The 56,260-nt window shown below is 67.3% G+C and carries 51 protein-coding genes (2 of these 51 only partly in view); 20 read left to right on the top strand and 31 right to left on the bottom strand.

Annotated elements, in window-relative coordinates:
• From C2U31_RS06255 to C2U31_RS06210, 10 genes are all read left to right on the top strand, one after another.
• Nucleotides 1-321, top strand: partial view of an FAD-binding oxidoreductase gene (locus C2U31_RS06255; RefSeq protein WP_103272051.1) — the final stretch only. 816 nt of this gene lie to the left of the window's left edge; the window shows 321 of its 1,137 coding nt (coding positions 817-1,137); its start codon lies off the left edge, out of view; it ends in the stop codon at nucleotides 319-321.
• 35 nt (nucleotides 322-356) lie between these two features.
• Complete coding sequence (locus tag C2U31_RS06250) at nucleotides 357-734, top strand: RidA family protein (protein WP_103272050.1); 378 nt, start codon at nucleotides 357-359, stop codon at nucleotides 732-734.
• A gap of 69 nt (nucleotides 735-803) precedes the next feature.
• Nucleotides 804-2,249: a M81 family metallopeptidase gene (locus C2U31_RS06245; protein WP_103272049.1), complete on the top strand. Its 1,446-nt coding sequence runs from the start codon at nucleotides 804-806 to the stop codon at nucleotides 2,247-2,249.
• A gap of 73 nt (nucleotides 2,250-2,322) precedes the next feature.
• The gene (locus C2U31_RS06240) at nucleotides 2,323-3,894 is read left to right on the top strand and encodes an ABC transporter substrate-binding protein (protein WP_103276278.1); all 1,572 of its coding nucleotides are present in this window, start codon (nucleotides 2,323-2,325) and stop codon (nucleotides 3,892-3,894) included.
• Between the two features lie 52 nt (nucleotides 3,895-3,946).
• Entirely contained in the window at nucleotides 3,947-4,882 is a 936-nt protein-coding gene (locus tag C2U31_RS06235) for an ABC transporter permease (RefSeq protein WP_103272048.1), read from the top strand.
• A gap of 11 nt (nucleotides 4,883-4,893) precedes the next feature.
• Nucleotides 4,894-5,769: an ABC transporter permease gene (locus tag C2U31_RS06230; protein WP_103272047.1), complete on the top strand. Its 876-nt coding sequence runs from the start codon at nucleotides 4,894-4,896 to the stop codon at nucleotides 5,767-5,769.
• Between the two features lie 8 nt (nucleotides 5,770-5,777).
• Entirely contained in the window at nucleotides 5,778-6,890 is a 1,113-nt protein-coding gene (locus tag C2U31_RS06225; protein WP_103272046.1) for an ABC transporter ATP-binding protein, read from the top strand.
• A gap of 1 nt (nucleotide 6,891) precedes the next feature.
• Nucleotides 6,892-7,854, top strand: coding sequence for an ABC transporter ATP-binding protein (locus tag C2U31_RS06220; protein WP_103272045.1), 963 nt, complete (start codon nucleotides 6,892-6,894; stop codon nucleotides 7,852-7,854).
• Nucleotides 7,855-7,898: 44 nt separating this feature from the next.
• Complete coding sequence (locus C2U31_RS06215) at nucleotides 7,899-9,350, top strand: amidohydrolase family protein (RefSeq protein ID WP_103272044.1); 1,452 nt, start codon at nucleotides 7,899-7,901, stop codon at nucleotides 9,348-9,350.
• Between the two features lie 128 nt (nucleotides 9,351-9,478).
• Nucleotides 9,479-10,108 carry a helix-turn-helix domain-containing protein gene (locus tag C2U31_RS06210; RefSeq protein ID WP_233772666.1) on the top strand — a complete coding sequence of 210 codons (630 nt, stop codon included), beginning with the start codon at nucleotides 9,479-9,481 and terminating at the stop codon, nucleotides 10,106-10,108.
• A 22-nt stretch (nucleotides 10,109-10,130) separates the two neighbouring features.
• Here the strand turns inward: C2U31_RS06210 and C2U31_RS06205 are convergent, their stop codons facing one another.
• Complete coding sequence (locus C2U31_RS06205) at nucleotides 10,131-11,522, bottom strand: RtcB family protein (RefSeq protein ID WP_103272042.1); 1,392 nt, start codon at nucleotides 11,520-11,522, stop codon at nucleotides 10,131-10,133.
• A 325-nt stretch (nucleotides 11,523-11,847) separates the two neighbouring features.
• Here C2U31_RS06205 and C2U31_RS06200 point away from each other — a divergent pair, with 325 nt between their 5' ends.
• Entirely contained in the window at nucleotides 11,848-12,885 is a 1,038-nt protein-coding gene (locus C2U31_RS06200) for an aldo/keto reductase (protein WP_103272041.1), read from the top strand.
• A gap of 4 nt (nucleotides 12,886-12,889) precedes the next feature.
• Nucleotides 12,890-14,152 carry an acyl-CoA dehydrogenase family protein gene (locus tag C2U31_RS06195; protein ID WP_103272040.1) on the top strand — a complete coding sequence of 421 codons (1,263 nt, stop codon included), beginning with the start codon at nucleotides 12,890-12,892 and terminating at the stop codon, nucleotides 14,150-14,152.
• Between the two features lie 162 nt (nucleotides 14,153-14,314).
• On the opposite strand, the gene C2U31_RS06190 is transcribed toward C2U31_RS06195, so the two are convergent.
• From C2U31_RS06190 to C2U31_RS06175, 4 genes are read right to left on the bottom strand one after another with little or no spacing between them, the layout of a single operon-like run.
• A complete protein-coding gene (locus tag C2U31_RS06190; RefSeq protein WP_103272039.1) occupies nucleotides 14,315-16,048 on the bottom strand; it encodes an ABC transporter ATP-binding protein in 1,734 nt (577 codons plus the stop codon).
• A complete protein-coding gene (locus tag C2U31_RS06185) occupies nucleotides 16,045-16,959 on the bottom strand; it encodes an ABC transporter permease (RefSeq protein WP_103272038.1) in 915 nt (304 codons plus the stop codon). The genes C2U31_RS06190 and C2U31_RS06185 overlap by 4 nt, the downstream gene beginning before the upstream one ends.
• 33 nt (nucleotides 16,960-16,992) lie before the next feature.
• Nucleotides 16,993-17,994, bottom strand: a complete 1,002-nt coding sequence (locus C2U31_RS06180; protein ID WP_103272037.1) for an ABC transporter permease — start codon at nucleotides 17,992-17,994, stop codon at nucleotides 16,993-16,995.
• Between the two features lie 16 nt (nucleotides 17,995-18,010).
• Complete coding sequence (locus C2U31_RS06175) at nucleotides 18,011-19,621, bottom strand: ABC transporter substrate-binding protein (RefSeq protein ID WP_103272036.1); 1,611 nt, start codon at nucleotides 19,619-19,621, stop codon at nucleotides 18,011-18,013.
• A gap of 241 nt (nucleotides 19,622-19,862) precedes the next feature.
• Here C2U31_RS06175 and C2U31_RS06170 point away from each other — a divergent pair, with 241 nt between their 5' ends.
• On the top strand, nucleotides 19,863-21,047 hold the full coding sequence (locus tag C2U31_RS06170; RefSeq protein ID WP_103272035.1) for an LLM class flavin-dependent oxidoreductase: 1,185 nt from the start codon (nucleotides 19,863-19,865) through the stop codon (nucleotides 21,045-21,047).
• On the opposite strand, the gene C2U31_RS06165 is transcribed toward C2U31_RS06170, so the two are convergent.
• The 6 genes from C2U31_RS06165 to C2U31_RS06140 all read right to left on the bottom strand — a co-directional run bounded on the left by C2U31_RS06165 (nucleotide 21,044) and on the right by C2U31_RS06140 (nucleotide 28,835).
• Nucleotides 21,044-23,185: a LamG-like jellyroll fold domain-containing protein gene (locus C2U31_RS06165; protein ID WP_103272034.1), complete on the bottom strand. Its 2,142-nt coding sequence runs from the start codon at nucleotides 23,183-23,185 to the stop codon at nucleotides 21,044-21,046. The genes C2U31_RS06170 and C2U31_RS06165 overlap by 4 nt on opposite strands.
• 166 nt (nucleotides 23,186-23,351) lie before the next feature.
• Nucleotides 23,352-24,533 (bottom strand): MFS transporter, encoded by a 1,182-nt coding sequence (locus C2U31_RS06160; protein ID WP_233772664.1) that lies wholly within the window; start codon nucleotides 24,531-24,533, stop codon nucleotides 23,352-23,354.
• A 128-nt stretch (nucleotides 24,534-24,661) separates the two neighbouring features.
• The gene (locus tag C2U31_RS06155) at nucleotides 24,662-26,152 is read right to left on the bottom strand and encodes a methylenetetrahydrofolate reductase C-terminal domain-containing protein (protein ID WP_103272032.1); all 1,491 of its coding nucleotides are present in this window, start codon (nucleotides 26,150-26,152) and stop codon (nucleotides 24,662-24,664) included.
• A 53-nt stretch (nucleotides 26,153-26,205) separates the two neighbouring features.
• Entirely contained in the window at nucleotides 26,206-26,715 is a 510-nt protein-coding gene (locus tag C2U31_RS06150; RefSeq protein WP_103272031.1) for a flavin reductase family protein, read from the bottom strand.
• 80 nt (nucleotides 26,716-26,795) lie between these two features.
• Nucleotides 26,796-27,824: a methionine synthase gene (locus C2U31_RS06145; RefSeq protein WP_199770961.1), complete on the bottom strand. Its 1,029-nt coding sequence runs from the start codon at nucleotides 27,822-27,824 to the stop codon at nucleotides 26,796-26,798.
• Between the two features lie 21 nt (nucleotides 27,825-27,845).
• On the bottom strand, nucleotides 27,846-28,835 hold the full coding sequence (locus C2U31_RS06140; protein ID WP_103272029.1) for a DUF1852 domain-containing protein: 990 nt from the start codon (nucleotides 28,833-28,835) through the stop codon (nucleotides 27,846-27,848).
• A 676-nt stretch (nucleotides 28,836-29,511) separates the two neighbouring features.
• On the opposite strand from C2U31_RS06140, the gene C2U31_RS06135 reads away from it, so the two are divergent.
• Nucleotides 29,512-30,588 carry a nucleotidyltransferase domain-containing protein gene (locus tag C2U31_RS06135; protein ID WP_158658320.1) on the top strand — a complete coding sequence of 359 codons (1,077 nt, stop codon included), beginning with the start codon at nucleotides 29,512-29,514 and terminating at the stop codon, nucleotides 30,586-30,588.
• 107 nt (nucleotides 30,589-30,695) lie between these two features.
• Here C2U31_RS06135 and glmS read toward each other — a convergent pair whose 3' ends face one another.
• Nucleotides 30,696-32,528, bottom strand: coding sequence for a glutamine--fructose-6-phosphate transaminase (isomerizing) (gene glmS / locus C2U31_RS06130; RefSeq protein WP_103272027.1), 1,833 nt, complete (start codon nucleotides 32,526-32,528; stop codon nucleotides 30,696-30,698).
• A 151-nt stretch (nucleotides 32,529-32,679) separates the two neighbouring features.
• On the opposite strand from glmS, the gene C2U31_RS06125 reads away from it, so the two are divergent.
• Together C2U31_RS06125 and C2U31_RS06120 are read left to right on the top strand one after the other, a co-directional pair.
• Entirely contained in the window at nucleotides 32,680-33,171 is a 492-nt protein-coding gene (locus C2U31_RS06125; RefSeq protein ID WP_103272026.1) for an Lrp/AsnC family transcriptional regulator, read from the top strand.
• 128 nt (nucleotides 33,172-33,299) lie between these two features.
• A complete protein-coding gene (locus C2U31_RS06120) occupies nucleotides 33,300-33,614 on the top strand; it encodes a hypothetical protein (RefSeq protein ID WP_103272025.1) in 315 nt (104 codons plus the stop codon).
• Between the two features lie 54 nt (nucleotides 33,615-33,668).
• On the opposite strand, the gene C2U31_RS06115 is transcribed toward C2U31_RS06120, so the two are convergent.
• The 6 genes from C2U31_RS06115 to C2U31_RS06090 form a co-directional block, all read right to left on the bottom strand.
• A complete protein-coding gene (locus C2U31_RS06115) occupies nucleotides 33,669-34,727 on the bottom strand; it encodes a glycosyltransferase family 4 protein (RefSeq protein ID WP_103272024.1) in 1,059 nt (352 codons plus the stop codon).
• Complete coding sequence (locus tag C2U31_RS06110) at nucleotides 34,724-36,046, bottom strand: UDP-glucose/GDP-mannose dehydrogenase family protein (RefSeq protein ID WP_103272023.1); 1,323 nt, start codon at nucleotides 36,044-36,046, stop codon at nucleotides 34,724-34,726. Before C2U31_RS06110 ends, C2U31_RS06115 begins: the two co-directional genes overlap by 4 nt.
• Nucleotides 36,047-36,181: 135 nt before the next feature.
• The gene (locus C2U31_RS06105; protein WP_103272022.1) at nucleotides 36,182-37,564 is read right to left on the bottom strand and encodes an MFS transporter; all 1,383 of its coding nucleotides are present in this window, start codon (nucleotides 37,562-37,564) and stop codon (nucleotides 36,182-36,184) included.
• On the bottom strand, nucleotides 37,561-38,934 hold the full coding sequence (glmU, locus tag C2U31_RS06100; RefSeq protein ID WP_103272021.1) for a bifunctional UDP-N-acetylglucosamine diphosphorylase/glucosamine-1-phosphate N-acetyltransferase GlmU: 1,374 nt from the start codon (nucleotides 38,932-38,934) through the stop codon (nucleotides 37,561-37,563). The genes C2U31_RS06105 and glmU overlap by 4 nt, the downstream gene beginning before the upstream one ends.
• Before the next feature lie 76 nt (nucleotides 38,935-39,010).
• Entirely contained in the window at nucleotides 39,011-39,817 is an 807-nt protein-coding gene (locus C2U31_RS06095) for a PhaM family polyhydroxyalkanoate granule multifunctional regulatory protein (protein ID WP_103272020.1), read from the bottom strand.
• 44 nt (nucleotides 39,818-39,861) lie between these two features.
• On the bottom strand, nucleotides 39,862-40,545 hold the full coding sequence (locus tag C2U31_RS06090; RefSeq protein WP_103272019.1) for a glycine zipper 2TM domain-containing protein: 684 nt from the start codon (nucleotides 40,543-40,545) through the stop codon (nucleotides 39,862-39,864).
• Nucleotides 40,546-40,675: 130 nt separating this feature from the next.
• On the opposite strand from C2U31_RS06090, the gene C2U31_RS06085 reads away from it, so the two are divergent.
• Nucleotides 40,676-40,894, top strand: coding sequence for a DUF3717 domain-containing protein (locus C2U31_RS06085; protein WP_103272018.1), 219 nt, complete (start codon nucleotides 40,676-40,678; stop codon nucleotides 40,892-40,894).
• 77 nt (nucleotides 40,895-40,971) lie between these two features.
• Here the strand turns inward: C2U31_RS06085 and C2U31_RS06080 are convergent, their stop codons facing one another.
• The 5 genes from C2U31_RS06080 to C2U31_RS06060 form a co-directional block, all read right to left on the bottom strand.
• Nucleotides 40,972-41,577, bottom strand: a complete 606-nt coding sequence (locus C2U31_RS06080) for an SCO family protein (RefSeq protein ID WP_103272017.1) — start codon at nucleotides 41,575-41,577, stop codon at nucleotides 40,972-40,974.
• Between the two features lie 19 nt (nucleotides 41,578-41,596).
• Nucleotides 41,597-42,490: a heme o synthase gene (gene cyoE / locus C2U31_RS06075; RefSeq protein ID WP_103272016.1), complete on the bottom strand. Its 894-nt coding sequence runs from the start codon at nucleotides 42,488-42,490 to the stop codon at nucleotides 41,597-41,599.
• Between the two features lie 13 nt (nucleotides 42,491-42,503).
• Nucleotides 42,504-43,541, bottom strand: coding sequence for a heme A synthase (locus tag C2U31_RS06070; protein ID WP_103276277.1), 1,038 nt, complete (start codon nucleotides 43,539-43,541; stop codon nucleotides 42,504-42,506).
• 20 nt (nucleotides 43,542-43,561) lie between these two features.
• On the bottom strand, nucleotides 43,562-44,197 hold the full coding sequence (locus tag C2U31_RS06065; RefSeq protein WP_199770960.1) for a hypothetical protein: 636 nt from the start codon (nucleotides 44,195-44,197) through the stop codon (nucleotides 43,562-43,564).
• A 112-nt stretch (nucleotides 44,198-44,309) separates the two neighbouring features.
• The gene (locus tag C2U31_RS06060; protein ID WP_103272015.1) at nucleotides 44,310-45,110 is read right to left on the bottom strand and encodes an SURF1 family protein; all 801 of its coding nucleotides are present in this window, start codon (nucleotides 45,108-45,110) and stop codon (nucleotides 44,310-44,312) included.
• Nucleotides 45,111-45,147: 37 nt separating this feature from the next.
• Here C2U31_RS06060 and C2U31_RS06055 point away from each other — a divergent pair, with 37 nt between their 5' ends.
• Nucleotides 45,148-45,348, top strand: a complete 201-nt coding sequence (locus C2U31_RS06055) for a twin transmembrane helix small protein (RefSeq protein ID WP_103272014.1) — start codon at nucleotides 45,148-45,150, stop codon at nucleotides 45,346-45,348.
• A gap of 121 nt (nucleotides 45,349-45,469) precedes the next feature.
• Here C2U31_RS06055 and C2U31_RS06050 read toward each other — a convergent pair whose 3' ends face one another.
• From C2U31_RS06050 to coxB, 5 genes are all read right to left on the bottom strand, one after another.
• Nucleotides 45,470-46,342 (bottom strand): cytochrome c oxidase subunit 3, encoded by an 873-nt coding sequence (locus C2U31_RS06050; RefSeq protein ID WP_103272013.1) that lies wholly within the window; start codon nucleotides 46,340-46,342, stop codon nucleotides 45,470-45,472.
• 55 nt (nucleotides 46,343-46,397) lie between these two features.
• The gene (locus tag C2U31_RS06045; protein ID WP_103272012.1) at nucleotides 46,398-46,622 is read right to left on the bottom strand and encodes a DUF2970 domain-containing protein; all 225 of its coding nucleotides are present in this window, start codon (nucleotides 46,620-46,622) and stop codon (nucleotides 46,398-46,400) included.
• A gap of 8 nt (nucleotides 46,623-46,630) precedes the next feature.
• The gene (locus C2U31_RS30940; protein ID WP_212319326.1) at nucleotides 46,631-46,756 is read right to left on the bottom strand and encodes a cytochrome oxidase small assembly protein; all 126 of its coding nucleotides are present in this window, start codon (nucleotides 46,754-46,756) and stop codon (nucleotides 46,631-46,633) included.
• A gap of 27 nt (nucleotides 46,757-46,783) precedes the next feature.
• Nucleotides 46,784-48,385 (bottom strand): cytochrome c oxidase subunit I, encoded by a 1,602-nt coding sequence (gene ctaD, locus C2U31_RS06040; RefSeq protein WP_103272011.1) that lies wholly within the window; start codon nucleotides 48,383-48,385, stop codon nucleotides 46,784-46,786.
• 109 nt (nucleotides 48,386-48,494) lie between these two features.
• Nucleotides 48,495-49,652 (bottom strand): cytochrome c oxidase subunit II, encoded by a 1,158-nt coding sequence (coxB, locus tag C2U31_RS06035; protein ID WP_103272010.1) that lies wholly within the window; start codon nucleotides 49,650-49,652, stop codon nucleotides 48,495-48,497.
• A gap of 284 nt (nucleotides 49,653-49,936) precedes the next feature.
• Here coxB and C2U31_RS06030 point away from each other — a divergent pair, with 284 nt between their 5' ends.
• A complete protein-coding gene (locus C2U31_RS06030) occupies nucleotides 49,937-50,749 on the top strand; it encodes an NUDIX hydrolase family protein (protein ID WP_103276275.1) in 813 nt (270 codons plus the stop codon).
• 30 nt (nucleotides 50,750-50,779) lie between these two features.
• On the opposite strand, the gene C2U31_RS06025 is transcribed toward C2U31_RS06030, so the two are convergent.
• Nucleotides 50,780-53,563, bottom strand: a complete 2,784-nt coding sequence (locus C2U31_RS06025) for a cation:proton antiporter (protein WP_233772662.1) — start codon at nucleotides 53,561-53,563, stop codon at nucleotides 50,780-50,782.
• Between the two features lie 183 nt (nucleotides 53,564-53,746).
• Here C2U31_RS06025 and C2U31_RS06020 point away from each other — a divergent pair, with 183 nt between their 5' ends.
• Entirely contained in the window at nucleotides 53,747-54,571 is an 825-nt protein-coding gene (locus C2U31_RS06020; protein WP_369869746.1) for a phosphodiesterase, read from the top strand.
• A gap of 379 nt (nucleotides 54,572-54,950) precedes the next feature.
• Here the strand turns inward: C2U31_RS06020 and rpoH are convergent, their stop codons facing one another.
• Both rpoH and C2U31_RS06010 read right to left on the bottom strand, forming a co-directional pair.
• Nucleotides 54,951-55,871, bottom strand: a complete 921-nt coding sequence (rpoH, locus tag C2U31_RS06015) for an RNA polymerase sigma factor RpoH (protein WP_199770959.1) — start codon at nucleotides 55,869-55,871, stop codon at nucleotides 54,951-54,953.
• Between the two features lie 154 nt (nucleotides 55,872-56,025).
• Nucleotides 56,026-56,260: the end of a hypothetical protein gene (locus C2U31_RS06010; RefSeq protein WP_103272008.1), read on the bottom strand. 455 nt of this gene lie beyond the right edge of the window; only the last 235 of its 690 coding nucleotides appear in the window; the start codon falls outside the window, past its right edge — the gene reads right to left on this strand; the stop codon is at nucleotides 56,026-56,028.

The following is a 56,260-nucleotide window of genomic DNA, read 5'->3' as shown; positions in this document are numbered from 1 at the left end:
GCGCACGACGTGGCGCCGGAGGAACTGGACGTGGCCACCGGCATCTACCGCATCGAGGAAGCTACCTCGCTGACGATACGGCGCCCCAAGCACACCTGGGCCGGCCTGCGCTCCTTCGTGCGCGACGGCGACTTCGTGGTTGGCTGGGACGAGGCCGCGCCGGCCTTCTTCTGGCTGGCGGCGCAGGGCGGCTACGGCATCCAGACCGCCGCCGCGGCCTCGGAACTGGCGGCCGCGCTGGTCGAGCGCCAGCCAGTGCCCGACGCGCTGCGCGCGCATGGCGTCGACGCCCGGGCCATGCGCCCGGGCCGCCTGCGCTGATCCTCTTTCATTCCACCCGTTTTCCGGAAGTCCCCATGACCGCCATCACCCGTTATCCCAGCACCCTGCCGCTGCCGTTCTCGCGCGCCACCCGCGCCGGCGGCTTCCTGTTCCTGTCTGGCCAGATCCCGATGGATGCCGACGGCAAGGTCGTGCGCGGCGACATCCGCGAACAGACCCACGCGGCCATCGCCCGCATCAAGGACACGCTGGCGCTGGCCAATGCCAGCCTGGCCGACGTGGTGCGCGTGACCGTCTGGCTGGCCGACCTGGCGCAATTCGCCGATTTCAACGAAGCCTACCGAGAGCATTTCCCGGCCGACTTCCCGACGCGCTCCACGGTGGAGGCACGGCTGGCGCTGGAAGTGGACGTGGAGATCGAAGTGCAGGCCTGGGTCGGCGACCGGACCTGATTTCCCCGCAAGCAATCCCACGCGCGCCGGCCTCGCGCACCCTGCAAACGCTCGACATGGAGTGGCAGCATGAAGATCTTTTCCGGTTCCCTGGCAACCGAAACCAATACCTTTTCCCCCATCCCCACCGGCCTGGGCGCCTACCGCGCGCGCGGCTATTACCCGGCCGGCCAGCATCCGGACCGCATGCAGATGTATGCCGGTCCGCTGTGGGCGGCGCGGCAGCGCGCCAAGGGCAAGGACTGGACGCTGGTCGAAGGCCTGACCGCCGCCGCCATGCCGGCCGGCATCACCACTCGCCACGCCTATGAAACGCTGCGCGACGAGCTGCTGCAGGACCTGCGCAACGCCGGCCCCGTGGACGTGGCGCTGTTCGGCCTGCACGGCGCGATGGTGGCCGACGGCTACGACGATTGCGAGGGCGACCTGCTGCGCCGCGCGCGCGAGATCGTCGGCCCGGACACGGTGATCGGCGCGGAACTGGATCCGCACTGCCATCTGACCGCGACCATGATGGAATCCGCCGACCTCATCGTCTGCTACAAGGAATACCCCCATACCGACATCCTGGACCGCGCCTATGAGCTGGTCGACCTGTGCGTGGCCAAGGCCGAGGGTCGCATCCGGCCGACGCGCGGCGTGTTCGATTGCCAGCTCATCTCGGTCATGCACACCAGCCGCGAACCGATGCGCGGCTTCGTCGACAAGCTGATGGCGATGGAAGGCAAGAACGGCGTGCTGTCGATCTCGATCGCCCATGGCTTCCCCTGGGGCGACACCGCCGACATGGGCGCCAAGGTGCTGGTCTATACCGATGGCGATCCGGGGCGGGCCGAGGCGCTGGCGCGCGAGCTGGGCCAGGAGATCATCGGTTTTCGCGAACAGCTGTCGCCGGCCTATCCGCCCACCGACGAGGCGCTGGACCAGGCCCTGGCGCACGGCGCCTTCCCGGTGGTGCTGGCCGATTCGGCGGACAACGCCGGCGGCGGCGCGCCCAGCGACGCCACGTTCATCCTGGAACGCGTGCTGGCGCGCGGCATCGAAGACGTGGCGATGGGTCCGTTCTGGGATCCGGTCTCCGTGCAGCTCTGTTTCGAGGCGGGCGAGGGCGCCGAGGTGCAGCTGCGCGTGGGCGGCAAGGTCGCGCCCGTGTCGGGCCAGCCGCTGGACCTGCGCTGCACGGTGCTGGCGCTCAAGCGCGAGGCCGTCATGACGGGGCTGTCCAACACGCCGGCGCTGCTGGGCGACGTGGCCATCCTGCGCACGGGCGGCGTGGTGCTGGCGCTGACCTCGCTGCGCACCCAGGCCATGGGCACGGACATGTTCACGCAGTTCGGCATCGACCTGGCCGCGATGAAGCTCATCGTGGTCAAGTCCTCGCAGCACTTCTACGCCTCGTACTCGCAGGTGGCCAAGCACGTCATCTACGTCGCGACGCCCGGCGCCATCACGCAGGACTACAACAGTCTGCCCTACCGCAAGGTGCGGCGGCCGAAATGGCCGCTGACGGCCTGACATGACATGACGGCGCGGTCCGCAGAGACCGCGCCGCAAGCAAGACCACGACACACAATACTAGGGGATGACCATGATCAAACGTTTCAGCCTGCTGGCCACGGCGGCGCTGCTGGCGCTGGGCGCCGTCACCGGCGCGCACGCCCAGGACAAGACCCTGCGGCTGGTGCCGCACGCCGACCTGAAGACGCTGGACCCGCTCTTCAACACCGCCTACATCACGCGCAACCACGGCTACATGGTGTTCGACATGCTGTTCGCGCAGGACAGCAAGGGCCAGGTCAAGCCGCAGATGGTGGACAGCTGGCAGGCCTCGGAAGACGGCAAGCGCTGGAGCTTCACGCTGCGCCCGGGCCTGAAGTTCAGCGACGGCGCGCCGGTCACGGCCGAGGACTGTGTGGCCTCGATCCAGCGCTGGGGCAAGAAGGACACGCTGGGCCAGGCCATGTTCGCGGCCGGCGCCGAGCTGGCCGCCACCGGTCCGGAGACCTTCACGCTGACGCTCAAGGAACCCTTTGGCCTGGTGCTGGAGGCCTTGTCCAAACCGTCCGGCCTGCCGCCCTTCATCATGCCCAAGCGCATCGCCGCCACGGACCCGAGTACGCAGATCACGGAAATGGTGGGCTCCGGCCCGTTCCTGTTCAAACGCGATGAATGGGTGCCCGGAAACAAGGTCGTGTACGTGAAGAACCCGGCCTACGTGCCGCGCGCCGAGCCGGCGGACGGCCTGGCTGGCGGCAAGATCGTCAAGGTGGACCGCGTCGAATGGGTCTACATTCCCGACGGCAACACCGCCACCGCCGCGCTGATGAACGGCGAGGTGGACATGATCGAGCAGGTCACGCCCGACTTCCTGCCGGTGCTGGAAAGCAATCCCGACATCAAGCTGGACACCTCGGTGGCCTCGCAGGGCATGGTGGTGCTGAACGCGCTGCATCCGCCCTTCAACGACGCCCGCGCGCGCCAGGCGCTGTACTACCTGGTGAACCAGAAGCAGATGCTGGCCGCCATGGGCTACCCCGACAAGTACCGCGTCGACTACTGCGCCACGCTGTACATCTGCGGTTCGCCCCTGGCCACCGACGCCGGCGCCGCGCCCTACGCCAAACCGGACCCGGCGCGCGCCAGGCAGCTGCTGCAGGAAGCCGGCTACAAGGGCGAGAAGGTGGTGCTGCTGTACCCCACCGACCACCTGAGCGCGCCCGCCGTGATGGTGCTGTCGCAGAACCTGAAGAAGGCCGGCGTCAACGTCGACCTGCAATCCATGGACTGGGCCTCGCTGGCCGCGCGCCGGCTGAAGAAGGATCCGCCCGCGCAGGGCGGCTGGAACCTGTTCCTGACCTGGGGCGGCTACTACGACGCCAGCACGCCGGTCACCAACCCCTGGCTGTCGGCCGCCTGCGGCAACAGCCTGCCGGGCTGGCCCTGCAACAAGGAGCTGGACGAACTGCGCACCGCCTGGATCCGCGAGACCGACGCGGGCAAGCGCAAGGAGCTGGCGGCCCGCATCCAGGAACGCGCCTACCAGACCGTGCCCTACGTGATGTGGGGCGAGTTCAAGCCCGTGTACGCCACGCGCGGCCTGAAGGGCACCGAGCTGATCAAGGCCGGCGTCCCGGTCACGTGGAACATCGAGAAGCCGTAAGGCGGGCGCCGGGCGCCACGGCGCCCGGCCCAGGTTCCGGGGGGAACGCAGCATGAAATACATCCTGCGCCGCATCGCGGCGGTTATTCCGGTCATGGCGGTGGTGGCGGTCGTGGTCTTTATGCTCATCCACCTGTCGGACGGCGATCCGGCGGCGGTCATCGCGGGCGACAACGCCACCGCCGAGGACGTAGAGAAGATCCGCCAGAACCTGGGCCTGGACAAGCCGCTGCTGCAGCAGTTCGGCATCTGGGTCGGCAATATCGCCACCGGCGATCTGGGCACCTCGATCGCCACGCAGATGCCGGTGTCACAGCTGATCGGGCAGCGCCTGGGGCCGACCTTCTCGATCGCCGCCTTCACCATGCTGTTCGCGGTGCTGCTGGCGATCCCGCTGGGCGTGCTGGCGGCCTGGCATGCCGGCCGCTGGCTGGACCGGCTGGTGATGGTGGGCTCGGTCTGCGCCTTCTCGGTGCCGGTGTTCCTGATCGGCTACAGCCTGGTGTATGGCTTTTCGATAAAGTTGGGCTGGCTGCCGGTGCAGGGCTACAAGCCGCCCGAGCAGGGCCTGGTCCAGTACCTGCGCCACCTGGTGCTGCCCTGTCTGTCGCTGGGCCTGGTCTACATGGCGCTGCTCACGCGCATGACCCGCGCCACCATGCTCGAGGCGCTGTCCGAGGACTACATCCGCACCGCCCGCGCCAAGGGCCTGGCGGCCGGCCCGGTGGTATGGCACGCGCTCAAGAACGCGGCCAATCCCATCGTCACCACCATCGGCGTGGGCGTGGCGCTGCTGATCGGCGGCGTGGTCGTGACCGAGACCGTTTTCGCCATTCCCGGCCTGGGCCGCCTGACCGTGGACGCCGTGCTGCGCCACGACTATCCGGTGATCCAGGGCGTGCTGCTGGTGGCCTCTGGCATCTATGTGTTCATCAATCTGCTGGTCGACCTGAGCTACCGGCTCTTCGATCCGCGCATCCGCTACTGAACGGGGCCGCCATGACCACGACCTCAATTCCGCTGCCGGCGCGCAAGCCCGCCGGCCGCCGCGCGCTGCGTTCGCTGCGGCGCCATCCGACGCTGTACCTGGGCTGCGCCATCCTGATCCTGCTGGCGCTGGCGGCGCTGGCCGCGCCCTGGCTGGCCACCATCGATCCGCAGGACATCGACCCGCTGGCGCGCATGAAACCGCCCTCGGCCGAGCACCTGTTCGGCACCGACGCGCTGGGCCGCGATGTGTACTCGCGCACCATCTGGGGCGCGCGGGTCTCGCTGCTGGTCGGCGCGGCGGTGGCGCTGGCGTCCACCGTGATCGGCGTGGCGCTGGGCATGCTGGCCGGCTACTTCCGCCGCGTCGACGCGCTGATCATGCGCGTCATGGACGGGCTGATGGCCATCCCCGGCGTGCTGCTGGCGATCGCGCTGATGGCCACGCTCAAGGGCGGCCTGGGCACCGTCGTCATCGCCATCGTGATCCCGGAAATCCCGCGCGTGGTGCGGCTGGTGCGCGCGCTGGTGCTGACCATCCGCGAGCAGCCCTACATCGAGGCGGCGGTGGCGTCCGGCACGCGCGTGCCGGCCATCCTGCTGCGCCACATCCTGCCCAACCTGTTCGCGCCGCTGATGGTGCAGGCCACCTTCATCGCGGCCTCGGCCATCCTGACCGAGGCGGTGCTGAGCTTCCTGGGCGTGGGCATTCCGCCGCACACGCCCAGCTGGGGCAACATCATGGCCGAGGGCCGCAACTTCGTGGCGGTGGCGTTCCACATCATCCTCTACCCCGGCCTGTTCCTGGGCGTGACCGTGCTGGCCGTCAACCTGGTGGGCGACGGGCTGCGCGACATGCTGGATCCGCGCCTGGCCAAGAAACTCTAGGAGCGCCCATGCGAACCGAACCCGTGTTGCGCGTGCGCGACCTGACCACCTGTTTCGATGGCGACGAGACCACCACGGTGGCCGTCAACGGCCTGTCGTTCGATCTGCTGCCCGGCGAGACGCTGGGCCTGGTCGGCGAATCCGGCTGCGGCAAGAGCGTCACCTCGCTGTCCATCATGCGGCTGCTGCGCGCGCCCGGCCGCGTCGCCGGCGGCGCCATCGAATTCGCGGGCCAGGATCTGCTGGCGCTGCCCGAGAAGGCCATGCGCGCCATCCGCGGCAACCAGCTGTCGATGATCTTCCAGGAGCCGATGACCTCGCTCAACCCCGTACTCACCATCGGCCGCCAGATCGCCGAATCGCTGACGCTGCACCAGGGCCTGTCGCGGCGCGAGGCGCTGGCGCAGGCCGAGCGGCTGCTGGACCTGGTGCAGATCTCCGATCCGGCCCGCCGCGTGCATGAATACCCGTACCAGCTGTCCGGCGGCATGCGCCAGCGCGCCATGATCGCGATGGCGCTGGCCTGCCAGCCCAAGGTGCTGATCGCCGACGAGCCCACCACGGCGCTGGACGTGACCATCCAGGCCCAGATCCTGCACCTGCTGCGCGACATCCAGGCGCGGCTGGGCACGGCCATCGTGCTGATCACGCACGACCTGGGCGTGGTGGCGCAGATGTGCCAGCGCGTCATCGTGATGTACGCCGGCCGCAAGGTCGAGGAAGGCAGCGTGGACGACGTGCTGGACCGTCCGCAGCATCCCTACACGCAGGCCCTGATCCGCTCGCTGCCGGCCTTCGCCGACGGCCAGGGGCACGACGTCCGGCTGGCCGAGCTGCCCGGCATCGTGCCGGTGATCACGCCCGAGTCGCGCGGCTGCGCCTTCGCCGCGCGCTGCCCGCAGGCGATGCCGCGCTGTACCGAGGAAATTCCGCCGGCCGTCGACGCCGCCGAGCGTCACCGCAGCTGGTGCTGGGCAAGGGCGGAAGCCCACCCCCGAAGCGCTGCGCGCTTCCCCCTCAAGGGGGCGCCGCCGCGGACCGGCGAAGCCGGCTCCGCGCGGCCCCGCGAAGTCGCACCGGTGCCAGCATCGGGCATGGCGCGTAGCGTCAAGGAACACTGACATGGACACTCCGATTTCCGCCGCCTCGCCCATGCTGGACGTCAGCGGCCTGAAAAAACACTACCCGGTCGACGGCGGACGCGTCCTGCGCGCGGTCGATGGCGTCTCGCTGTCGGTGCCGCGCGGCCAGACCTTGAGCCTGGTCGGTGAATCCGGCTGCGGCAAGTCCACCACCGGCAAGTGCCTGATCCGGCTGACTGATCCGACCGAGGGCCGCATCCTGCTCGAAGGCCAGGACCTGGCCGCGATGAACGGCGAGCAGCTGCGCGCCATGCGCCGGCGCATGCAGTTCATCTTCCAGGATCCGTTCTCGTCGATGAACCCGCGCATGCGCGTGCGCGACATCATCGGCGAACCGCTGCGCAATTTCGGCCACGGCCGCGCCGCCATCCGCGAACGCGTGGCCGAGCTGCTGGCCCGCGTCAGCCTGCGGCCCGACGCCGCCGAGCGCTATCCGCACGAGTTCTCCGGCGGCCAGCGCCAGCGCATCGTGATCGCGCGCGCGCTGGCGCTGGAACCGGCGCTGATCGTCTGCGACGAGCCGGTGTCGGCGCTGGACGTGTCGGTGCAGGCGCAGGTCATCAACCTGCTGATGGACCTGCAGCGCGACCTGGGCCTGACCTATGTCTTCATCTCGCACGACCTGAGCGTGGTGCGGCACATCAGCCATCACGTCGCCGTCATGTACCTGGGCAGGATCGTCGAGACCGGTCCGCGCGACGCCGTCTTCAGCCGGCCGGCGCATCCGTACACGCGCGCGCTGATGGCCTCGGTGCCGTCGGCGCGCCAGGGCGAACGCCGGCCCGCGCAGGTGCTCAAGGGCGAGATCCCCAGCCCGCTGTCGCCGCCGTCCGGCTGCGCCTTCCGCACCCGCTGCCCGCAGGCCGCGCCGCGCTGCGCCGAGGAAGCGCCGGCGCAGCGCGAGATCGCGCCGGGCCAGCAGGTGGCCTGTCATTTCGTCTGAACCCGCATCCGCATCACCTATCGCCAATTCCGCCGGAGCCCGCCATGCCAGATACCCACCCCTATGACTACATCCTCGCCGGCGGCACCGTCATCGACGGCAGCAACACGCCCGGCGTCAAGGCCGACGTGGGCGTGCGCGGCGACCGCGTGGCCGCCGTGGGCGACCTGAGCGGCGCGGCCGCGCGCGAACGCATCGACGTGTCCGGCCTGGTGGTCGCGCCCGGCTTCATCGACTCGCACACGCACGACGACAACTACCTGCTGCGCCGGCGCGACATGACGCCCAAGATCTCGCAGGGCGTCACCACCGTGGTCACCGGCAACTGCGGCATCAGCCTGGCGCCGCTCGCGCATCCCGCGCCGCCGGCGCCGCTGGACCTGCTGGACGAGGGCGGCTCGTACAAGTTCACCCGCTTCGCCGACTACCTGGACGCGCTGCGCGCCACGCCCGCCGCCGTCAATGCAGCCTGCATGGTCGGCCACTCGACGCTGCGCGCCGCCGTCATGCCGGACCTGCATCGCCCGGCCACGCCGGCCGAGATCGACGCCATGCGCGCGCTGGCCGAGGAAGCGATGGCCAGCGGCGCCATCGGCGTCTCCACCGGCACCTTCTACCCGCCCGCCGCCCATGCCACCACCGAGGAGATCATCGAGGTCTGCCGGCCGCTGGCCACGCACGGCGGCATCTACGCCACCCATATGCGCGACGAGGGCGAGCACATCGTGCCGGCGCTGGAAGAGACCTTCCGCATCGGCCGCGAGCTGGACGTGCCCGTGGTGATCTCGCACCACAAGCTGGCCGGCCAGCCCAACTTCGGCCGCTCCACGGAAACGCTGGCGCTGATCGAGCGCGCCATGGCCGCGCAGGACGTGTCGCTGGACGCCTATCCCTACGTGGCCGGCTCAACCATGCTCAAGAAAGACCGCGTGCTGCTGGCTGGCCGCGTGATCATCACCTGGTGCAAGCCCTGCCCCGAACTGACCGGGCGCGAGCTGGACGAGGTGGCGGCCGAGCGCGGCAAGTCCAAGTACGACGTGGTCGACGAACTGCAGCCCGCCGGCGCCATCTATTTCATGATGGACGAGGGCGACGTGCAGCGCATCCTGTCCTTCCCGCCCACCATGATTGGCTCCGACGGCCTGCCGCATGACGAGCGGCCGCATCCGCGCCTGTGGGGCACCTTCCCGCGCGTGCTCGGCCATTATTCCCGCGACCTGGGCCTGTTCCCGCTGGAGACCGCCGTCTGGAAAATGACCGGCCTGACCGCCGCCAAGTTCGGCCTGGCCGGACGCGGCCAGGTCCAGCCCGGCTGCTACGCCGATCTGACGGTGTTCGATCCGGCCCGCATCGCCGACGCCGCCTCGTTCGAGCGCCCCACCGAACGCGCCGCCGGCATCCATTCGGTGTACGTCAACGGCGCGCCGGTCTGGCGCGAGCATGCCTTCACCGGCCGGCATCCGGGCCGCGTGCTGGGCCGGGGCCCCGAGGCGTAGACGAAGGCCGCCGCCCTCTCTACGGGCGGCGGGCCCCGGAGACCGGACCCCGCGACGCTACAATCCGCTTACACGCGGCAGGGCCTGCGGGCCCGGCCGCCCCAAGAACCTGATACGCCCAACCGCCCATGGCAGCTGCCAAACCCGCTCCCCCCGCCATCGTAGGCAAGGAAGAAATGGGCGCCCGCCTGCGCGCCGAGCGCAAGGCCCAGAAGATGACCCTGCAGGCGCTGTCGCGCGCCTCGGGCATCGCGGTGTCCACGCTGTCCAAGGCCGAACTCGGCCAGATCGCGCTCAGCTACGAGAAGTTCGCCGCCCTGGCGCGCGCGCTGCGCATCGACATGACGCGCCTGTTCATGCCCGGCGACGCCTCGCCCACGCAGGTCGCGCCCACCTATGTGAAGAACAGCCTGATCGAGGCGCGCGACTACATCACGCCCAACTACCACCACCGCCTGCTCATGGGCGAGTATCCGGGCAAGAAGATGATCCCGATCTGGGCCACCATCACTTCCCGCGAAGTGGTGGAATTCGACGACTACATCCGCCACCCTGGCCAGGAATTCGTGCTGGTGCTGGCCGGCAAGGTCCGCATCCAGTTCGAGAACGGCGACAGCGTGGTGCTGGGCAAGCTCGAATCGGCCTACTTCGACAGCGGCATCGGCCACGTGTACCTGACCTTGAGCAAGCAGCCCGCCGAGGTGCTGGCGGTGTGCAGCGACGTGGAAGAGATACCGACGCGCAAGCGGCCGCTGTAGGCCGCCGCGCCTTCGTCCTGTCTCATGCCTTGAACGTCACCCACGGCCGCAGCCGCGCGACGGATCGGATCAGTCCCGCCTGCTCCTGCGCTTCCAGCACGGGGCCGATCGGCTTGTAGGCCTGCGGCGCCTCCTCGATCCTGCGCTCTTCGCGCAGGGTCACGCACTGCCAGGTGCCCGACGCGGATTCCTGCTTCATGCGGCGCACGGCCTGCCGCCGCACGCTGCGGCCCGCGCCGTGGCTGCACGACCAGAGCCAGTCGGCATTGCCCAGGCCGCTGGCCACGAAGCTGAAGTCGCCCATGGAGCCGGGAATCAGCGCCAGGTCGCCCGCGCGCGCCGGCGTCGCACCCTTGCGATGGATGTTCAGCCCCTGCTCGCGCAGCACCACGTTGTGCGGCACGTCGACCACCAGGCGGGCGCGCAGGCCGCCGACAGCGGCCTCCATTTCCTGCCTGACCATCTCGCCCAGCACCATGCGGTTGGCCCAGGCATATCGGGCCGCCGTGCCCATGGCGGTCAGGTACTCGTCCGCCAGTTCGCCGGCCAACCCATAGAGCTTGCTGTCCGGATGCTTCAGGCCCTTGGGCCAGGCGGCGCGCGCGCGGTCCATCCAACGGCTGCCGACGTGAAAGCCCACGTCGCGCGAGCCGGTGTGGATCATCACGACCACCTCGCCTTTGACCAGCCCCGCCGCGTAGGCGGCGTGCCGATCCAGGATCTCGTCGACGACCTGCAACTCGACGAAGTGATTGCCGCCGCCGGGCGTGCCCAGGCCGGGATCGCGAATCGTCTCGCGGCTGCCCACCATGCCTTCCGGCGCGTAGCGGGCCGCGCCGCCGAAATCGGCCAGGCTCACGCACTGCGCGAGTTCGGCCTGCAGCTGATCGCGGTCCGCGCGCGCCCACAGGCCCTCGGACGACAGCCGCTCGATGAAGGCCTGCGGACCGTCATCGAACAGGGCGCGGAACGCGCGGCCGGGGACCGGCACGTTGCGGCCGTTCTCCAGCAGCACGCGAGTCAGCCCGCGCAGCAGTTCCGGCTTGCGCGCCTCGACGGCGGCCTGCTTCAGGCCGGTGGTCAGCAGGCGCATACCGCAATTGATGTCCGTGCCGATGGCGGCGGGGATGACGAATTCGGCGTCCGTGGCCACGATGGTGCCCACCGGCGCCACGCTGCCCGGATGGAAGTCCGGCGTGGCGCAGGCCTTGCAGACGCCATGGTGCGCGTCGGGCGAGCGCACCGAGGCGAAGGCCAATAGCTGGTCCACGGCCTTTTCTTCCAGCGGAAGGGCCTCGGGAAGCAGGACGGATGCCTGCGCGTGTTGATTGCTGAGGTGGTACGCGCCATGCCGGCGTTCCACCAGGATGCCCTGACGTTTCAGGGCGGATTGAAGTCGGGAAATGTTCTTCACTTTCGCTGCTACCTTGCAGGCACACACATGCCTCCGTGTTCCGGAAGGCTCTGGTACCCCCAGCAGCAGCGCCAGGAGGAAGCCGCAATTCTAAGACCCGATGGCGGCATTGCTCAAGAAGCGGATGCGCGGCTGTTGTATTTCCCGCAGCGGCTGCGGCGGTAACGTTCGCGCGGCAACGCTCGCGGGGCAACGGCCACATGCGCCGGGTTGGTTGCTAATGAGCAGATTGCTAATGAGCACTCGGTCTTTGACGCGCGCGGCCTCGCTGCCTAGCCTCGAGGGGTTGCGCACACCACGTCAAAATCCTTCCCGACCTGAGAACATGAGCTATCGCTACCTGGGCCGCAGCGGCCTGAAAGTATCCCGCCTGGCATTGGGCACCATGATGTTCGGCGGCCCCACGGACGAACCCACTTCCCACGAGATCATCGCGCGGGCCAAGGCCCGGGGCGTCAACTTCATCGACACCGCCGACGTCTACCAGAAGGGCCGCACCGAGGAAGTCGTGGGCCGCGCCATCCGGCACGACCGCGACGACTGGGTGCTGGCCACCAAGTTCGCCAACCCGCTGGGCGAGGGCCCCAACGACCGGGGCACCTCCCGCAAGTGGATCATCCAGGCCGTGGAAGGCAGTCTGCGCCGGCTGGGCACCGATTACCTCGACATCCTGTACTTCCACCGCGCCGACTTCAACGCCCCGCTGGGCGAGGCCGTGCGCGCCATCGGCGACCTGGTCCGCGCCGGCAAGCTGCGCTATTTCGGCGTGTCGAATTTCCGTGGGTGGCGCATCGCCGAAGCGGCGCACCTGGCCGACGCCGAGGGCATCGACCGGCCCGTGGCCAGCCAGCCGCTGTACAACCTCGTCAACCGCAGCGCCGAGGCCGAGCAGCTTCCGGCCGCGGCGGCCTATGGCGTGGGCGTGGTGTCCTACAGCCCGCTGGCGCGCGGCGTGCTCACGGCCAAGTACGACCCCGACCAGCCGCCGGCCGAAGGCACGCGCGCGGCGCGCCAGGACAGGCGGCTGCTGGAAACGGAGTGGCGACCGGAATCGCTGCGCATCGCCCGCCGCATCCGCGACTACCTCGACACCAAGGGCATCGATCCCGTGCAGTTCGCGCTGGGCTGGGTGCTCAACAACCGGCTGGTGACCAGCGCCATCGCCGGCCCGCGCACCATCGAGCAATGGGAGTCCTACGCCAACGCGCTCGACTACGTCTTCACCGCCGAGGACGAGGCGCTGGTGGACAGCCTGGTGGCCGCCGGCCATCCGTCCACGCCCGGCTTCACCGATCCCGGACACCCGGTGGAAGGCCGCGTGCCTTACGCCGCACCGGCCACACGCGCCGCAACGGAGGAATGACAGCATGACCGCGACATCGACGACAGACCGCCCCTCGGCCAGCGCGCGGGACAGGACGGCGGGCCGCCCCGCCTGGCGCCGCGACGATATCCTCGCCAGCCTGCCGGGCCAGGCCGAGGCCCTGCTCGCCGGCGCCGTGGCGCGCGAACGCGAGCGGCGCCTGCCCTTCGACGCCTTCGACGCCGTGCGCGCGTCGGGCCTGGGCGCGCTGCTGGTGCCGGCCGAGCATGGCGGGCCGGACGGCACGCTGGAGGACGTGGCCGAGGCCATCATCACGCTGGCCGCCGCCGACTCCAACGTGCCACACGCGCTGCGCCTGCACTACAACGTGTCCGCGCTGTGGCGCGTGCTGCCGGCGGACGAACACGTGCGGCAGCAGTTCGGCCGCATCCTGGCCGGCAAGCTGTTCGGCGGCGCCTCGACGGAACAGGGCACGCCCAAACCCGGCCTCATCACCACGCGGCTGACGCGCCAGGACGGCCACTACCGCCTGAACGGCCGCAAGTACTACTCGACCGGCACCCTGTACGCCGACTACGCCTACATCGCCGCCATCGACGAGCAGGACCAGCCCGTCACCGTGATCCTGCCGCTGGACCGCCCGGGCCTGGAGATCGTGGACGACTGGGACGGCTTCGGCCAGCGCCTGACGGCCAGCGGCAGCCTGCTGCTGCACGATGCCCGCGTCGAGGAATCCGAACTGCAGCGCGTGTCCCTGCGCGAGCTGGGACTGCCCAGCCATCACATTTCCGCCTGGCGCCAGCTGGTGCTGGTGGCGACGGCCGCCGGCATCGTGCGGGCGCTGGTACGGGAAACCCGGGACTACGTGCGCAGCAAGGGCCGCGCGGCCCTGCACAGCAGCGCGGACGCGGCCCGCGACGATCCCTTCATCCAGCAGGCCATCGGCGATATCGCGGCGCACAGCCATGCCATCGACGCGCTGGTGCGCGACACGGCCCGCGAGCTGGAACGCGGCGCGCAAGCCATCCGGCGGCGCGCGCCCGACGCCCAGGCCATCGTGCTGCAGGGCGGGCTGGCCACGGCCAAGACGCAGCTCATCGTCAGCAAGCTCGCGCTGCACGCCGGCCAGCAGCTGTTCGAGGCGGGCGGCGCGTCGGCCACCTCGTCCGCCTTGCAACTGGACCGGCACTGGCGCAACCTGCGCACGATCTTCAGCCACAACCCGTTGAGCCACAAGGCGCGCGTGCTGGGCGACTATCACCTGAACGGCACGACCACCGAGTTCGAGCAGGGACGGGTGTTCTGAACGGACGTGCGGCGGCGCAGGCAATGCGCCGCCGGCGTGGCTGACAAAGCAAAATGGCGCCTCGCGGCGCCATTTTTCATTGCCGGGCCGCCTCAAGATGAAAAGCGCCCCCCTCGGGGGGACAGCAAGCGCACGTAGTGCGCGCGGCGTGGGGGGTATTTTTCATGCCGCGCGCGCGCTGCGCGGCGGCGGTTCCTGCACGCCCCGCCGCAAGCCCGGCCTGGGCGCGGCGGCGATCAGCGCCTGGGTGTAGGGATGGCGCGGCGCGCGCCAAATCTCGTCCGGCAGCCCTTCCTCCACGATCCTGCCCTGGTGCATGACGATGACGCGGTCCGACAGGTAGCGCACCACCGACAGGTCGTGCGAGATGAACAGGTACGACAGGCCGAAGTCCTGCTTCAGGTCCACCAGCAGGTTCAGGATCTGGGCCTGAATGGACACGTCCAGCGCCGACACCGGCTCGTCCAGCACCACCAGGTCCGGGCGCAGGATCAGCGCGCGGGCGATGCCGATGCGCTGGCGCTGTCCGCCGGAGAACTCGTGCGAGTAGCGGCCGGCGGCCGAGGCCGGCAGCCCGACCCGGTCCAGCATGGCGGCGATGCGCGCGCGCCGGGCGTGGCGGTCGCGTTCGCCATGCAGCGCCAGCGCCGCATCCAGCGTGTCGTACACGCTGCGGCGGGGATTGAGCGAGGCATACGAATCCTGGAACACCATCTGGATGCGCTTGCGCCACGGTCGAACCTGGCGCGGCCGCAGGGACGCCAGGTCCGCGCCGTCCAGCACGATGCGGCCGGATGCCGGGTCGGTCAGCCTGAGCAGCGTGCGCGACAGCGTGGACTTGCCGCAGCCGGACTCGCCCACCAGCCCCAGGGTCTCGCCGCGCGCGATATCGAACGATACGTCGTCCACCGCATGCAGCAGGTCCCCCTCGCGCCGGCGGTACGTCGTGCGCAGGGACTGCACCGACAGCAGCGTGGGGCCGCGCGGCGCGGGCGTGTGGACCCGGACGGAATCCTGCGCCTGCAGTCCCGCCGCGCCGCCATGCGCGCGCCGGACCTCGGGCAGGCGCGCGCTGCTGTAGTGCAGCGCCTTGCCCCCGTGCAGCGAAGCGCCCAGCAGGCCCTGCGTATACGCATGGCGCGGCCGCGCCAGCAATTCCACGGCGGACGCCTCTTCGACTTTCTCGCCGTCCAGCATGACCAGCACCCGGTCGGCCCATTGCGACACCACGCCCAGGTCGTGCGTGATGAGCAGGAGGCCCATGGACAGTTCGCGCCGCAGCTCGTCCAGCAACTCCAGGATGCGCGCCTGCACGGTGACATCCAGCGCCGTGGTCGGCTCGTCGGCGATCAGCAGCCGGGGCTGGCAAGCGACGGCCATGGCGATCATGACGCGCTGGCGCTGGCCGCCGGACAGGTTGTGCGGATAGTCCTCGATGCGGCGCTGCGGCTCCGGGATCTTCACCAGCGCCAGCATCTCCACCGCCCTCCGGTGCGCGGCCTCGCGCGACAGGCCCTGGTGCAGGCGCAACGACTCGACGATCTGCGCGCCCACGGTATGCACCGGATTGAGCGAGGTCATCGGCTCCTGGAAGATCATCGAGATCTCGCCGCCCCGGATCGCGCGCAGCTGCGGCAACGGCAGGCGGACCAGGTCCTGCCCGCGAAAGCGGACTTCCCCGGCGATGCTGGCCTCGGGCGCCAGCAGGCGCAGCAGGGCCAGCGCGGTGGTCGATTTGCCGCAACCCGATTCGCCCACCAGCGCCAGCGTCTCGCCCTGGCCCAGCGTGAAATCCAGCTGCTTGACGGCGTGATGGCCGCCGTCGCGGCCACGGAACCGGACGTCCAGGCCGCGCACGTCCAGCAGCGCGGGCGGAAGATGGGGTACAGGGGTCATGCGCGGCCTCTCAAGCGCGGATTGAACGCGTCGTTGATGCCGTCGCCCACCAGATTGAGCGACAGCACGGTCAGGATGATGGCGACGCCGGGCGCGGCGGCCAGATACCAGGCGGTGCGCAGATGCTCGCGTCCTTCGCCGATCATGCTGCCCCAGCTGACCACATTGGGATCGCCCATGCCCAGGAAGGACAGCGCCGACTCCATCAGGATCGCGGTGGCCACCAGCACCGAACTCGTCACCACCACCGGCGGCAGGGCATTGGGCAGGATCTCGCGGAAGATGATCCAGGCGTCGCCGAAGCCCTGGCTGCGCGCGGCCTGCACGAACTCCGCCTCGCGCAGCGCGCGGAACTCGGCGCGCACCAGCCGCGCGATCACGGGCCAGGACGCCGCGCCGATGGCCAGCACGATCATGCGCGCGGACGGCTGGCCGATGGCCACGATGACGATGACCAGCAAAAAGGTCGGGATGGTCTGCACCAGCTCGGTAAGGCGCACCAGCACATCGTCCAGCCAGCCGCCGAAATAGCCGGCCGCCGCGCCGACCAGCACGCCGATGCCCAGGCTGATGCCAGCGGCGGCCGCGCCCACGGCCAGCGACACGCGGGCGCCATGCGCCAGGCCGGCGGCCACGTCACGGCCGAGCGAGTCGCTGCCCAGGAAGAAAGCGGCATCCTGGCAGGGACCGAGCAGCGGCTGCGCGACCATGTCCAGCGGATCGCCGGGGAACAGCACGCCGGCGAACACCGCCGACAAGGCCACGGCCATAAGCAGCAGCACGCCAGCCAGGGCGGAGGGATTGCGCAGGAAAGCGCGCCAGGCCGATGCGCGCGCCGCCAGGCCGGCCGCATCGGCCGCCTGGGCCGGGGCGGGCTTGCGCGTCGGAATCAACAGGGCTTTCAAGGTCATGGCCAGCCGGCCCTCCTGTGCGGGGTCATTGGGTCAGCGCAGCCGGATGCGCGGGTCGAGCCAGGCCTGCAGCAGGTCCACCAGCATGTTGGCCACGATCACCAGCAGCGAGGACAGGAACAGGATGCCCAGCAGCACGGCGTAGTCGCGCGCCAGCACCGATTCCAGCGCCAGCCTTCCCAGGCCGGGCCAGCTGAACACGGTCTCGATCACGGTCGCGCCGCCCAGCAGCGCGCCGAAGTGCATGCCCGCCACCGTCGTGACCGGGATCAGCGCGTTGCGCAGCACATGCCGGAACGTGACCGCGCCCGGCCCCAGGCCCTTGGACTCGGCGGTCCGCACATAGTCCTGGCGGCTGACCTCCAGCATGGACGCGCGCGTCAGGCGCGCGAAGATCGCGATGAAAAAGCCGGACGTGGCCAGGGCCGGCAGGACCAGATGGCGCGCGCCGTCGACGAACGCGGCCCAGCCCGTCAGGCCCGCGCCTATCGTGTAGCTGCCGCCGGTGGGCAGCCAGCCCAGCTTGACCGAGAACAGCACGATGGCCATCAGTCCCAGCCAGAACGAGGGCGTGGAATACAGCAGCAAGGCGACGACGGATAGCAGCCGGTCCTGCCACTTGCCGGCGCGCGCCGACATCAGCACGCCCAGCAGCACGCCGGCGCAGACGGCGATGCCCAGCGCCGTGCCCATCAGCAGCAGCGTGTTGCCCAGCCGGTCCAGGATCAGCTGCGCCACCGGCGTGTTGTGGCGCGGCGACATGCCCAGGTCGAACTGCGCGATGCCGGTCAGGTAGCGCCACAGCCGTTCCAGCATCGGCAGGTCCAGCCCGAAGTGGCGCCGCAGCTGCGCCATGCCTTCCTCGGTGGCGCTGCCGGATTCGGCGGCGATCACGTCCGCCGCGTCGCCGGGCACCAGCTCCAGCAGGACGAAGTTCAGCGCCACGATGCCGATCACCGTGGGCACGGCCTGCCAGGCGTTGCGCCGCAGGACGCCGGCGATGCGGGCCAGGCCATGGCGGCGAAAGACGCTCATGTCATGCGCCCCTGGCTCAAGATCCGGCGAAGTACACGTCGGCGAAATTGCCGCGCGTGCCTTCGGCGCTCGTGTCCCAGTCCTTCACCTTGCGGCCTACGATGGTGACGTTAGGATTGGCGCCCAGCTCGATGGACGCGGCGTCATCGCGCACCGCGCGCTGAAACTCGACGAACAGCTGGCGGCGCCGCGCTTCGTCCGGCTCCACCGCGGCCGCCTCCAGCAGACGGTCTACCTCGGGGTTCTGGTAGTGCGAGGCGTTGGAGAAGGGCAGTCCGATCTTGAAATTACGCGACCAGAACACCCGCTGCACGCCAATGGTGGGATCGAAGGTGTTGGTCAGGTTCTCCAGCGTGATATCGAAGGCCCTGTCCGTATACACGCGCGTCACGTAGGTGGCGAAGTCCAGGCTTTCCAGCTCGGCGTCCAGGCCGATGCGCAGCAGCGCCTGGCGCACGAACTCGGCCGCGCGGCGATCCTGGAACGGGTTGTAGAGCAGCCGGACCTTGAAGCGCTTGCCATCCGCCTTGCGCGGATAGCCGGCGCCGTCTAGCGCCGCCTCGGCCGCCTTCACGTCATAGGGATAGTGCCGGATCTGGTCGTCGTGAAAGCGTGTCAGGGCCTTGCCGATGGGGCTGGCCGACACCACCCCGCGCCCGTACCACACGGTACGCGCGAAGACCTCGACGTTCAGCGACTGGGCCACCGCCTGGCGCACCTCGCGCTTGCGGAACGGCTCGGAATCGAAGTTGAAATAGATCTGCTGGTGATCGCCCACATAAGGCCATGGCGTCACGTCCACCACGACGTGCTTCAGCTTCTCGAAGCGGTCGATGTCCGACAGCGCGATGGACTTGTTCGCCAGCTGCGCTTCGCCGGACTCCAGCGCCGCCGCGCGCGCGGCGGCCTCCGGAATGAATCGGGCGACCGCGACATCCAGGTAGGGCTTGGGCGCGTTCCAATAGTTCGGATTGCGCTCCAGCCGCACATGGCTGCCACGCACCCATTCCTTGAAGATGAACGGCCCGGTGCCCACCGGACTGTTATTGCGCGGATTGGTGGCCACGTCCTTGCCCTCGTACAGATGCTTGGGCACGATCGGCGATTCCGAGGCCGACAGCGCCGTCAGCAGGTAGGGCGCGGGCTTTTCCAGTTTGAGCACCAGCGTGTGGTCGTCCGGCGTCTCGATGGCGCTGACGTTGGCGAAGGTCACGCGTCCGCGCGGATGCACGGCCTTGATGGTGGCGATGGAATAGGCCGCGTCGGCGGCCGTGAAGGGCTGGCCGTCGTGCCACTTGACGCCCTGGCGCAGCGTGAACTCATAGCGCAGGCCATCGGCCGACACCTGCCAGCCAGTGGCGAGCTGGGCGATGGGCTTGAGCTCCCGGTCATAGGCGAGCAACCCTTCGATCACCTTGGGCCCGAGTTCCGTGCTGCCGCCGGCCGAGGTGGTCAGCGGCACGAACGCGGCCGGCTCCTGCGGAATGATCCAGGTGAGCGTGCCACCGCGCGGCGGCGTCGCCTGGCTCCAGGCCGGTGACGCCAGCGTCGCCGCGCCGATCAGCGCCAGAAGGCCCAGCAGCCGGGCCAGCCCGCGCGGGTGCGAATTTTCTCGGATGCTCTGCATTGCTTGCGTTCCACCAATCTACGGAAAGCGTCGATATTAGAAAGACCCTCGCGCCATCGCTACGACTGATGAATCATGAGCAAATATCCGCATCCCGACGCACCCGACCGACCCAGTGGCGCCGTAGCGCGCGCCGCCACGCCTATGGAAATGGCGCCTTAGCAAATGGAAATTGGTTCTTTGACGCGCCTTTCGCCGCTTGCCGAAAATGCAGGATTCCCCCAGCCCTGGCGCACGTTCCATGAGCACACTACTCGCGGCCGATCCAGCCGCCGTCATCGAGCATCATCCATCTCCCGCCGATCTGCCCGGCAGTCCGTTCGCACAGGCGCTGCGCCAGCCCATCCTGCTGGGCCTGTTCCTGCCGATCCAGGCCGGCGGCTGGAGCGCCTCCACGCTGGAGCGGACTACCGACTGGCGCTGGGAGTACAACCGCGACCTGGTGCTGAAAGCCGAAGCGCTGGGCTTCGACCTGGTGTTCGCGCTGTCGCAATGGCTGCCCAAGGGCGGCTATGGCGGCGTGTTCGACGGCAACGCGCTGGACTCGTTCCAGACCACCGCCGCGCTCACCTCCATCACCCGCCGCATCCTGCTGATCTCGACGATCCACGTGCTCTACGGCCCGCTGCATCCGCTGCACCTGGCCAAGTGGGGCGCGACGCTGGACCATATCTCCGGCGGCCGCTGGGGCATCAACGTGGTCACGGGCCACCGGGAAGTCGAGCACCGCGCCTTCGGCACTGAACAGATCGAGCACGACCGGCGCTATGAATTGGCGGCGGAATTCGTCGACGTGCTGCAACGGCTGTGGCGCGAGGACGAGCCGCTGTCCTTCAGCGGCCGCTCGTCATGGAAACTGCAGGATGCCTATGTCACGCCCAAGCCGCGCTATGCGCGGCCATTGCTGGTCAGCGCCACCGGCTCGGACGCGGGCATCGCCTACGCGGCGCGCCATTCGGACGTGGTCTTCATCACCAGCCCGGGCGCGTCGGACTTCGCCAGCGCGATCGCGGTCCTGCCCGCCCACGCCGAACGCGTGAAGGCCGCCGCGCGCGGCGTCGGCCGGCGCGTGCGCACGCTGCTCAATCCCATGGTGATCAGCCGCGAGACCGAGAGCGAGACGCGCGCCTATTACGAGGCCATCGTCGCCAGGCAGGATTTCCGCACGCCCGACGGCTTCCAGAGCCTGAAGAGCGATGCCCATGCCTGGCGCGGCCGGGAGGGCGTGGACCCGCCCAGCCGCCGCGCCATCGGCGGCAATATCGAAGTGGTGGGCACGCCCGAACAGATCGTCGAACAGTTCGTGCGGCTCAGGCAGGCCGGCATCGACGGCCTGCAGCTGAGCTTCTTCGACTTCAAGCCGGACCTGGAATTCTTCGGCGACAGGATCCTGCCGCTGATGAAACAGGCCGGCCTGCGGACTTAGGCGCGGCGCGCCGTCAGCCACTGCGCCGGCTTGAGCGCCTTGCCCACGATGCGGATCTCGCCGATGCTGCCGAAGAAGCCGTCGGCGCGTCGGCCATCCCATGAGCCCGCGCCGATGATCCAGGGCATGTTGGCCGCCAGCGCGGCCAGGCCGGGCGCGTTGCTGGCGTTGCGCAGCACCGGCGCGCCCTCGATGTACAGCACGGTTTCATGCGTGACCTCGTCGTTGACGATGGCCACGTGCATCCACTTGTCGGCGATGATCTCGCCGGACCAGTTGGTCTTGGCGCCGCGCGTGCCCGACACTTCGGGCACGACTTCCCACTGGACTTCGCGCAGGCTGGACAGCGCGAACAGCAGCGGCGGCGATTCCGGGTCGCCGTCCGAGAAGCCGGCCAGGTCGCCGCGCTTGCCGTCGCGCGTCATGACGTTCATCCACGCGTGCTTCTGCGCCGTCCAGTCCTTGTCGATCTTGAGGAAGGCCTCGACGGTATAGCCCGACGGCACCGTCGCCGGATTGATGGGCGCGGCCACGTCGGTCGTGAAATAGCTCATGCGGGCCGTGTTCTTGTCCGTGTTCAGGAAGCGCACCGAGCCGGGCGCGGCCGACAGGTAGTGATGGTCGCCCGACCACACCAGATCGGCTTCCTGCGCCCCGGCCACGCCATCGATGTTCAGCGGCGCGCGGCGGATCGGGTTCGCGCCCGTCACGTCGGCCACGGTCTCGCCCACCTTCACGGGCTGCCCGGCAACGCCGCCGAAGAAGCGCCAGTGCGCCAGCGTGTTGGCGACCTTGGGATAGTCCTCGGAGTCGACCGCCGGCTTCTGCACGATCGTGGCCGGATCGGTGTAGTTGGCCAGGATCAGCGCGCGCGCTTGCTCGACCAGCGAGCCGCGCGTGGCGGCGCCCGGCTTGAAGGTCTTGTTGAAGCCCGAGAAACGCTGGGCGAAGTCCATCTTGATCGTGAACTGCTCGTTCGGCGCCGTCAGCACCGCCTGGTCGAAGGCGTTCAGCGTTTCCTTGGGTTTTTGCGGCACCCAGGGCGAGAAGGACAGAACCTTGATCTCGTTGTGGGTCAGGTCGAATTCGTACAGGCGCATCAGGCCGTTGCCGCCCTGGTAGGCCATCTGGTAGTCGACCACCATCTCCTCGACGGGATTGCCGAAGTCATTGGTCTTCGTCAGCCGCGCCGCGCCGTGGTAGTGGCCGTTGAGCGTCATGAAGATCTGGTCGTTCTTGCGGATCAGCTTTTCCCACAGCATTTTGCCGTAGGGCACTTCCAGCGGCGACACGCCGTCCTTGTCGATGTTCAGCAGCTGGTGATTGACCAGGATGACGGGCAGCGTGGGATTGGCGCGGATGACCAGGTTGGCCCATTCCAGCGCCGCGTCCGACACGCGCCACGACAGCGACAGCACCATGAACTTCTGCCCCTCGGCTTCGAACACATGGTATTCGTGGAAGCCGCTGGCATCACGGCCGCCGAACGTGGCCTGCTGTTTCGCGCGGTCGCGGCCGAAGTTCTTCAGATAGGGTTCGAGCGCCCGGTCCCGCAGCTCGTCGGTTTCCTTCCCGTTCTTCTGGCTGCTCTCGTCCACATAGTCGCGATCCATGATCACGTCATGGTTGCCCGCCAGGATGGAGTAGGGCACCTTGGCGTCCTCCAGCACCTTCATCGCGGCGCTGGCCACCTTCCACTGGTCCGGCTTGCCTTGCTGGTCGACCACGTCGCCCAGGTGCGCCAGGAACGGGATGTTCAAGGCGGCGGCATGCTGCGCCACCCAGCGGGTCTGGGCCTGGAACGGCTCGCTGCCGTACTTGCGCATGAACTGCTGGTTCTCGGCATCGGTGGCGTAGCGCGAGTAGAACTGCGTGTCCGGCAGCACCGCCAGGGCGAAGGTCGACGCGAGCGCGGGCTGCGGCTGCGGTTGCGGCTTGGCCGGGACCGCATCATCGTCATCGTCGCTGCTGCTGTTGCAGCCCGCCAGCAACAGGCTGCCGCCGATGGGCAGCAAGGTCGCCCCGATGCCGGCGCGCAGCAGGCTGCGCCGCGTGGTGTTGAGCGCGATGGGCAGGTCGGCGCTTTGCTGCGCGGTGATGACTGGGGTCTGGGAGGGGGTCTTGCTGCCGTGCTTCATGAATGCAACCTGAAAAAGCTAGGCAGTCTAGGCAGGACGAATGACGTAGCCATGACGATGGCCATACTGCGGACGGGAAGCGACAGCCTGCGCTGTCAGGCCATGGACTTATTCACATGTTATGGAAACGCGCGGCGCCTGGAGACGGCAACGCCGCGCCCTCTCCTCAAGGCCGGCCGCGCGTCAACCGATAGGACCGGAATGCCGGCGTGACGGCGGCCACGGCGAGATTGCATCCGACCAGGCCCAGCATCATCCACAGCGCGGCATCGATGCCCGAGGCCGCGATCAGGCTGCCCGCGACATACGGGAATCCGAAGGCGCCGGCGAAATAGCCCAGGGTGAACACCTGCGACGCGGCGGGAATGGAGATGCCCAGGCCCTCGGCCAGATTGACCGCCATGGCGTTGAGCGTGGAATAGGTCAGGCCATATCCGGTGGCGAACAGGATGGTGGCGGCGACATAGAGCGGCGCGCTGCCTGCATTCACGGCCAGCAGCAGGATGCCGCCCAGCGTGATCGCGAACAGGGCCAGGGCCAGGCGCCCCAATGGCAGCTTGCCGATCCATGAGGCGACGGTGAAGCGCAGCAGCACGGTGGTTATGGTGAAGGTCAGGAAGAACGTGTCGGCGCTCAGTCCCCGTGACTGCGCATAGAGGCTTTGGAAGGTCGACAGTCCGGCGAAGGTGCAGGCGGCGATGCCCATCAGCGCGACCGGCAGCACGGTCTTCGCGCGCAGCACGCAGGCCACGGCGGACAGCGACAGCGCCACCGTCTTGAGCGGCAACTGCGGCTGGCGGGCCAGGCTGCGCCGCAGCAGCCAGGCAAAGCCCGCCGCGATCACGCAGCACGCGGCATAGGCCGCGAAAGCAGCGGACACCCTGCCGGACTGCCGCGCCAGGAAATGGCCGAGCGGCGCGGCCAGCCCCATGCCCAGCATCTGCGATCCCGACAGCAGGGTCAGCGCCTCCAGGCGCGCGTTCGGTTTCAGGCAATGGATCAGCAGGATCGGCGCCAGCATGTAGAACACGGCCCACCCCAGGCCCAGCAGCAGACCGCCCGCGTAGGCCATCGGCAAGCCGCCTGCGCCCATCAAGGCGAAACAGGCCATCGCCATGGCCATCGCGCCCGCCGCGCAGGCGATCAAGGGCAGGATGCCCATGCGCTCGGCCCAGCGTCCGGCGAAGACGGCGCCGACCAGCGTCGCCACGATGCCGACGCCGATGACGGTGCCGGCGCGGGACGCCGCGTAGCCGGCGGCGACCAGCGCATCCGCCAGCAGGAAACTCGCGCCGTAGGCCAGCGCCAGCGACATGGCGGCCAACAGATATGGCAGAAGGATGCGCATGGGCAGCCGATCCGCCAACTGCGTTTCCGCATCCTGGGGCGCTACGAAATGACGGGTCGCGAAACGGGACGAAGCGTTCATGGATGGCGGCGCAGCGGGAGGATCGTCGGGGAGCCGCCATTATCCCTCTACGGCGGCAGCTCCGGCGAGCCGCAAGCCGACGGCCGGACGCGCGTTTCCTCGCGCCTCTGCGTGAACCATGCGGGCCAGGAGCTGCGGTACCTGTCAGCCGCTTCGATGCAGGGAATCAGCACCTGTTCCAGCACGGGCAATTGATCGGCCGATTTGGCGATCCGGTATTTGACGCTGTGCACGCACTCCCGGTCGTCGAATTCGCAACGATTGAGCCGGGTGCCGCCACAGGGACCGTTCGCCAGGCCCTTGGGGCAGGTCTCGGGACAGACGTAAAGCGTCTCCTGCAGGCGGCAGCTGCCGCAGGTATCGCAGCCGACCAGCGGCCGCTTGACCATGCGTTCGACGGCATGCAGCGCATGCGCCGCCACGGCGGCCTGCCAGATCGGCCGCGTCATGCTCCAGCCAAAGGCTTTGCTGAGCCATCCCCTGCGGCTGAAGAATTGGCGATGCATTGTCGAGAACAGCGCGTAGCGCAGGCGTTCCCGACGGGTGGCGGTGACGTCGGACCGCCCCAGTTCCCATGCGCTGGCGTCGGGGGTGAAACCTACCTGCGGCGCCCCCGGCATCCGCCAGCTGGCATGCCATTGTTCGAGCCATTCGGCCAGCGATGTGATCCGATCCCGTTGCGCGATGAGCGCCTGCTCCAGCAGCAGCAGTTCGTCCAGCCTGTGCACCCCGGACACATGCGCGCCGGCATAGCCCATCAACCGCAAGCCCACGATCTGCAAGGCCAGGCGCTCGATGCCGCGCCTGGCCGCAAGGGCCTGGGAGACGTCCTGCTCCCTGGCCAACAGCTCGCGCATGGTGTCGGTGATGACGACGCCGGGCACGGCCCGCAGCGCGGCGGCGCGCTTGTCGGTCAAGCTCATGACGCATGCCAGCATGGGTTTCATGCCGTGCTGCGCGCGCATCCAGGCCTGGGCCTCGACATGCTTGGCGGCGTCGAAACCCAATTGCAGGGTCAGGAAATCCGCGCCCGCCAGCAGCTTCTTCCGCGCCTTCAGATACTGCGCGCCGCCTTCTTCCTCGCGGTATTTGAACGGGTTCAACGCCGCGCCCAGCAGCCAGTCCGGTCCGTGCTCGCGGGCGATCTGCAGCGCGGACACCGACTCCAGATAGCGCACGGCGGCCCCGCCGGGATCATGGCCCGGCAGGCGGTCCCCGCTGAGCAGCAGCAATTGATTCAGGCCACGGGTCTTCATCGCCGCCATCTGACGCAGCAGATCCGCGCGCTCGCGGTCCTTGCCTGAAAAATGCAGCAGGGATGCGGCCGGATCGCCCAACGCGCCCACGCCTTCCAGCGGACTCAGATCGGAATGCGCGCCGACGCGATCGGCGAAGGCCGGCAGCAAAGGCCAGCCCGCCAGATGTCCGCGCTGCACGATCCGCCCGAGCCCCGCCAGGCGCGCGGGGGACTGCTGGGGGATGATCTCCAACACGCAGACAAAGCGCCCGTCGTCCAGCGCCTGCTTCAATGCGCTCAAGACGATTCGATACCTGGCAACGTCATGCGGATGGGGCGGCGGCGGTCACACGCTCAAGCCTCGCAGTGCGCGGCGATGTTGCGGTACTGCCCTTTGAAATACAGCAATGGCTGCGTGGCGGCGGTTTGCTGCAGGTTCAGCGCCTTCACCTCGCCGATGACGATCACGTGATCGCCGGCGGCGTGTTCGGCGTAGATGTCGCAATCCAGCCAGTGCAGGCTGCCGGCGATGAGCGGATTGCCCAGCGGCGATTCCCGCCACTCGATGCCGTGCCACTTGTCCGTGCCGCGACGGGCGAACTGATTGGAAATATCGACCTGCTCATCCGACAGGATATTGACCGCGAATCGGCCTGCCTGGCGGATCTTGGGATAGCTGGCCGAACCGGACATCACGCTGAATGACACCAGCGGCGGGTTCATCGACACGCTGTAGAACGACTGGCAGGTGAAACCCACCGGCTCGCCCGCGATGTGCGATGTAACCACCGTGATGCCGGACGCATAGTGTCCGAGCGCTTCGCGAAAGCGCAATGGTTCGATGGCGGTGCTGGGGAGTGACATGGTAGCTGCGAAGTACGACGGACTGCTCGACGGCGAGCCTGCCGCCGCAAACGAATGCGGTGGCAGGCTCTGCCCCAGGCTTAGTTCGAGAGTTCCTGGCGGACGATTTCCGCGCCGGCGCTCAGCGCGCTCAGCTTGCCGCGCGCGACGGCGCGGGGCAGGGGCGCCATGCCGCAGTTGGTGCAGGGATAGAGCTTGTCGGCATCCACGAACTGCAGGGCCTTGCGCAGGGTATTGGCGACTTCCTCGGGCGTTTCGATGGTGTTGGTGGCCACATCGATGGCCCCGACCATCACCTTCTTGCCGCGAATCAGCTCGATGAGATCCATCGGCACGCGGGAATTCTGGCATTCCAGCGAAACGATATCGATGCTGGACTTCTGCAGCTTGGGGAAGGCCTCTTCATACTGGCGCCATTCGGAGCCCAGCGTCTTCTTCCAATCCGTGTTGGCCTTGATGCCATAGCCGTAGCAGATGTGGACGGCCGTCTCGCACTTCAGGCCTTCGATGGCCCGTTCCAGCGTGGCCACGCCCCAGTCATTCACCTCGTCGAAGAAGACATTGAACGCGGGCTCGTCGAACTGGATGATGTCGACGCCGGCCGCTTCCAGTTCCTTGGCTTCCTGATTCAGGATCTTGGCGAATTCCCAGGCCAGCTTTTCGCGGCTCTTGTAGTGATCGTCATACAGCGTATCGATCATGGTCATGGGACCGGGCAGCGCCCATTTGATCGGCTGCCTGGTCTGCTGGCGCAGGAACTTGGCGTCCTCGACGAAGACCGGCTTGCGGCGCGCCACGGCGCCGACGACGGAGGGCACGCTGGCGTCATAGCGATCGCGGATCCGCACCGTCTTGCGATTCTCGAAATCAACGCCTTCCAGGTGCTCGATGAAGGTGGTCACGAAGTGCTGGCGCGTCTGTTCGCCATCGCTGACGATGTCGATGCCCGCGTGTTGCTGTTCCTGCAGAGACAGGCGCAGCGCGTCTTGCTTGCCTTCGAGCAAGCCCTCGTCCTGCAGTTTCCAGGGCGACCAGAGCGTCTCGGGTTGCGCCAGCCAGGAGGGTTTGGGCAGGCTGCCGGCGGTGGAAGTGGGGAGCAGTTTTTTCACGATGAATGACCTGGTAGCTTTTTATTGATCAAAACGGGCGGTGGCGGACCACTGCGCAAGAACCGATTGGTAGGGCTTGATGAAGTGCTCTTCGACAAACCGTCCCTGCTCGACAGCCAGCCGGCTGCGTTCCTCTCGGTCATAAACGATGCGGGTCAGCGAATAATCCTGGTGCTTCAGGCTGGGCTGATAGGATTTCCCCGCCGCGGAATTCGCGTTGTAGATCTCGGGCCGATAGATCTTCTGGAAGGTATCCATCGTGCTGATGGTGCCGATCAGCTCGAGATTGGTGTAGTCGCCCAGCAGATCGCCCGTGAAATAGAAGGCCAGGGGCGCGGCGCTGTTCGGCGGCATGAAGTAGCGAACCTTCATGCCCATTTTCTTGAAATATTCATCGGTCAGGGAATATTCGTCCTGCAGGTATTCAACGCCCAGCACCGGATGCTGGTTTTCCGTGCGGTGGTAGACCTTGCTGCTCGATACGCTCAGGCAGATGACGGGCGGCTTCTTGAAATATTCCTTGTAAGTGCTGGAATTCACAAAGAACTTGAAAAGCTTGCCGTGCAGATCGCCGAAATCTTCCGGTGTGCTGAACTTGGCCTGATCCTTGTTGTGCTCCAGCAGCAGTACGCTGAAGTCATAATCCCGCACGTATGAGGAAAAATTATTCCCCACGATGCCATCGATGCGCTCGCCGGTTTTGCGGTCGACGATATTGGTCTTCAATATCTCGATCAAGGGAAGGGCATTGCCGCTGGTTTCCCCATCGATATTCAATTCGACCGAGATGATTTCAAGTTCGACCGTATAGCGATCGCCCTTGGGGTTGTCCCAATGCGCCAGGGCATTGAAACGATTGTCTATCATGCGGAAGGTGTTGCGCAGGTTCTCCTGGCGACTTGTCCCTCTGGCCAGATTGGCGAAATTGGTGGTGATGCGCGTATTATCCGAGGGACGATAATCCTCATCGAAACTAATACTCTTGATGGAAAACGTGAAATCTCTGCTCATTGCTATCTGGCGCCCAGAACCCTGAAATAAAACCCGCTTGCTGCCACAGTGCTTGCCAGTATTATTTTTGATTCTCTTGACCTGGCAGCCTTGACATCCCCGGAATCAGGGCCGAATTCTATGCTGCGCTGCGCACAAATAAAAATGAAATGATTTCAAAACACCATTAGCCAGACTCATAGTCTGTATAAATGAGTTGGCTTCATAATATTATTAGTCAAACTCATATTGACGCACCGGGTGATTTGGCCGCGACAATTGGCGTACTGAGGGTCCGCATTGCGCGGGCATCGCAGGCACAGGCCTTCCTGTCGATCGACATGGTGATGTCCTGATCGCAGGTCGACGCCCGGTAGCGCCCGTTTCGCACTACGCTCCATACGCGGCGGAAATCAGCAAGCCCCCTGGCCTGCTTGCGTTTCCAAGCCACGGGATCAGCGGTTCTTTTGCTTGGCAAGCGCTAGCGCGCTGTCCCGTAGATGCGCCCGCACGAACGCCACCCCTAGCCGCCATGGCGTCGTTGCAAATCCTCGCGACGCCTACGGGGATCGTTACAGTTCGCGCCCAGCCCTGGCGTCTGTGGATGCGTTTCCTCATGCGGACGCACCTACGGGACTACACACCCGGCAAGCAGCATCATGAAAAACGGCGCCATAGAAAATATGAGGCTAAGTCCATGTTTTCTTTGACTATTGGAAGAATTCATTGGAAAATCCATGAATCATCCAATCCTCTTGAAAATCATATACTTATGCCTCACTCACTCTTCAATGAGGTTCCAGAGGACAAGCTGAAGCACATCATTGACGCTCAACAGCTTCACACTGCCTACCGGGCGGCTTTCCAAGAAGCAAAGCGCTATCAGGGGCGGCTCAATTGGGAAAGCGCGAACGGTACGGAGTACCTCGTCAGCACCCGATATGACTACGGGGTACGCCAGCGGAAAAGCCTCGGACCCAGAAGCGATCACACCGAAGAAATCCTCCGCTTTCACACGGAACGATCAGCGGCGTGTCGCAAGCTGCTCGAGGCCCTTACCGCGAAACTCGAGAAACAGGTCAAGATCAATCGTGCGTTGCGCCTGGGCAATGTGCCGCCCCCGGTCACCAAGGTGTTGGCCCAGATCGAAAACGCCGGGCTGGCCAGGAAAATCATGACCATCGGCACGAATGCGATGTACGCCTACGCTTGCGCGGCCAGTGTCACGTTTGCAGACTCCATCATGGCGACGCAAGATCTAGACCTGCTCTGGGACAGCAGGTCAAAGCTGCGAATCGCGAGCCCGGACCCAAAGGGCTTGCTCGGCGTCATTCAGCGTGGCGACCCATCCTTCATGAAAATAGAGGGCAAGCCATTCACGCTAGTGAACAACGAGGGCTACCAGGTCGACTTGATCAAGCGCGACGAAGGCTACCAACACTCGGAGCCAGGCCAGATTTGGGCCAACGAGGAGGACTTCTGGGCGGTGAAGGTGCACAACATGGACTGGCTTCTCTCCGCTCCCAGATTCGAGCAGATCGTGATCAGCACCAACGGCGGCATGGCAACGATGACTACCGTCGACCCGCGTGCTTTCGGACTCTTCAAAGTCTGGCTAAGCGAGCAAAAAACGCGCGATGCCGCCAAACGCAGACGGGATTCCGCTCAGGCGACTGCCATCTTTCGACTGATCGAAGAATGGCTTCCACAACTTTCTTTCGAAGACATCAAGACGATACCGGAACGAATCCGGGTCCGCGCGCGCGACATCTGAGCCTGAAGCCCACCTGAGCCGCTGGCGAGACGGAAAAACACCTCAAAGGTTGGATCGGCGTCCAACTTTTGAGGTGTGGTTCAAAACCAATACAACAGGCTTCCGCCTCACTCCACCGTCACGCTCTTGGCCAGATTGCGCGGCTTGTCCACGTCCGTGCCGCGCGCGCAAGCCGTGTGATACGACAGCAGTTGCAGTGGCACCGTGTGCAGGATCGGCGACAGCATGCCGTAGTGCTCGGGCATGCGGATCACATGCATGCCCTCGGCGCTGACGATCTTGCTGTCGGCGTCGGCGAACACATACAGCTCGCCGCCGCGCGCGCGCACTTCCTGCATGTTGGACTTCAGCTTTTCCAGCAGGCCGTCCTTGGGCGCGATGGTGACCACGGGCATGTGCTCGGTCACCAGGGCCAGCGGGCCGTGCTTGAGTTCGCCTGCCGGGTAGGCTTCGGCGTGGATGTAGCTGATTTCCTTGAGCTTGAGCGCGCCTTCCAGCGCGATCGGATAGTGCATGCCGCGACCCAGGAACAGCGCGTTTTCCTTGGAGGCGAAGCGGTCCGCCCAGGCCATGATCTGCGGTTCCAGCGCCAGCACCGAACCGATGGCGGCGGGCAGGTGGCGCAGCGACTTGATGTGCGCGGCTTCCTGCTCGGCGGTCAGATTGCCGCGCACCTGCGCCAGCGCCAGCGTCAGCAGGAACAGGCCGGTCAGCTGGGTGGTGAAGGCCTTGGTCGAGGCCACGCCGATCTCCACGCCGGCGCGCGTGATGTAGGACAGCTTGCACTCGCGCACCATGGCGCTGGTGGCCACGTTGCAGATGGTCAGCGTGTGCTGCATGCCCAGCGAGCGCGCGTGCTTGAGCGCGGCCAGCGTGTCGGCCGTTTCGCCGGACTGCGAGATCGTCACCACCAGCGCGCGCGGGTTCGGCACGCTGTCGCGGTAGCGGTATTCGCTGGCGATTTCGACATTCACCGGGATCTTGGCGACGGACTCGATCCAGTACTTGGCGGTCAGGCCGGCGTAATAGCTGGTGCCGCAGGCCAGGACCAGCACCGAATCGATGTCCTTGAAGATCTTGTAGGCGTCGTCGCCGAACAGCTCGGGCGTGACGGACTCGATGTCCTGCAGGGTATCGCCGACCGCGCGCGGCTGCTCGAAGATTTCCTTCTGCATGTAGTGGCGGTACGGACCCAGCTCGGCGGCGCCGGTGTGCACGTGCACGGTGTGCACGGCGCGATCGGCGGCGCGGCCTTCGGCGTCCACGATCCAGACGCGGGTCAGCTGCAGGTCGACGACGTCGCCGTCTTCCAGGTAGATGATCTGGTCGGTGGTGCCAGCCAGGGCCAGCGCATCGGACGCCAGGAAGTTCTCGTTCTGGCCCACGCCCACCACCAGCGGCGAGCCCTGGCGGGCGCCGACCACGCGGTGCGGCTCATCGCGGCAGAACACGGCGATGGCATAGGCGCCATGCAGGCGGCGCACGGCCTGCTGCACGGCCTCGAACAGGTCGCCGGCGTACAGGTGGTTGACCAGGTGGGCGATGACCTCGGTGTCGGTCTGGCTTTCGAAGACGTAGCCGGCGGCCTGCAGCTCGGCGCGCAGTTCGTCGTGGTTCTCGATGATGCCGTTGTGGACCAGCGCGATGCGCGGCTCGTCATTGCCCAGGTGCGAGAAGTGCGGGTGGGCATTGTGCGTGGCCGGCACGCCGTGGGTGGCCCAGCGGGTGTGGGCGATGCCGGTGAAGCCGGTCACATGGTCCTGGGCGATCTGGTCGCTCAGTTCGGCCACGCGCTGCGTGCTGCGCGTGCGGCGCAGGTGGCCGTCGGCGTAGACCGCGACGCCGCAGGAGTCGTAGCCGCGGTATTCCAGCCGCTTCAGGCCTTCAACGAGGATCGGGGTGATGTCGCGCTGGGCGACGGCGCCAACAATGCCGCACATAGGAGAAACTCCTGTAAGGGTTCGGGTACGGAACGCATTGTGCGCGTGCCACAAAGAAATTTGATTTCTTTATGTGAAGTTTTTTGGAAGTTTATTTACTTACCGGATTGTGATTAAATAATCTTTCATTTCATACGCCAAAGTGAAATATATGGCGCAAAACACCGCTCCTGCGCTGCCCGAACTGGACGATCTGGACCGCCGCATCCTGGAACAGCTGCAGATCGACTGCGCGCTGACCAACCAGGATCTGGCCGAACGCGTGCACGCTTCGCCCCCGACCTGCCTGCGGCGGGTGCGGCGGCTGGTCGACATCGGCGTGATCGACCGGCAGGTGGCGATCCTGGCCGCCGACAAGCTGGGCAGCACGCTGACAGCCATCGTCGAGATCACGCTGGACGTGCAGGCCGCCGAAAGCCTGGATGCATTCGAGCAGAGCATGCTGGCCGAGCCCGCCGTGCTGCAGTGCTACCGGGTGTCACCCGGTCCGGATTTCGTGGTGATCGCGCAGGTGCGGGACATGCCGGCCTACCACGCGCTGGTGCACCGCGCCTTCACGGCGCAGGCCAATGTGCGCAATGTGCGCACGTTCTTCTCGGTGCACCGCGCCAAGTTCGAGACGCGGATCGCGGTGCGCGAGTAGCGGTGTGGAGATAGCGGTTCGGGGATGGCTCTGCGGGAACCCCGAATCGCGGGTGTCGTTTACGCCGAAAGATAATGGGCATGCACCCAGACGGCAGAGACCCAGACGTTCCGCCTTGGAGCCCCACAATGCACAAGTATCCCGCTCAATATCTCGGCATGATCGCCGCTCACCTCAATGCACCATATGGGCACCCGGTCAGTCCGAACGATATCGCTACGGCTCTACGCTCAGGCAGCTTTGCGTCCCTCCAGATCGATGACTGGATCAAGGAACTGATAGCCAGCATGTTCGTGGAAATGGCCCCGGAATACATAGCCCGAGCCAGCTTCGAGGCTGGCGTACGTCTGGAAGAAGCCGATGCGCTGTATCAACACGCTCGCAGTGACTTGGGGCTGCCTCGCGTCGAGCGATGGGAAGAAGCACTAAAAGGGGTGCTTTAGCGCTGGTACCTAATCACCCCCTCCGATGCGAAGCGGGTCGACGACAGCGCTCCGCTAGCGTCCCTCCAACACCCGCTCGAACTGCGCCAGATACCGGTTCCCCATCTTCTGCACGTCGTGCTCGTCGCGCACGTAGGCATAGGCGCGCTCGGTGACTTCCTGGCGGAAGGCGGCGTCGTCCAGGCAGCGCGCCATGCCGGCGGCCAGGGCCTGGTGGTCGCCCACGGCGCAAAGCACGCCGCGGCCGTCGGCCAGGCTTTCCTTGAGGCCGCCGGCGTCGGTGGACACCACCGGCACGCGCTGCAGGAAGGCGTCCAGCACGCTGCTGCCCAAGGCTTCTTCCTCGGAGCTCATGACGAACACGTCCAGCACGCTGTAGAAGTCTTCCACGCCCTTGCGAAAGCCGGCGAAGCGGTAGACGTCCTCGATGCCCAGCTTGCGGGCCTCGTCCTTGGCGGCCTGCTCCTGGCCGCCGCCGGCGCCAAAGTGCAGAAAGATGAAGTCGCGGCGCGTGCGCGCCAGCTCGGCGACGGCGCGCACCAGCGTGACCGGGTCCTTGTCCTGGATCAGCGCGGCCGAGGTCGCCATGACCTTGCGACCATCCAGCTGGAACTCGCTGACCAGCGCGGCGACGTTGTCGGCGTTGATCGCATGCGGTTCGACGGCGCTGCGGATGATGGCGGGCTCGATGCCGAGCCGGCGCGGCTCGCTCGCGGCCATCTCGCTGATGGCCACGAACAGATCGACGTGGCGCCACTTGAAGCCGGTCTTCCACTCCTCGTTCGGCTTGACCACGAAGGAGGTGCGGCGCGAGAAGGCCACCGGCCGGCGGTGCAGCCATTTGGTCAGCACGGCCCAGGTGACGGTATTGGCCGTCTGGGCATGGATGATGTCGTAGCGGCCGGCGCCGGCCAGGAAACGCAGCTGCGCCGGCACGTTGCGGCATTCGTGGACGGTGAATCCTTCCTGGCGCGCGCGCTCGGCCAGCGGGCCGCCCAGGCGGCACATCAGTTCGACCTCGTGGCCGGCCTTGCGGAAGGCGCGCATGCAGTAGAGCGTCTGCCGCTCGCCGCCGCGCCAGCCCTTCTCGAAGTTCAGCTGCAGGATCTTCATACGCGGCCGATGCCCGAGTAATCGAAGCCCAGGGCGCGCACGTCGGCCGGCGTGTAGAGGTTGCGGCCGTCGATGATCAGCGGCGTCTTGAGCAGGGCCTTGACGCGATCGAAGTCGGGCGCGCGGAAGACCTTCCATTCGGTGGCGATCAGCAGCGCGTCGGCGCCGTCCAGCGCGTCGTACATGTCCTTGGCGAAGGTCACGCCGGGCTGGCCCACCAGCACGCGCGCGGCTTCGTGCATGGCCACCGGGTCATAGGCGCGCACTTCGGCGCCGCGACGGGTCAATTCCGCGATGGCGGTCAGGCTGGGGGCTTCGCGCATGTCGTCGGTATTGGGCTTGAAGGCCAGGCCCCACAGCGCGATCTTGCGGCCGCGCAGGTCTTCGCCGTAGCGCTGCGTCAGCTTCTCGGACAGGCGGAATTTCTGCGCGTGGTTGGCGGCCTCGGCGGCCTCGATGACGCGCATGGGCAGGCCGTGCTCGGCGGCGGTGTTGACCAGCGCCTGCACGTCCTTGGGGAAGCAGGAACCGCCGTAGCCCGCGCCGGGATAGAGGAAGTGATAGCCGATGCGCGGATCCGCGCCGATGCCGCGCCGCACCTGCTCGACGTCCGCGCCCAGCGTCTCGGCCAGATTGGCCATCTCGTTCATGAAAGAGATGCGCGTGGCCAGCATGGCGTTGGCGGCGTACTTGGTCAGCTCGGCCGAGCGCACGTCCATCACCATGAGGCGGTCGTGGGTGCGCTGGAAGGGCTCGTAGATGCGGCGCATAACGCCGACGGTGTAGTCGTCGTCGGCGCCGACGATGACGCGGTCCGGACTCATGAAATCGTTGATGGCCGCGCCTTCCTTGAGGAATTCCGGATTGGACGCGACCGTGAAGGGCAGGTCCACGCCGCGCGCGGCCAGCTCCTTGGCGATCACCGCGCGCACCTTGTCGGCTGTGCCGACGGGCACGGTGGACTTGTCCACGATGAGCTTGCGCGAGGTCATGTGGCGCGCAATGTTGAGCGCGGCGGCCAGCACGTATTTCAGGTCGGCCGAACCGTCCTCGCCCGGCGGCGTGCCGACGGCGATGAACTGCACGTCGCCGAAGGCCACGCTCTGCGCCACGTCGTCGGTGAAATGCAGCCGGCCGGCCTGCACGTTGCGGCGCACCAGATCTTCCAGGCCGGGCTCGTAGATGGGGATGCCGCCCTGGCGCAACAGCGCGATCTTGGCGGAATCCACGTCCAGGCACATGACGTCGTTGCCCATGTCGGCCAGGCACGCCCCCGACACCAACCCTACGTAACCGGTACCCACGACCGTGATCTTCATGCCCGAACGCCCTTCAAGAATTGGAAAACCGGCGCCGCGGTGGACAAGCCGGCGCCGGCCGCCATTATAGAAGCGCGGCCGGCCGGGACGCCGGCCCGGCGCGCCCCCGGGGCTAGGTCGTCGCGGGCAGGGCCGCTAGGGCGTCCGCAGCCGGTTGAAGCGGATGGCGTTCACAGCCACCGCCAGCGCGGCGCAGACCGTGCCCAGCACCAGCGCCAGGCCGGGGCCATGGGCCGCGCTCAGGCTGAAGGCGATGGCGACCAGGGCGGTGCCGAAGCTCTGGCCGAACACCCGGGTAGTGGCTTGCAGGCCGCCGGCGGCGCCGCTGCGCGCGCGCGGCGCGGCAGACAGCATGGCGCGGTTGTTCGGCGTCTGGAAGAAGCCGAAGCCCAGGCCCGCCACGAACATGCCCGCCAGAATGGGGGCATTGGACACATGCGTGGGCAGCAGCGCCAGCCACAGCATGCCAGCCACCATGGTGGCGGCGCCGATGCCGCTCATGGTCGCGGGCGAATAGCGGTCGGACAGCCGGCCCGCCAACGGCGCGACCAGCGCCGTGCCGACCGGCCAGGCGCCCATCAGCATGCCGACTTCCAGGTACGGCCGGCCCAGCACCTGCTGGAAATAGAAGGGCAGCGACACGTAGGACGCCATCTGCGCGGCGAAGGTGCAGGCGGACGCGGCCACGGCATAGGCCAGCGGGCGGATGCGCAGCAGGTCCACCGGCACCAGCGGCGCGGTCTGGCCGCTGGCGCGGCGCATCAGCACGATGCCCAGCACGGCGGCGATGGCCACCAGGCCGATGCCGCGCAGCAGGTCCGCGCCCATCATGTCCACGCCCGAGATGAACACGCCCAGCGTGGCCATGCTGAGCAGCGCGCTGATGCCATCGAAGGCGACGTTGTTGCGCGGCACCTCCGGCAGGTGCCGCAGCCCCAGCATGGCCAGCACGCAGACGGGCAGGTTGACCGCGAAGATCCACGGCCACGGCGCCACCGACAGGATGGCCGAGCCGATGGTCGGCCCCAGCACTGACATCACCGCCACGGTGGTGGCGTTGATGCTGATGCCACGCCCCAGCATCTTTAGCGGATAGATATTGCGCACCAGGCCCCCGAACAGGCACATCAGCGTGGCCGCGCCCACGCCCTGGAACACGCGCGCCAGCGTCAGCTGCACGAGCGTGCCGGCCAGCGCGCAACCGAGCGAGGCCAGCGTGAACAGCACCAGTCCGAAGGTGAACATGCGCCGGAAACCGATGCGCTCGGCCAGCGCCGACAGCGGCAGCAGCATCGTCACCACCGCCAGGTTGTAGGCGTTGACGACCCAGACCGCCTGGGCCGGCGAGGATTGCAGATCGGCCGCGATGGTGGGCAGGGCCACGTTGGCGATGGTGGTGTCCAGCACCGACAGGCTGATGCCCGTCATCACCGTGGCCGCTGCCCAGTAGCGCCGGGGCGCCGGCAGGCCGTCCTGCGGCGAAGCGCCCGGCGTGCCGGTCGGCCCCTCGGTGGTCACGACTTCTTGGTCGGGCGTTGCCAACCCTCGACGGTGAGCTGCTTGGCGCGCGAGACCGTCAATTTGCCGGCCGGCGCGTCGCGCGTCAGCGTGGTGCCGGCGCCCAGCGTGGCGCCCTGGCCCACCCGCACCGGCGCGACCAGCTGCGTGTCCGAGCCGATGAAGGCGTCGTCCTCGATCACGGTGCGGTGCTTGTTGACGCCGTCGTAGTTGCAGGTGATGGTGCCCGCGCCCACGTTCACGCGCGCGCCGATCTCGGCGTCGCCGATGTAGGCCAGGTGATTGGCCTTGCTGTCGGCGCCCAGCACGCTCTTCTTGATCTCGACGAAGTTGCCGACGTGGCTGCGGTCGCCCAGCTCGGCGCCAGGACGCAGGCGGGCATAGGGGCCGACGCGCGCGTCGCGGCCCACCTGGGCGTCCTGCAGATGGCTGTAGGCCTCGATCTGCGTGCCGGCGCCGACGCTGACGTCGCGCAACACGCAATGCGGGCCCACGCGCACGCCGTCGGCCAGCGTGACCTCGCCTTCGAACACGCAACCCACGTCGATGAACACGTCGCGGCCGCAGCGCAGCGTGCCGCGCAGGTCGAAGCGCGCGGGATCGGCCAGCGTGACGCCGGCTTCCAGCTGGCGGCGGGCCTGCTCGGCCTGCCAGCGGCGTTCCAGCTCGGCCTGTTGCACGCGGCTGTTCACGCCCAGCGTTTCCCAGGAAGCCGCCGGCTGGGCCGCGCCCACCGGCACGCCGTCGGTCACGGCCAGACCGATCACGTCGGTCAGGTAGTACTCGCCCTGGGCGTTGTTGTTGTCGATGCGGGACAGCCAGTCCTTGAGCCTGGCGGTCGGCGCGGCCAGGATGCCTGTGTTGACTTCCTTGATGGCGCGCTCGGCCTCGGAGGCGTCCTTGTGCTCGACGATGCGGCAGACCTGGCCGGCGGCGTCGCGCACGATGCGGCCGTAGCCGGTGGAATCGTCCAGCACCTCGGTGAGCACGGCGGCGCCATCGCCGCGCGCGGCCAGCAGGCGGCGCAGCGTGTCGGGCTGCACCAGCGGCACGTCGCCGTACAGCACCAGCGTCACATCGTCCTTGCCGTCGCCCTCGAGCAGCAGCGGCACGGCTTGCTGCACGGCGTGGCCGGTGCCCTGCTGCGGCTGCTGCAACGCGAAGTGCAGGCCTTCCTGGCCGCCAAACGCCTGCTTGACGCGGTCGGCGCCGTGGCCGACCACCACCGTGATGCGGGCGGGCGCGAGTTCGCGCGCACTGGCCAGCACGTGCGCCAACATGGGCTTGCCGGCCAGCGTGTGCAGCACTTTGGGAAGGTCGGACTGCATGCGCTTGCCCAGTCCGGCGGCGAGAATCACTACATTGAGCATAGAGGTCTACTGTGTTGGAAAACGCAACGGCCCCGAGGAGCCGTTGCGCGTTGCGATTGAAATCATGGGGCCGGCGCTAGGCGGACGGCTCCGTCTTGGGCGCTGCCTTGCGGGCGGCGGGCTTGGCGCGGGCGGCGGCCTTCGAGGCCGGCTTGCCCGGCGCCTTGGCGGCGGGCTTGGCCTCGGTCTTGGCGGCCTTGGGCGCGGGTTTGTCGGCTTCGGATTCCACCTTGGACGGCGCGGCGGCCGGCATGGTCGCGGCGGTGGCGGCGGCGATCTGGCCGAATTGTTGCTGCAGCAGGTCCCACCAGGCCTTGGACGCCGACTGCGCCGCGGCGCCCATCTGTTCGCTCATGCCGGCAAAGGGCGGCGCGGCGTCCTGGGCGGCTGCCTCCGCCGGGGCAGCGTCGCCGGCGTGATCCTGAGCCGGACCTTTGCCGCCGTCCCTGGCCGCGTCGCCTGACGGCGCGGCCGCCTTGGCCTTGCCCGGCGCCGGTTTCAGGCCCAGCACCACTTCCAGCGGCGAGGCCGCGCCGCTGTCGCGCAAGGCGCCCAGGTCCATGCTGGCCGCGCTGTCGACGAAGGCGCGCAGCGTGTTGATGGTGGAGCGCTGCACTTCCATGCCCTGGATGGTGCTGCTGAGCATGGACAGGTTCATGCGCAGCCAGTTTTCGACCGAGCGCAGCTCGGCGATGCGGCGCTCCAGGTCCTCGACGTTCATGGGCGGAGCCATCGGCAGGCTGCTGGCCAGCCCGCCCGGCCCAGTCAGGCCGGCCCAGGCCTGGCGCATCATTTCCATGCTGGCCAGCAGGGGATTGCCGGACAGATCGGAATGCTGGCCCAAGCCCGGCAGGACGAACGGATTGCCGTGTTGATCGCTCATACCTGGTTTCCCCCTAAACAGATGGTTGCCACCGGCCGCCAGGCTCAGCCGGGCAGCAGTTGATTGTTTTCCACGCGGACGCGGTCGCCGGACGCAAACGCGAACGGCTGGGCGCTGCGGAATTGACGGGCGCTGCCGTCGCTCATGCGCACGGTCAGCTCGTAGTGCGTCACGGTTTGTTGCTGTCTGATATTACGCTCAACTTCACGGCCTGCCAAAGCGCCGCCCACGGCGCCCAGCACGGTCAACGCGGTCTTGCCGTTGCCGCCGCCGAACTGGTTGCCGACCACGCCGCCCGCGACGCCGCCGGCGATGGTGCCGATCAGATGGTCGCTATTGTCGCGCACCGGCGCCTGGACCTGGCGCACGCTCTCGACCACGCCGCAACTTTGGCAGACGACCGGCGCGGCGGGGCGAGGCTGCGCCGGCGCGGCCGCCTGGGGACGCGGCGCGGCGGGCTGCCGAGCCGCAGGCTGCTGGCCAGGCGCGGGCGCCAGCGGCTGGGCGGGAATCTGGGGCGCGGGCGCCAGGTTGCCGCCTTCCGGGCCGGCCAGGGCCGCGCTCTCGGCGCTCAGGGCGTTGGGATTGGTATTGGCCGACGGCGTGGGCAGCCAGCCCATCACGGCCGCCACGCCCACCGTACACATGACGATCACGGCGACGGCGGCGGCGGCGACCAGGGGATGCAGGCCACGGCGCGCAACGCCGGTCTGGAGGGGAGTATTCATCACAGGTCTCCGAAATTACTAACCGGCTGTGGTATAGCACCCTGGCGCCGTATCGGCGTATTGCGATGGTGACGCTTCATTGCAAAACGGGCCTGCTGGACAGGGTCCGCCATTGATGGACAATAGGGGCATGGATTCCGTCACCTTGCCCCAGCTCGAACAGGCCATCAACTATTGGCGCAACCTCACGCCGTCCGCCGGCGAGGACCACCGGCTCTGCCCGGAGGCGTCGGCGTTGGCCACGCCCTATGCGCTGATGATCATGTCCCATCGCCGCGAGCTTCCCACCGTGGAACTCGACGAGCGCGCCCGCGCGGCGCTGCAGACCTGGGCAGCCGCCCTGAAGTGAACGTGAATGGCGCGGGCCGCCGCCGCGCGCGGCGATCGGATGGCCGCGCCCGGGGCCGTCGCCCGGCACTGGCCTGATCAGCCCTTGAGCAGCGCCTGAATGTCGTGCACCAGGGCGTCCACCCCGATGTTGTTGTTGGCCAGCACGCGCGATTCGCCCTTGCCGTCCAGCAGATAGAACGCGGCCGTGTGATCCATGGAATAGCCGCCGTCTTTGGTGGGCGCCTTGGCGTAATAGGCCTTGAACGAGGCCGCCGCCTTCTTCACCTGGTCCGGCGTGCCGGTCAGGCCCAGGAAGCGCGGGTCGAACGCGGTCACGTATTGTTTGAGGATATCGGGCGTGTCGCGCTCGGGATCCACCGTGATCAGCAGCACCTGCACGCGGTCGGCATCCGCGCCCAGCTTCTTCATGGCCTCGGCCAGCTCGGCCAGCGAGGTCGGGCAGACGTCGGGACACTGCGTGAAGCCGAAGAACGCCACCACCACCTTGCCCGAGAAATCCGACAGCTTGCGGGTCTTGCCGTTGTAGTCCACCAGCTCCATGCCCTGGCCGAGCCTGGTGCCGCTGATGTCGCTGCCCTTGAACTGGGGCGCGCTTTCACCGCAGGCGGCCAGCGCGGCGGCGAATGCGGCGGCCGCGCCCAGGCGCAGGGCCAGGCGGCGGGTGGCGGAAAACACGGACATGGACAACCTCCGGCAACGGTCAGCGCAACAGGCCGACCCAGTGATCCACCAGCAGCGCGCCGAACAGCAGCGCCAGGTACAGGATCGAGAAACGGAACATGCTGCGCGCCAGTTCGTCGCTGTATTCGCGATACAGGCGCCATGCATAGGACAGGAACATGCCGCCCAGCACCAGCGCGGCGGTCAGGTAGAGCACGCCGCTCATCAGGATGATGTAGGGCAGCAGCGTGGTGGCCAGCAGCGCCACGCTGTAGAGCAGGATGTGCAGGCGCGTGAACTGCTGGCCATGCGTGACCGGCAGCATGGGCAGGCCGGCCTTGGCGTAGTCGTGGTTGCGGTAAAGCGCCAGCGCCCAGAAATGCGGCGGCGTCCAGATGAAGATGATCAGCACCAGCACCCAGGCCTCGGCCGGCACGGAATCCGCCACGGCGGCCCAGCCCAGCGCGGGCGGCATGGCGCCCGACAGGCCGCCGATGACAATGTTCTGCGGCGTGCGCGGCTTGAGGATGACGGTATAGATGACGGCGTAGCCGACGAAGGTGGCGAAGGTCAGCCACATGGTGAGCGGATTGACCATGTGGTACAGCACGAACATGCCAGCGCCGCCCAACAGGCCCGACAGGCTCAGCACCTGGTAGGCGGAGATGGTGCCGCGCGCGGTCGCTCGCCTTGCGGTGCGCAGCATGCGGGCGTCGACCTCCTGCTCGATCAGACAGTTGATGGCGAAGGCGGCGGCGGCCAGCAGCCAGATGCCCAGCGTGCCGAACAGCACGCGTTGCATGTCGGGAATGCCGGGCGCGGCCAGGAACATGCCGATGACGGCGCAGAACACCGCAAGCTGCGTGACGCGCGGCTTGGTGAGCACGAGATACTGGCGGAGCAATCCGGATTGGGGAGCGGCAAGACTGGTCATGATGGCCCCTATTTTAAACGCGCGCCGAATTGGGGCCGTAGCCCCCCCCCGCGGGCGCCCGTCCGGCGGTGGACAGACGCACCATCAATACCACCGCCGCCAGCGTCAGGCCGGCCGCCCCGCCATTGTGCAGCACCGCGATCAAAAGCGGCCACTGGAAGAAGATGGTGGTCAGCCCGGTCAGCAATTGCGCGCCCAGCAGCGCCAGCATCAGCGTGGCCGGTCCGCGCAGCCCGGCCTCGGCGCGCAGGCGCCAGGCCAGCACGCCCAGGTAGGCGAACACCACGAAGGCGAAATTGCGATGGACCCAGTGGATCGCGGTGAGCGCCGGCTGCGAGATCATTTCGCCGGACGGCAGCTCGCCCAGCCCCCGGATCACTGAATAGCCGCCGTGGAAATCCATCTCGGGCACCCACTGGCCATGGCACATGGGAAAGTCCATGCAGGCCAGCGCCGCGTAATTGGTGCTGACCCAGCCGCCCAGCGTGACCTGCGCCAGCAGCAGCGCGAAGCCGCCCGCGACCCAAGGCTTCCAGCGCGCGGCGGCGGCGGACAGGGCCAGGTGCGGACGCTCGCGCGCCGACAGCCAGGTCATCAGCGCCAGCACCGACAGGCCGAACACCAGATGCGCCGTGACCACGGCGGGCATCAGCTTGTGGGTCACGGTCCAGGCGCCGAAGGCGCCCTGCACGCAGACGGCCACCAGCGTGACGATGGCCAGCGCGGGCGAACGGCCCAGCTGGCGGCGGTAGCGCCAGGCCATGACCACGATGGCGATGATCAACATGCCCAGGATGGCGCCGACGTAGCGATGAATCATCTCGATCCAGGCCTTGGACAGCGTGACCGGCCCGAAGGGCATGGCCTGCGTGGCCTCGTGGATGTCGCCCATCGCGCCCAACGGCGTGGCCTTGCCGTAGCAGCCGGGCCAGTCCGGGCAGCCCAATCCGGAATCGGTCAGGCGCACGAAGGCGCCGAACATAATCAGGTCCAGCGTCAGGAACCAGGTGAAGAAAACCAGCTTGCGGTAGCGAGCCTTGATGCGATCCATATCCATGTCGAAAAATCCGGTCAGCCGACCCGCGAGTTGTAGACCAGCTTGCTGACGTCCTTGCGCACCTTCACGCCGTCGGCGTCGGCCGGGTACTGCATCATCAGGTTGCCCAGCGGATCGATGATCCAGATGGGCGCGGCCAGCGCGGGCGCGGCCTGTTGCTGCTGGCCGGCGAGCAGGAAGCGGGCGAGCTGGCCGGGGTCGGCGCGCAACATGATAGTGCCCTTGTAGGCCTCCAGCACCTTGTCCGGCACCGGCGCGTCGTCAGTGATGAACCAGACCCGGGCCAGCCGGTCCACGTTCTTGCCCTGGCTGGCGTGGCTGTTGCGCGCGATGTAGAGCTTGCGGGCGCAGCTTTCCGGGCAGGCCGCGCCATCGGCGGCCACCAGCAGCCATTTACCCTTCAGGGTCCGCAGGTCGAAGGGCTGGCCGTCCAGCGTGGTCAGCGTCAATTCACCGGCGGCGGGCATGGGACGCTGCGGCGTCACCAGCGTGCCGTAGTTGCTGGCGTCGTCCGGCCACCATTGCGGGTTGTAGTAGACGACGAAGGCCGCCACGATGGGCGCCAACGTGCACAGGAACACCAGCACCAGCGGCAGCCGGGAGCGCTTGCGGGCGGCGGGGACGGAGGTAGCGGAGGTTTCGCGGGCCACTATGTATCCTGTTATGCGGTTGCGCGGTGCGCCGGGAACGTTGCTGCGGGCTTGCGGTGTTGCGGGAATTCAAGACGTCGTTGCTGCGGGCTTGCCGTGTCCGCGCGGCGGCTCAGCCCCCGGGGCCGGCCTGCTCGCGCTGGCGCTGACGCATGCGCTTGAGCGCGCCCGCCATCACCACCAGCCAGGCGATCGCCGCGAACAGCGCGAAGGAAAACCATTGCACGGCGTAGAAGGTGTTTTTCTGGAAATCCACCGAAGGCTGCGGCCAGTCGTGCACCAGCCCGTCGTCGTGGCGGCCGTCGCCGAACTGGCTCAGCACCGTGGGCAGCAGCTTGAGCCCGGTGGCCCGCGCGTAGGCGTCCAGCTCCAGGTTCTGCACCTGCGGCACGACGCCGCCCGGCGCCGGCAGCGCCGCCGGCAGGCCGGACTTCGCATCGCCGCCCAGCGACCACAGCTCGAACAGGCGCGGCACGCGCGCGGACAGCTCGCCGCGCACGGCCTGCTCGCCCGGCGGCGTCGCCGGCACCTCGGGCTGGCCCTGCATCACGCGCGGGATCCAGCCGCGCAGCACCAGCAGGGCCTGGCGCGAGCCGCCGTCCAGCAGCAAGGGCGTGGCCAGCCAGTAACCGGGCTTGCCGTCCAGGTTGCGGTTGTCCAGCAGTACACTGAACTGGGGCAGCCACTGGCCGCTGGCCTCGGCCACGCGCCACGGCGCCATCTCGTGCGCCGGCGTCGCGGCGCTCAAGGGCAGCGGGGCCTGCTTGCGGCCGGCCTCGATCGCGGCCAGAATGGCGCGTCGCTCGTCGGCCCGGCGCAGTTGCCACTGTCCCAGCGATACGAGTATGACCACGGAGATGCCCAGCAGCAGCAAGGCGGCTACCGTGTAGCGGGTGGAATGCGGTCGAGCCATGTGTTCGTGATTGAATCTGATTTGTCCGGAGACCCAAATGCGTGTTTTCGTGGTGCTGGCCTTTATCGGCATCCTCGCCAGCCTGGCGTCCGCCCTGGTCTATCTGATGCGGGACAAAGGTACCACCAACCGCACCGTCAATGCGCTCACCGTGCGCATCGGGCTGTCCGTCGCGCTGTTCCTGTTCGTGCTGTTCGCCCATCACATGGGCTGGATCGAAAGCACCGGCATCAGATAGGCCCCGCCGGCAGGAGTTCCCGCGCCGGCCCTGACCCCTGAAAACGCAAGGGCCCGGCCAGACTGGCCGGGCCCTTGCCGTTGAAGACCCGCGGCCGCGGGCCGGAGCCCGCGCGCGGCGATCACATCCAGTAGACGAACAGGTACAGGCCCAGCCACACCACGTCGACGAAGTGCCAGTACCAGGCCGCGCCCTCGAAGCCGAAGTGATGGTCGGCCGTGAAGTGGCCGCGGATCAGGCGAATCAGGATCACGGTCAGCATGGTGGCGCCCAGCAGCACGTGGAAGCCGTGGAAGCCCGTCAGCATGTAGAACAGCGAGCCGTAGGCGCCCGAGTTGAACTTCAGGTTCAGCTCGGTATAGGCATGATGGTATTCCGCCGCCTGGCAGGCCACGAAGATGAAGCCCAGCACCACGGTGGCCAGCAGCCAGAAGATGGTCTTGCCGCGATGGTTCTCACGCAGCGCGTGGTGGGCGATGGTCAGCGTCACGCCCGAACTCAGCAGCAGCGCGGTGTTGATCGTGGGCAGCCAGAACGGGCCGACGGTCTGGAAGTGCTCGACCACGCCAGCCGGGCCGAAATTCGGCCAGACCGCCTGGAAGTCCGGCCACAGCATCAGCTTGTGATCCAGGTCGCCCAGCCATGGCGTGGTGATCGTGCGCACGTACCACAACGCGCCGAAGAAGCCGGCGAAGAACATGACCTCCGAGAAGATGAACCAGCTCATCCCCCAGCGGTAGGAATTGTCGATGCGCTTGCTGTTCAGGCCGGCCTCGGACTCGCGGATGGCGTCGCCGAACCAGTAGTACAGGATCACGATCAGGGACAGGAAACCCGCCAGCACCAGCCACTTGCCCCAGCTGACGGAATTGATCCAGGCGGCGGCGCCCAGGCCCATGAGCAGCAGCGCGGCGGCCGTGCGCACGGGGTGACCCGAATCTGCGGGCACGTAGTAGTAGGGTGCCTCTTTGTGAACCGAGTGGCTTGCACTCATGGTTTTCTCCCTGGTACAGATCAGATGGTTCGAATTGCTTCAGGAATCGTTGCCGTCAGGTCAGGCTCGAGACTGCCCAACGCACGATCAATATCAGTACGCCCACGAATACCGCTCCGGCCAGCAACCCGGCCACGATCACGTGTACCGGGTTGAGCCTGGCGCTGTCTTCCTGGTAGCCCGCGCCCTTGCGCACGCCGAACAACCCCCAGCCCACGGCTTTCAGCGTCTGCAGAAAGCTCAGCTTGCGTTGGGAGGCGTCGCGCAGGTCGTCGCTCATGGGACCGCCTAGCGCAGCGCCACGCCCGTGAGCAGCGACGAGCCGCGCAACAGGGTCCACGCGAACACGGCGGCGACGAACACCACCAATATCAGTCCTGCGATCCGGTTGCGACGGCGCTGCTCTGGAGTCATGGCTCTGCTACCTGAAAACGTTGCGGCTTACTTCACTTCGGGCGGGGTTTCGAAGGTGTGGAAGGGGGCCGGCGACGGCACCGTCCATTCCAGGCCTTCGGCGCCTTCCCAGGGGCTGGCGGGCGCGGGCTCGCCGCGGCCGCGATAGCAACGGATCACCGTCCACAGGAAGATCAGCTGCGACAGGCCGAACCAGAACGCGCCGATGGTGGCGATCTGGTGGAAGGTCGTGAACTGCGCGGCGTAGTCGGCATAGCGGCGCGGCATGCCGGCCAGGCCCAGGAAGTGCATCGGGAAGAACGTGACGTTGAACGAGATCAGCGTCGACCAGAAGTGCAGCTTGCCCAGCTTTTCGCTGTACATGCGGCCCGACCACTTGGGCAGCCAGTAGTAGGCGCCGGCGAACAGGGCGAACAGTGAACCAGCCACCAGCACGTAGTGGAAGTGCGCCACCACGTAATAGGTATCGTGCACCTGGATGTCGATTGGCGCCACCGACAGGATCAGGCCGGTGAAGCCGCCCATGGTGAACACGAAGATGAAGCCGATCGAGAACAGCATCGGCGTCTCGAAGGTCATCGAGCCGCGCCACATGGTGGCGACCCAGTTGAACACCTTCACGCCGGTCGGGATCGAGATCAGCATGGTGGCGTACATGAAGTACAGCTGGCCCGTCACCGGCATGCCGGTGGTGAACATGTGGTGCGCCCAGACGATGAACGACAGCACGGCGATGGCGGCGGTCGCGTACACCATCGAGGCGTAGCCGAACAGCTTCTTGCGGGCGAAGGCGGGCACGATGGCGGACACGATGCCAAAGCCCGGCAGGATCATGATGTAGACCTCGGGATGCCCGAAGAACCAGAACACGTGCTGGTACAGCACCGGGTCGCCGCCGGCGGCGGCGTTGAAGAAGCCGGTGCCGAAGTGGCGGTCGGTCAGCACCATGGTGATGGCGGCGGCCAGCACCGGCATCACGGCCAGCAGCAGGAAGGCGGTGATCAGCCAGGTCCAGCAGAACAGCGGCATCTTCATCAGCGTCATGCCGGGCGCGCGCATGTTCAGCACGGTGACGATGATGTTGATCGCGCCCATGATGGAGGACGCGCCCATGATGTGCATGGCGAAGATGGCCAGGTCCATGCCCGGGCCCATCTGCAGCGACAGCGGGGCGTACAGCGTCCAGCCGGCGGCGGTGGCACCGCCCGGCACGAAGAACGAGGCCGTCAGCATGATGGCGGCCACGGGCAGCAGCCAGAAGCTGAAGTTGTTCATGCGGGCGAACGCCATGTCCGAGGCGCCGATCTGCATGGGGATCATCCAGTTCGCGAAGCCCACGAAGGCCGGCATGATGGCGCCGAACACCATGATGAGGCCATGCATGGTGGTGAACTGGTTGAACAGTTCGGGCCGGAAGAACTGCAGGCCCGGCTCGAACAGCTCGGTGCGCAGCAGCAGGGCCAGCGTCCCGCCCTCCAGCAACATGAAGAACGAGAAGATGAGGTACATCGTCCCGATGTCTTTGTGGTTCGTGGCGAAAAGCCAGCGACGCCAGCCCGTCGGCATGGCGTGGTGGTGGTCATCGTGACCGTGGCCCGGGGACACGTGGTCTACAGTGACGCTGCTCATGATGGACTCCTTCCTGCTGAGTGCCGCCCCCGCCAGGCGGGGACGTCAGGGTATCTCGACTAAACGGAAAGCGGTTCAGACCGCGAGGGAAACAGCGACGGCGCGCGCATCAGCGCCCGGCCGTCACGTCCTTCGGTTGAACCGTCGGGTCCTGCCCCTTGCCGGCGTTGCTCCAGGCATGGCGCGTATAGCTGATGACCGCTGCGATTTCGACATCGTTGAGCTGGCCGCCGAACGCCGCCATGGCGGTGCCCGGCTTGCCCTTCAGCACGGTGTTGATCTGGGCCGCCTTGGGGCCCAGCACAACCTTGTCTCCGTCGAGCGCGGGGAAGCTGCCCGGGATGCCCTTGCCGTTGGCCTGGTGACAGGCCACGCAATTGGCGGCGAAAACCTTTTCGCCACGGGCAACCAGTTCGGCTTCCGTCCACTCCTTGTTGGGATCGTCGGCCGAGGCCGCCATCCTCTTTTTCTGGTCTTCAACCCACTTATCGTAGTCCGCCTGCGCCAGGACTTCCACGACGATGGGCATGAAGGCGTGATCCTTGCCGCACAGCTCGGCGCACTGGCCACGGTAGATGCCGGGCTGTTCGGCGCGGAACCAGGCGTCGCGCAGGAAGCCCGGAATGGCGTCCTGCTTGACGCCGAAGTCGGGGATCATCCAGGAGTGGATCACGTCGGCGGCGGTCAGCACGACGCGGACCTTCTTGTCGACGGGCACAACCATGTGGTTGTCCACTTCCATCAGGTAGAACTGGCCCTTGGGCTCGCGGTTCTCGATCTGGGCGCGCGGCGTCGACAGCGTGGAGAGAAACTTGACGCCGGCAGCGGAGCCGTCGAGGTACTCGTAGCCCCATTTCCATTGATAGCCGGTGACCTTGACGGTCAGGTCGGCGCTGGATGTGTCTTTCATGGCGACCACCGTCTTGGTGGCCGGCAGGGCCATCGCAATGACGATGATGAAGGGAATGACGGTCCAGGCGACTTCCACGCCGAGGTGCTCGTGGAAGGTGGCGGCCTTGTGGCCGCGGGATTTGCGGTGCGCCCAGATGGAGTAGAACATCACTCCGAAGACGCCGATGAAGATCACGATACAGATCGTGAGCAGCATCCAGTGCAGCCACATGACATCGCGCGCGATCTGAGTCACGCCTTCGTGCAGATTCAGCTGATTGACCTTCGGGCCGCCGGGCATGTCTTGCACCTGAGCACCCGCCATGCCGCCAATCAGCATGGCACAAGCCCCCAGTATCCCTCTCCACTTCTTCATGCTTACCTCGAAACACGGCGCAAGGGCCGCTGTCGCCTCGTGGCACGAATGTCACTGCAACAGGACTACGCGCGATTATTAGATGGCAAGGATCGGCAGGGAGAGATGCTGCGGCCCCGCGTTCCCACTCGAATCATAAAGAAACTGGCGGATTATAGCGGACGCGCAAACAGATGTAATTTAATCCCCTTGATTTCGTTGGACCCGCCCCCATGGCCGCGCCGCGAGGCCGCGCGGGCCAGTGGCATAAAATCAGCCGCACCTTCATCCAAGACGGTTCCGAGATGCACAAGCAGTTGCCCGACCTGTATGCCGCGCTGCGCGCCCGCGCGCAGGAACTCCCGCCCGACGGGGCGCACGCCTTGTATATAGCGGGGCGTCGCTGCGGCTGGGCCACGCACGCCGCGGCCGACGCGCTGCAAGGCGCCGACCATGTCGAAACGGACCACGACAGCGTGCGGATCGGCGAGGGCATGGCCCCCGGCCCCGAGCTGGACGCGGTGCTGGAACGGGCCGCGATACTGTTGCGCGATGCCAACTGCCTGCGCGGCTGGCGCGACGAACTACTGGACGTGGTCGCCGGCGAAGACAAGCTGGGCGTGATGGAGCGCACCGCGCTGCGGCCCTTCGGCCTGCCGACCAAGGCCGTGCACCTGAACGCCTGGACGCCCGACGGCCGGCTGTGGGTGGCGCGCCGCGCCCTGAGCAAATCAACGGATCCCGGTATGTGGGACACCCTGGTCGGCGGACTGGCCGGCAGCGGCGAAGACCTGGAAACCGCGCTGGTGCGCGAGTGTGGCGAGGAAGCCGGCCTGGACGAACCGGACCTGATCAACCGCACGCCGCTGCGCACCATCCTGCGCATCCACCGCCGCCTGCCCGAGGGCTATCAGGTCGAAGACGTGCTGACCAGCACCTGCGTGCTGGCGGCCGACGCCAGCCCCGTCAACCGCGACGGCGAGGTGATGGAAATCCGCGCCATCGAAGTGGCCGAGGCGGTGCGCCTGCTGGCCGAAGGCGAGTTCACGCTGGAAGCGGCGCTGGTCATCGCCGAGGACATTCTGCGCCGCCAGGCGGCCGGCGAAATCCCGGCCTGAGCCGGGGCTGGCGCCGGGGCCGGCCCTGACTCAGCGTGATTGCAGGCCGGGTTCGCCCGGCGTCGCGCCACTCTGTGCGGACCGGTCGGTGGCCTGCCGCGCGTCTTCCGCGCCATCGACGTGCCGAACCACGACAGCCTCGCTTTCGATCGCGCGCGCGTCCTTGGCTGTCACGTCCTTTGCCTCGTCCTTCGTCGCGACTTTCGCCGCCTCTTCCTCGCGCCGCTCCTCGCCCGCCGCCTCGGCGGCTTCGGCGGCCGCCGCCGCGCTAGGTGCCGGGACGGGCGCGGCCACGGGCGTCGCCGCCGCCTCGGCCTGCGAGGCCTGCGAGAACTGCTTCCACACCTCGATCGCGCGCAGGCGCTGCTTGGCCACGACCTGGATGCGCTCGCGCAGGTGTTCGTCGCGCGCCAGCAGGGCATGGAAATCGCGCGAGGACAGCATCAGCAGCTTGCAATAGCCCAGCGAGGTCACGTCGGGCGCGATCTGCTGCTCGCCCAGCAGACCGAGTTCGCCGAAGAACTCGCCGCTGCCCAGCTCGATCATGGTGTTGTCCGGCAGGTGCACGGCCACGGCGCCCGAAGCCACGAAGCACATTTCCTCGCCATGGCGGCCCTTGGTCAGCACGCGCTGGTCCGGCAACGCCAGCCTCGGCTTGAGCAGCTTGCTGATGGCGCGCAGCGAATCGGCCGACAAGCCTTCGAACAGGGGCACGCGCTTGATCAGGTCGGCCGCGCTCAGCTCGATGTCCAGCGGCGGGTGCCGGTCGATGTGCGACCAGCGGCTCTGCAGTTGCGACATCAGGTCGGCGTACACCTCGCCGCTGATCAGGAACTGCTCCAGCATGTCGCGGTAGCGGATGCGCTCGAGCTCGCGCGCCACGCGGCCCAGGTAGCTTTCCTGCAGCCATTGCGCGTACTGGGGATACTGCAGGTTCAGCGCCTGCATGGCGTTCTCGATCAGGTCCAGCCGGCGCTGGTGCAGCGATACGATGCGCAGCGTGGCCTCTTCGCCCAGCAGCGGCGTGATCTGCTCGCGGGTGAACAGGATCAGGCGCTGCGCCACGGAACGCTTGCTCATCAGGTTGGCGAAACGCTGCCCCAGCTCATGCGCCAGCCAGCCCTGGAAACCGAACAGATAGTGCACGCGCAGGGCCAGCCGGAAGCCGGTCGAATAGCGCACGTCGGCCACGATGGCCTTCTCGAAGCCCTCCACGCCGCCGAGGCGGATGGCGTCCTCCAGCCGCTCGGCCCGCGCCAGCAGCGATTCGGCCATGCGCCAGTCCACGATCTGCGCCTTCAGGATGTCGAAGAACATTTCCTCTTCACGCTGCGCCACGATCGCCAGGCCGACGGCCACGCGCTGCTCGTCGCTCATCTGGCCCACCTGGCCGTCGTGCACGCTGGCCAGGCTGGCGTCGAACACCGCGCGGATGCGGTCGCGCACCTCGCTGCCGATGTGCTCGGTCTTGGCCAGATCGTCGGTCTTGCCCTGCAGGTCTTCCAGCGCCACGGCCAGCGCCTGGTTGCGGATGGTGCGCTCCACGGGCGACAGCTGGTTCAGCCCCAGCATGCGGATCAGCGGGCGCAGGCTGATGCCGTTGACGAACAGGGTGATCAGCACGAAGGCCGTGGTGGCCACGGCGATGAACTGGCGCGCCTCTTCGGGCACGCCGGTCTGCTCGGTCACGGCCAGCGCCAGCGCCAGCGACACGGCGCCGCGCAGTCCGCCCCACAGCATCACGACCTTGTAGGGCCGGCTCACCTTGGTGCCCAGCCGCGTCAGCCCCAATAGCGGCAGCAGGCCGAACACCACGATGGCGCGCGCCGCCAGCGTGGCCACGAACAGCACCGCCACCAGCGCCAGTTCCTGCCAGTCGGCCGCGGCCATCAGCTTGGGAATCAGCATGGCCGCGAACAGGAAGATCAGCGAATTGGCCCAGAAGCCGAACTGTTCCCAGGCGCTGGACAGGTACTCGAAGGTGGTCGGCGACATGCGGGTGCGGCCGGTGGACCCCACCACCAGCCCGGCGATCACCGTGGCCACCACGCCGGAAACGTTCAGATAGTGCTCGGAGATGAAGAAGGACAGATAGGCCAGCGTCAGCGTCAGCGTGATCTCGGCGGTGGGGAAGCCGCGCAGCCAGGCGAACAGGAAACAGGCCAGCCGCCCCATGGCGAAACCGGCCACGCCGCCACCGATGAAGTGCACCACGAAATCATTGAACACGCCGCTGACGCTGAGTTCGCCATGGCCGCCCAGCACGGCCAGCAGCACGGAGTACAGGGCGATGGACGCGGCGTCGTTGAACAGGCTCTCGCCTTCGACCAGCGTGGTCAGGCGCTTGGGCGCGCCCACTTCGCGGAAAATGCCCACCACGGCCACCGGATCGGTGGTGGCGACGATGGCGCCCAGCAGCAGGCAGACCACCAGCCCGTAGGACGAGATGGCATCGAGCGTGACGCCCACCACCAGCGTGCACACCACCACGGCCACGATGGCCATCATGAGAATGGGGCCGATGTCGTCCATCAACCGGCGCACGTTCATGGACAGCGCGGTCTCGAACAGCAGCACCGGCAGGAACACCATCAGGAAGGTCTCGGACGAGATCTCGAAGCGTTCCAGGGAGTCCAGGAAATCGCCGATCCAGCTGGGCGCCCAGCCATGCAGGTGGATGACGATGCCGAGCAGACAGCCGACGATGGCCAGCAGCACCGAATAGGGCAGCTTGAGGCGGCCGGCCAGCGGCGGCATGAAGCAGACCAGCGTGAGCAGGCCCGCCAGGCCGAATACGAGAAAACCGACATCCATGTAAAGCCGCGTCCAGATCGTGAGGCGTGTGCGAAGTTTGACAAGAATAGCGGTTTTTCCGGGCCGTTCCGTCAGGCAGTTCACGCTTGCTCACGATTGAGCGGTCCGGAGGCGACGCCATCGCGCGCGCGGACGCCGGTTTTTGGATAATGTAGAGCCGTGCCAACTACGCAGGAGCGGCCCTTGGTCCGCACTCAGTCCCAAGCGCCGCGCGACGGCGCGCCCGCCTTGCTTGTGCAGCTCACCGACTGCCATCTGTTCGGCGAGGCCGAAACGTCAATGCTCGGCGTGAACACCGACGCCAGCCTGCGCGCGGTGCTCGGCCAGATCGAGGCCGACCACAAGCGTCCCGACCTGGTCCTGGCCACGGGCGACCTTTCCCAGGACGGCGAGGTGGCGGCCTACCAACGCCTGGCCGGCATGCTGCAGGCCAGCCCGGCACTGGCCGGCGCCCGCATCCGCTGCCTGCCCGGCAACCATGACGCGCCCGACACGCTGCGCCGCGCGTTGCCCGCCTGGAGCGAGCCGGTGACCGACGTGGGCGCGTGGCGCGTCATCTGCCTGGACACCACCGTGCCCGGCTCCAACGGCGGACACCTGCCCGACAGCCAGCTCGACCTGCTGGAAAGCGCGCTGGCCGAGGCGCCGGAACGGCCCGCGCTGGTCGCCACGCATCACAACGCCATGCCGATCACGCACTGGCACGACACCATGATGATCGACAACCCGCAACGCCTGTTCCAGCTGCTGGCGCGCTGGCCGCAGGCGCGCGTGCTGCTGTGGGGCCACGTGCATCATGAATTCGATCGTCGCCGGCACAATCTGCGCATCCTGGCCACGCCCTCGACCTGCTTCCAGTTCAGCGTGCGCGACGGCCGGCACGTGGTCGACGGCAAGGCGCCGGGCTACCGATGGATCAAGCTGTACAAGGATGGTTCGCTGGCGACCGGCGTGCGGCGGGTGCAGGAACCTGCCGTGAACGCCGCCGAGGCTGCGCGGGCCGCCTGAAGAACACCAACCGCCGCCCATGACGCACCGCCTGGTGGTGCGATCCGTGCGCGGCTGCGAATCACGCGCGCAAAAAAATCGGGGCACCGGTATATACAGGTGCCCCGCAAGCATCCGTCTCATAGGGGAGGGGAAAGAGGAGAAGCCGAGACGGATGACAAGACTGCTAACCGGAGTTCGCGGTCTACATGAAGTTAGGCGCGACCCACCCGATTAAGTTTCGGCAATCTGGTGAAATTCCTTAGCGAAGTTGTATCAATTTATTGATGCAACGATGACCATAGATATCAGGCGCAGACTCGCGCGATGGCTCGCTATCGGCTTGCCGCAAAAGCAAAGGGCCGCTTGCGCGGCCCCGGGCTTGTCTGGCATTGCGGCTTCAGGCAGCCAGCGTGCCGCGCATCTTCTTCAGCGCGGCGGCCTCGATCTGGCGGATGCGCTCGGCCGACACGCCGAACTCCTGCGCCAGCTCATGTAGCGTGGCGCCGCCGTCGTCCTGCAGCCAGCGCGCCTCGACGATGCGGCGCGAGCGCGGATCCAGCGCATCGAGCGCGCCATTCAGACCAGCGCTCTGCATGTGGTCGCGCGCGGCGCGTTCCAGCACTCGGGTCGGCTCCTGGCGGCCTTCGTCGGACAGATAGGCGATGGGCGCGTAGCTGTCATCGTCATCGTCCTGGTTTTCGAGCGACATGTCGCGGCCGGACATGCGCACTTCCATTTCGCTGACGTCCTCGCGGCGAACGTTCAATTCCTGCGCGATATGGTCGACCTGTTCCGGGTCCAGCGTCTGGCCGTCCGGGCGCATGCTGCGCAGGTTGAAGAACAGTTTGCGCTGCGCCTTGGTGGTGGCGACCTTGACCAGGCGCCAGTTGCGAATGATGTATTCGTGGATCTCGGCCTTGATCCAGTGCACGGCGAAGGACACCAGGCGCACGCCGCGCTCGGGGTCGAAACGCTTGACGGCCTTCATCAAGCCGACGTTGCCTTCCTGGATCAGGTCAGCATGCGGCAGGCCGTAGCCGAGATACTGGCGCGCCACGGAAACCACCAGGCGCAGGTGCGACAGCACCAGCTCGCGGGCGGCGGACAGGTCTTCCTGGTCGCGCAGGCGACGGCCCAGCTCGGTTTCGCGCTCGGCCGACAGCACCGGCAGGCGGTTCACGGCCGAAATGTACGCGTCGATCGTGCCCAGCGCGCCCGGATTGGCGATGGCCAACGCCAGGGCGTTGCCGGAAGCGGCCAACGAGGTACTGGGTTGCTTCATGGCGGAGGTCTCCGGAAAGCTCAGGGAAAGCGACATGGATTCGATCTTAGCACTCTGGTTGTGGGAGTGCTAATTCGACTATTGCGGCGCGTCAAAGTTTCGTTCCCATTGACGCGACCCCATTTATTTTTGCTGGCGAACGTCGAGAGGGACGTCCGCCCGCCCGTGGCGACCGGGGGCAAGCTCAGTCTCACCAGCCCAGGCGCTTGAGCCCTTCCTCCGTGGCCTGTCCGTCCGGGCGGGCGAACAGCGCGCCCCGGGGATCCAGGAAGACCTGGTAGCGGGCCCCGTCGAACAAGGGCATGTAGGCGCCGCTGCCGAACTGCACATCGACGAACGGAAACCAGTTCGGGAAGCTCTTCTTCAACGAGCCCAGGTCGGGCGCCGGCCAGTCGTCCAGCGAGTGGACCGAGCGCGTGGCGGCA

Source organism: Achromobacter sp. AONIH1 (assembly GCF_002902905.1).
Classification (GTDB): domain Bacteria; phylum Pseudomonadota; class Gammaproteobacteria; order Burkholderiales; family Burkholderiaceae_B; genus Achromobacter.
The sequence above is the reverse complement of the archived record's forward strand: the minus strand, read 5'-3'. Positions and strand labels throughout refer to the sequence as shown.

What these genes read in the sequence shown, in the direction of transcription:
- C2U31_RS06030 (WP_103276275.1), top strand. Translation starts at nt 49,937, where the DNA reads ATGCACAAGCAGTTGCCCGACCTGTATGCCGCGCTGCGCGCCCGCGCG.
- C2U31_RS06195 (WP_103272040.1), top strand. Translation starts at nt 12,890, where the DNA reads ATGACCGCGACATCGACGACAGACCGCCCCTCGGCCAGCGCGCGGGAC.
- C2U31_RS06150 (WP_103272031.1), bottom strand. Translation starts at nt 26,715, where the DNA reads ATGTCACTCCCCAGCACCGCCATCGAACCATTGCGCTTTCGCGAAGCG.
- C2U31_RS06120 (WP_103272025.1), top strand. Translation starts at nt 33,300, where the DNA reads ATGCACAAGTATCCCGCTCAATATCTCGGCATGATCGCCGCTCACCTC.
- C2U31_RS30940 (WP_212319326.1), bottom strand. Translation starts at nt 46,756, where the DNA reads ATGACTCCAGAGCAGCGCCGTCGCAACCGGATCGCAGGACTGATATTG.
- C2U31_RS06080 (WP_103272017.1), bottom strand. Translation starts at nt 41,577, where the DNA reads ATGTCCGTGTTTTCCGCCACCCGCCGCCTGGCCCTGCGCCTGGGCGCG.
- glmU (WP_103272021.1), bottom strand. Translation starts at nt 38,934, where the DNA reads ATGCTCAATGTAGTGATTCTCGCCGCCGGACTGGGCAAGCGCATGCAG.
- C2U31_RS06140 (WP_103272029.1), bottom strand. Translation starts at nt 28,835, where the DNA reads ATGAGCAGAGATTTCACGTTTTCCATCAAGAGTATTAGTTTCGATGAG.
- C2U31_RS06230 (WP_103272047.1), top strand. Translation starts at nt 4,894, where the DNA reads ATGACCACGACCTCAATTCCGCTGCCGGCGCGCAAGCCCGCCGGCCGC.
- C2U31_RS06085 (WP_103272018.1), top strand. Translation starts at nt 40,676, where the DNA reads ATGGATTCCGTCACCTTGCCCCAGCTCGAACAGGCCATCAACTATTGG.
- C2U31_RS06180 (WP_103272037.1), bottom strand. Translation starts at nt 17,994, where the DNA reads ATGAGCGTCTTTCGCCGCCATGGCCTGGCCCGCATCGCCGGCGTCCTG.
- C2U31_RS06090 (WP_103272019.1), bottom strand. Translation starts at nt 40,545, where the DNA reads ATGAATACTCCCCTCCAGACCGGCGTTGCGCGCCGTGGCCTGCATCCC.
- C2U31_RS06175 (WP_103272036.1), bottom strand. Translation starts at nt 19,621, where the DNA reads ATGCAGAGCATCCGAGAAAATTCGCACCCGCGCGGGCTGGCCCGGCTG.
- glmS (WP_103272027.1), bottom strand. Translation starts at nt 32,528, where the DNA reads ATGTGCGGCATTGTTGGCGCCGTCGCCCAGCGCGACATCACCCCGATC.
- C2U31_RS06245 (WP_103272049.1), top strand. Translation starts at nt 804, where the DNA reads ATGAAGATCTTTTCCGGTTCCCTGGCAACCGAAACCAATACCTTTTCC.
- C2U31_RS06250 (WP_103272050.1), top strand. Translation starts at nt 357, where the DNA reads ATGACCGCCATCACCCGTTATCCCAGCACCCTGCCGCTGCCGTTCTCG.
- C2U31_RS06095 (WP_103272020.1), bottom strand. Translation starts at nt 39,817, where the DNA reads ATGAGCGATCAACACGGCAATCCGTTCGTCCTGCCGGGCTTGGGCCAG.
- C2U31_RS06220 (WP_103272045.1), top strand. Translation starts at nt 6,892, where the DNA reads ATGGACACTCCGATTTCCGCCGCCTCGCCCATGCTGGACGTCAGCGGC.
- cyoE (WP_103272016.1), bottom strand. Translation starts at nt 42,490, where the DNA reads ATGACCAGTCTTGCCGCTCCCCAATCCGGATTGCTCCGCCAGTATCTC.
- C2U31_RS06045 (WP_103272012.1), bottom strand. Translation starts at nt 46,622, where the DNA reads ATGAGCGACGACCTGCGCGACGCCTCCCAACGCAAGCTGAGCTTTCTG.
- C2U31_RS06235 (WP_103272048.1), top strand. Translation starts at nt 3,947, where the DNA reads ATGAAATACATCCTGCGCCGCATCGCGGCGGTTATTCCGGTCATGGCG.
- C2U31_RS06135 (WP_158658320.1), top strand. Translation starts at nt 29,512, where the DNA reads ATGTTTTCTTTGACTATTGGAAGAATTCATTGGAAAATCCATGAATCA.
- C2U31_RS06170 (WP_103272035.1), top strand. Translation starts at nt 19,863, where the DNA reads ATGAGCACACTACTCGCGGCCGATCCAGCCGCCGTCATCGAGCATCAT.
- C2U31_RS06160 (WP_233772664.1), bottom strand. Translation starts at nt 24,533, where the DNA reads ATGCGCATCCTTCTGCCATATCTGTTGGCCGCCATGTCGCTGGCGCTG.
- C2U31_RS06115 (WP_103272024.1), bottom strand. Translation starts at nt 34,727, where the DNA reads ATGAAGATCCTGCAGCTGAACTTCGAGAAGGGCTGGCGCGGCGGCGAG.
- rpoH (WP_199770959.1), bottom strand. Translation starts at nt 55,871, where the DNA reads ATGTCGCTTTCCCTGAGCTTTCCGGAGACCTCCGCCATGAAGCAACCC.
- C2U31_RS06200 (WP_103272041.1), top strand. Translation starts at nt 11,848, where the DNA reads ATGAGCTATCGCTACCTGGGCCGCAGCGGCCTGAAAGTATCCCGCCTG.
- C2U31_RS06125 (WP_103272026.1), top strand. Translation starts at nt 32,680, where the DNA reads ATGGCGCAAAACACCGCTCCTGCGCTGCCCGAACTGGACGATCTGGAC.
- C2U31_RS06110 (WP_103272023.1), bottom strand. Translation starts at nt 36,046, where the DNA reads ATGAAGATCACGGTCGTGGGTACCGGTTACGTAGGGTTGGTGTCGGGG.
- C2U31_RS06055 (WP_103272014.1), top strand. Translation starts at nt 45,148, where the DNA reads ATGCGTGTTTTCGTGGTGCTGGCCTTTATCGGCATCCTCGCCAGCCTG.
- coxB (WP_103272010.1), bottom strand. Translation starts at nt 49,652, where the DNA reads ATGAAGAAGTGGAGAGGGATACTGGGGGCTTGTGCCATGCTGATTGGC.
- C2U31_RS06190 (WP_103272039.1), bottom strand. Translation starts at nt 16,048, where the DNA reads ATGACCCCTGTACCCCATCTTCCGCCCGCGCTGCTGGACGTGCGCGGC.
- C2U31_RS06070 (WP_103276277.1), bottom strand. Translation starts at nt 43,541, where the DNA reads ATGGATCGCATCAAGGCTCGCTACCGCAAGCTGGTTTTCTTCACCTGG.
- C2U31_RS06025 (WP_233772662.1), bottom strand. Translation starts at nt 53,563, where the DNA reads ATGGATGTCGGTTTTCTCGTATTCGGCCTGGCGGGCCTGCTCACGCTG.
- C2U31_RS06215 (WP_103272044.1), top strand. Translation starts at nt 7,899, where the DNA reads ATGCCAGATACCCACCCCTATGACTACATCCTCGCCGGCGGCACCGTC.
- C2U31_RS06050 (WP_103272013.1), bottom strand. Translation starts at nt 46,342, where the DNA reads ATGAGTGCAAGCCACTCGGTTCACAAAGAGGCACCCTACTACTACGTG.
- C2U31_RS06060 (WP_103272015.1), bottom strand. Translation starts at nt 45,110, where the DNA reads ATGGCTCGACCGCATTCCACCCGCTACACGGTAGCCGCCTTGCTGCTG.
- C2U31_RS06210 (WP_233772666.1), top strand. Translation starts at nt 9,479, where the DNA reads ATGGCAGCTGCCAAACCCGCTCCCCCCGCCATCGTAGGCAAGGAAGAA.
- C2U31_RS06225 (WP_103272046.1), top strand. Translation starts at nt 5,778, where the DNA reads ATGCGAACCGAACCCGTGTTGCGCGTGCGCGACCTGACCACCTGTTTC.
- C2U31_RS06240 (WP_103276278.1), top strand. Translation starts at nt 2,323, where the DNA reads ATGATCAAACGTTTCAGCCTGCTGGCCACGGCGGCGCTGCTGGCGCTG.
- C2U31_RS06165 (WP_103272034.1), bottom strand. Translation starts at nt 23,185, where the DNA reads ATGAAGCACGGCAGCAAGACCCCCTCCCAGACCCCAGTCATCACCGCG.
- C2U31_RS06185 (WP_103272038.1), bottom strand. Translation starts at nt 16,959, where the DNA reads ATGACCTTGAAAGCCCTGTTGATTCCGACGCGCAAGCCCGCCCCGGCC.
- ctaD (WP_103272011.1), bottom strand. Translation starts at nt 48,385, where the DNA reads ATGAGCAGCGTCACTGTAGACCACGTGTCCCCGGGCCACGGTCACGAT.